Origin of the sequence: Propionibacterium sp. oral taxon 192 str. F0372, assembly GCF_000413315.1 — a bacterium.
Classification (GTDB): domain Bacteria; phylum Actinomycetota; class Actinomycetes; order Propionibacteriales; family Propionibacteriaceae; genus Brooklawnia.
The window spans coordinates 1,907,707-1,965,377 of the sequence record NZ_KE340297.1 but is presented as its reverse complement, the minus strand read 5'-3'; the positions used below and the strand labels follow the sequence as shown (position 1 = coordinate 1,965,377).

Here is a 57,671-nt window from a genome sequence, read left to right as displayed (position 1 = left end):
TCAATGCAGGAGAGCCCTGCGGCCTCGAAACTGGCCAGCCACTGATCATGAGTACAGAACATTGTGTCGGTCGCGGCGCGCAGGTCATAGGCCTCGGACATCATGAAGGCTTGGGTGAGCAGCATCAGAGCTGACTCCTGGAAAGCTTCGGAGAGAATGATCTGCCCGTCCGGGGCCAGTACCCGTCGCATTCTGCTCAGTACCTCGACGACATCGACAACGTTGTTCAGTACCCCGGCTGCCACCACCACATTAAACTGGCTATCCAGCTGAATGAACGCCCTGGGATCTTGGAGATCAAGTACGTGATGGATTATTCTGCCATCTCCTCGGTGACGGGCGCGGGATTCCGCGAAGAAGAAGGAGGAAATGTCTGTGTAGTGATACTCAGCCAAGGAAGCAGGATCAAGGTCATTGACATTGTCCAGAATCACATCGCACGTAGCTCCAGTTCCAGCTCCCACTTCTAGAATCCGCAATCCTTCTCTACATTCAGCGGCCAACTCGGCGACATGAGCCCCAATATACTGATTGAGGCATGCAGCAATCATGGTGTCCCGGTACAAGGCATGCGCCTGCTCGGTAGAACCTTCCACAAAAAGAAGATTCACAGCATTCATTTTTCCGGCCATCAGATCAGCCAAGTTCTCCAAGTGGCTCCGGAAGTAGGAAAGAACCTGCGGAGAACCCAGACGATGATTCCACCCCTGTTTTGCTTCTTCCCACGCGCGGTCAGCAGCCATCCACAAATCGTCGAGGTGGGCACGCAACCGAGGGGTGGCCTGCACCAGGCCATCAACAGTGGTGAGCCATCCAGATTCCTGCAATCTTCGGATCCAACGACGCGGAATGTGAGCCGTGGCAGGACAGACCTCGACGCTGTCCAGCAGATCGGCAAGAAGCATTCCGGTCCTCAACTCTGCATGCATCCCCAGCAGTGCGGCCATCGACAGCTCAGCGGCACGATCGAGTCCAGCAACCGCTGAAGCCACCGATGTAACATTGGACTCAGCGGCGATCTGGGGCCAAGCCATGGAACGCAATCTGGCGATCTCAACGGTTTCCCAGTCGATTCCCATCGCAGCAGCGGCTACAGGACGAGGTGCTCCAACGCGGGAGGTCATCTCATGCCAGAGTTCGGCAGCGGCAAAAGCCCGCTGCAAACCCACAGCACGGCCTGATGCAGTACTTTTGCGCCATGCGTCCATATCCATGCTCAGTGCATCCACCCACTGGCGAGCGAGTGCTTCACGCAACGACAACGGATTGGGCGGGATGAAACAAGTGGTGTCCTGATCAAGCAATGTTGAAGGATGGCAGCCCAAGTCAGCAGGAATAAGGGTGTCGGCGGGAAGCGTCAGAGCCGGGTGCCATTCAATCGGACCGTGTGGGTCACGCAGACTCAACCGTCCTGATCCGAAACCTACGGTGATCCCGAAGAGCAGGGGCATGTCTGCATCAGCCACCTCTGCGCCCACGGTGTTGTGCACTGTGAAACTGACTGGGATACCCGCAATTTTTCCTCCCAGTTGCACGATAGGTGCATCGGGCTCAGCCACGGCCTCGGTGAAAGACCACGGTTTTGCCCCACCAGTCATTTTGACCAGAAGATGGGCTAAAGGAAAGCAAACTTGGTTGGCAAGTTCACAGACCAAGTGGGTAGGCGGGGAGATCGCGGACAAGGTGGCGAACATCTTGACGAACTGCCTGACTGCAGGCAGATTGAGGTACAGATCTCCCACGTGAAAATTACGCTTGGACATGGATGCAGCGCGCGCCAATTGGACCAGATCACGATAATGCACAGGTTGTTCCATCAGCACATCAAGGCCGGTTTGCAGCAAACAAATACCCAACTCAGTGCCCTGACCGCCGAGCGCTTGGGTTCCCACTGCCACACAGACAAATTTGGTCACCTCGGCGACCTGGTCCACATCAGTGAACAGCGGCACCTGGTAACGCTCGGCCACTTCCACCGAGCGTTGCGATCCTCGAGCAAGAATACCCACCAACTCAAAACGAGGATTACGGGCAACCGCCTCGGCATAGAACTGGCCAAAACGCGTTCCGGCCACAACCACGGGAATCGGCATTCCGAATCGCTGGTATGATGTTATCATCAGATTTCCCCGAATTCGAAGTCGTCGACGAATTGGTCGGCGACCTCACCAGGATCATCCAAGCAAGCGGCAAGATCGGCGAGTGTTGGATGGTCAAAGAGAATTTCCAAACTCACCTTGGTGCCGAACTCCGGTTGGAGCCCTGCGACCAGTTGCAGGGCTCGCAAGGAGTCTCCGCCCAAGGAGAAGAAACTGTCATGTACTCCCACTTGGTCCTCGTTCAACCTCAGCACGCGAGCCCAAACCGGAGCGATGGCCTGCTCAGTGACGGTGCGTGGAGCGACGATCTCGCGGCCACCGCCGATGAGATCCGCCCCCATCTGTTCCAGCAGCTTCCGGTCGAGTTTGCCGTTGGGGGTCTGCGGAAACTGGTCGTGGCAGATCACCGCAGAGGGCACCATGTAACTTGGGAGAGTTTTCGCTAATTCGGTTGCAAGTCGGCCGGGGCTGACCCGGGAAGTACCAGTGACCCGGGCACACAAGACAACCATCCCAGCCCCGTCCACGCCACTGGAAGTGATCTGAGTAAACCCTGCAGCGTCCAAGGCATCGATCCATTCCTGCTCGCCAAGAAGCGGAAGATGAGTGGCAGCCCGCTGATCGATCAGATCGCCATAACCTCCAGCGAACAGTGCAGTGGTCAGCAACATGAGGGTGGTGTTCCGGGTCTGTTCCCTCAGCACAAGATGTGCGCCGTCATCCATGACCTCTCTCAAACCCCTCAGCATCACCGACACATCAGAAGCCCTGTGCAAGGCGTTGTCAGCAACAACCAGTTCAACTGGTTCCCAGTCGGCCGGAGCCCGGGTGGTACGCCAATCCCACGCCCGGGTGCTGACTCGAGTACCGAATTGCTCGGTTACGGCCCCGAGCATTGAGGCAGACTCGTCGATGACAATGACCGGCACGCCACCGGGGTTCTCTGTGATCAAGCGGGGTTCCAGTCCCAATCTGCCATTAATCACCATCACATGGTGAGCCTCAGTGCGCAGCGCATCGCATGCCTCAACCAGCACTCCAGTACTTGATGCAAACCGGGCTGCACTGAATTCCCCAAGCTCGGCGGGAGTGAATGCCTGCCCGGGGCTGGACAACACGGTGACCGCATTGAGTTGACCCCTCAGCATCGCCAGACGCGTTGGCCTGTCAGCAACCAGTTTGGCCTCCAGCATCTCAACCATTGGATCGTTGACCGGCTCCCCCCCAGCGACCGGTTCCTCATCCAGGCGCCGCAGTTGATTGCGAGCCAGGTGGATCATCGTGGGATGAATCCCGGCCTCACGCATTGCCCGGTCCACATCATCAACCGGACCTACCATCCGGCCGGTGAGCACCTGCCAGTCCGCAGCCAGTACCCGGCGCGCCATGGCCTCGACTGCAGTGGAGAACCTCTGGTCAGCATCCACCACTTCAGCCTTGCTGATCACCAGCCGTTCCTTCGATGGAATTGCGGACATGCCGTTTTCCAGCACCAAGTGGGCCACCAGCTGACGTGATTCGCGGCCCCCTATCGTGCTGACTACTGCATTCCGCACCCAGTCAAGATCACTCAGGGCAGCCTCAATCTCCCCCAGCTCAATGCGATGCCCGCCAACCTTCACCTGGCTGTCTGCTCGACCGAGGAATTCAACATTGCCATCGCCCATGTACCGGGCCCTATCCCCAGTGCGGTAAAGCCGCTCCCCAGTGCGCGGATCGACGACAAAGGACAGGTCGGTACTGGTTGGGTCGTTGAGGTAGCCATCTGCCAGCCCAGCTCCGGCAATGCACAGATCTCCAGCCACCATGTCAGGGACATCATCACCCACTTCGTCAAGGATGCGGAACATCTGATTAGCCAAGGGCTTTCCATAGGGTATGGACCGCCATCCGGGATCAACTTCCGTCACCGGGAAGCTGTTCGACCAGATCGCTGCTTCGGTCGCTCCGCCCAAGCTAATGAGTTTCGCATTGGGGAAGTATCGTTGGACCGCTGCTGGCAGATCGAGAGGAATCCAATCTCCTGACAACATAACCCGGCGGATACCGGGGAACTCACCGGGGTGGGAGTCGAGATGAAGAGCCATCATCGACATGAACATCGGTACCGAATTCCACACACTCACCCGGTGACGTGCCACCAGATCGATCCAGGCTTCAGGGTTCCGGTGGTCGGCTTCAGTCCCCATCACCACGGCACCGCCTGCGTGGAACATCCCAAAGATGTCATAGACCGACAGATCAAAACTGAGATTGGACAACATGAGTGTCCTATCCTCTGGCCCGATGTCCAACGTCCGGTTCACCGCCTCAATGGTGTTTGCGACAGCATCGTGGGTCATCACCACACCTTTGGGCTCCCCGGTTGATCCGGAAGTGAAAATCACATACGCACGCGTCCTGGGGTCAGGAGCGATGCGCTGCCATCTGCCGGGAGCGTAACCGATCAGATCATCAACGCTGATCGTTGGCAGACGATGAACGTTGATAATCTCCTGAACCTCGTCATCGGTGACCATCGCCACCGCCCGGGAACGATCCAGGATTCTGGCGATTCGATCAGTGGGGCCACGCGGATCCAAGGGCAAGTAAGCAGCCCCGGCCATCATCACACCGCTGACGGCCACCACTTGACGCCAACTCCGAGGCATGGCGACCACGACTATGTCCCCTGCCCTGACCCCGGTGGCCCGCAACCGGGCTGCCAGATCCTGGGCCAATGATTCCGTCTCAGCACGGCTCAAGGTGCGCTCATCACTGATCACCAAAGCCGCATCGGGATCCTCGTCCACCCATTTCCACAACGGGCTGAGCAGGTCAGAAGGCGTCCGCTGGACCCCGGTGTGATTCGCTTCGATCCGCTGCTGCGAGCAGACAAGCGGCACCAAGGTGGTGGCGGAACGGTCAAAAGCATCGTCCTCGTCAGCAAGGTGTTCCAACACTTGGAGCATTGCATCGAACATGGCGTCGGCAATCGCTGGTTCAATGACCTCGTCAGCGATGTCCCAGGACACCAGTAATTCCCCATCCTGTTCGCTGACCTGTTCATCCAGCCATACCTGTGGAGTCTGGGAGTTTCCACGCAGAATGGGGCCGAAGAAAGTCTCATTGCTCGGGCGTGCTCCACTCAAGCCCAGCCCCGAAGTGAACACCACCGGCATGCCGGGTTGATTCCCGAGTTCGGGATGAAGTCTGGTCCACTCACGCAGTACAGTGACCCCACTGACGGTGGGATGAGCCAAGTCCTGCCAGAGTCTGGCCTGAAGGTCCGCGCAACGAGAACCAAAATTCTTCCCGCGCCAGTCGAGGCCGAGCAGAGTCAAAGAGGTGAAATCACCCACAAGGTGTTCCACCTGCGGATGCAGGGGGAGTTTGTTGAACCGGGTGAGGTTGATGGTGAACCGTTTGGATTCGCTCCACCTGCTCAGCACTTCGGCATAGGCTCCCATGAGCACCGCCGATGGCGAAATCTGGTGCTGGGCCGCCAGAGCACGCAGCCGAGCCCAGCGATCAGCTGCGAGACGGGCCTCACGACGACGAAACCGACTGGTGGTCGCTCCCGAGTTGATTGGTAGTGCAGGAGCAGGTGGCAGGCTGACAACTCGCTGCATCCAATAATCGAGGTCAGCCCGATGGACTGATGATCCTTGAATCATCTCCACGGCTTGCACGTAGTCACGGAACGTTATTTCGGCTAGTGGAATTTCGCTGGAAGGATCGTCGTAGAGGTTGCGCCACTGCGCGAAAAGAGTAAAAATACTGAACCCATCAAGAGTTGTGTTGTCGAAACTGAGATGCAGCACCCGGTCGTCGCCAGCCCCGGAGACTCCGATTGCAAACAGCGGCCAGCTGGTCAGATCGACTTGGGCCGCAGAAAGTTCATTTCTCAGGATTTCCCGCGCATCCGGTTCTCCGGTCACGGTACGGAAGCGGTAGTCGGGTACTTGCTCCAAGACACACTGGCTACTGCCATCACTGCTGAGCACGGCCCGCAGCATATCGTGCGTCCGCACCAATTGGTTCCAAGCTCTCTCAGCCCGTTCAATGTCCAAACACGGAGCGGCCATCTCAAAGTAGCAGTGGGTGGATACTCCACCAAAAGCGTACAGCCCGGTGCGGCCCAGCCAATAAGCTTGCTGAATTTCGGTGAGTCCGAAAGGTTCATGGCGTTTGCTGAAGTCGGAGACAGCCTGGGGTAGTTCTCCGAGCCGGTCCACCCCTGCGAGATCGCTGCTCTCGACCACTGCTGACGCCAATTCATGAAGGCATGGGGCGGAAAAGATGGTGTCCAGACCAATGTGGCAACCGAACTCCTTGTTCACCCGTACGGCCATGACGGTGGCGCTCAGCGAGTCGCCTCCCAATTCCAGGAAATTGTCAGTGCGCGAGATCTTGGTCCTCCCCAGCAGTTCAGCCCACAGCGCAGCCAAACGTTTTTCGATGACCCCGTCCGGAGCTTGGGCGCTGGTTTCAGTCCCGATGCTCAGTTGACTCAACAACCCGCGATCAATCTTCCCATTAGCCGTCACCGGCAATTCATCGAGGACAGTCACCAACCTGGGCACCATGTACTCGGGCAGGATTTTGCCCAATTCTTTCTCCCAGACCTCCAGGTCAACGCTCCACATGAGACCGGGGCGTCGTGCCACGAACAGCCCCTGGCCCAGTTGCGCGCCTGGGGCGTTACGCGTGTCCACAAAACCCACCTCGGCCGCCAGCCGGATCCATTCCGTTATGTCCATCAATCTTCCTTTGCCGGCCCGGCAGTCGGTGACTGCATTGGGACCATCAAGCAGATCAATGAGCAGCATCTGGATCGGTAGGTTCACTGTGGTCTCCCCACACACAAGCCACCCACCACCGCGCAACGCCGCGTAGATCTGGGCAAGCGCCGAGACAACATCGGGGCTCCGATGACAAGAATCCACGCATATCACCAAGTCGTAGCCTCCGAGGCGATCGAATCCATGGCGATCCACCCAAGCCCAGCCACGGGTCTGGTATCCGGCCTCGGTCCACTGCTCCAATAGCTCCGGATCCTCGTCGGCGATGATGACCTCGTGCTCAGTTCCTTCGAACATCAGTAGAAGTTTTTCAACCAGATGCGTATCACGAATCCCGCACAGCAGCACCCGTCCTGTCTCGTTCTGTTCTTGCCACTGCGAAACCACCTGGACGATCCACTGGTTGCGTTCGGCAACGAAAGGTTGTGCAGCAGCAAGCAACTCGGGACGAGCCTGTGGATGACGAAGACGGAAATCCAATGCGGTGAGGGTGCCGTCCAGCAGCTCGGATGCCTCGTCAACCCACGGCCGACAGAATTCCTCCAGCTCCATCAGACGCGCCTTATCCGGAACCCCTGGCTCCTGGGGACTGACCAAATGGCTCCGCCAAGCATCCAGGAGCCTTGCCTGCCAACTGCTAGGAACCGGCGATTCGCGCCCTTCAGCTTCCCTGGCAGCCAGGATACTCGACAATCCGGCACGCAGGACATGGTCCTGCGTACACAGTTCGGTCTCCCTGGCCTGTTGATGATTCTCCAGGTCGAGGATCAGACCGGTGAATCCTTCGAGATTTGCCGAGGCGCGAGCCTTGAACAACGGTTCAGGCTTCTTGGATGGAACTACGAAGGCCGACAGCGCAACGACATCCTCAATGCAGGTGGTGACCACCGCGCAGTCGGCGACGTGTTCTAACCCTGCAACTGCAGTCTCGACCTCCTCCAGCTCGATGCGATGGCCACGTACCTTGACCTGCTGATCCCTACGGCCCAAAAACTCCAAGATGCCATCAGGCCAGAATCGTCCGTAGTCACCGGTGCGGTACCAGCGCTGACCAGCATGGGTAACAAAGCATTCAGCATTCTTCCGGGAATCCCCGCAGTAACCACGAGCCACTCCAGCCCCGCCTATCCACAGCTCACCGGTCACTCGGTCGGGGCAGTCACGACCCAGTTCATCGACTACCCGGTAACTCTGGCCGGGCAGCGGCACTCCGTAGGGAATGGAAATCCATGCCTGCGGTACGGGAACCGGAACATCGATTTCGTTGGACCAGATGGCGGCCTCGGTGGCCCCGCCCATGGCGATGATGTGTCCTTGCCGACTTACCTCGTCCAACAACCCGGGAAGGTCCAGCCCAATCCAGTCCCCGGAAAGCAGAACAACTCGCAGGTCATCAATTCTCTGACCCGAAACCTGAGCGTTGATGAGAAGCATCTTGAGCAGAGCAGGCACCGAATTCCACACACTCACCCGGTGAACGACACACATCTTCACCCATACTTCTGCGTCACGCCAGTCGTCGGGGTGCAGGCACACTGCCGAGGCACCGGCCCCAAGCATGCCGAAGATGTCGAACACCGAAAGATCGAAATCGAAGCTGGACACCATGAGAACCCGGTCATCCTCGGTGATCTGGTTGTGACAGACGACAGCCTCCAAGGTGTTGCGACAGGCCCGATGGCTTATCTCCACACCCTTGGGCTCCCCAGTTGATCCAGAGGTGAAGATCACATAGGCCAATTCGTCACCGCTGACCGGGACCGGACTCGTCAGAGGTTCACAGTCCAAAGCGGTGTCCATACGATGAACCATGATTTCCGGACTAACGGTTTCGGGGTCCTGGTCAGTGAGTACGTGAGTGATTCCACCACTCCGGTACATTCGCTGCTTGCGGGCCAGCGGCTGGTCAGTACGAATCGGCACATAAGTGGCCCCAGCCCCCAGTACCCCCAGAGCACCAATCACTTGGGAGACCCCTCGAGAAAGTTCCACCGCCACCAATTGCCCTGGTCCGACCCCGGAAGCATGCAGGTATGCAGCCACACGCAAAGCAGCATCAGCAAGCTCAGCACGAGTGGTCGTCTCACCACTGCGTCCATCGATCAGGGCCGACGCCTCGGGACAGCGCAAGGCTTGCGCGAAGACAGGTTCGTGAATGGTCTCACAGCTCAGCGACATCGGCGGTGAACACAAGGCAGCCCGTACCTGCAGCATCTCATCAATGACGATTTCCAAAGGTTGGGACCAGGAGAAATCTGGGGCGCAGGCAGCGGTGACGGACTCAACGAAGGCGGTGAACATAGCGTCCAGCACTTCGGGGTGGAAGAGTTGCTCGACAGCATCCCAGATGAGCAACAGCTCACCATCCACCGTGAACAACTGAAAATCGAGCCACACCTGTGGTGTCTGGGAAACCATGAACCCCATCTGCCCAAAGGCCTCAGTGAACAGCGGCGAGAACAGTTCCACACCGATATTGCAGGAAAAGACCACTGGCGCCATGGTTCGCTGACCAGGATGTTTACGCAACCAGGAGCGCTGTACGTCCACACCAGAGTAGGCATCATGACTGATCGCTTCGTGCAAAGCGCACTGCACCCTCCGCACCTCCTCTGCGAGCCCGGTGGTGGCGTCTGGGGTAATCTGGACCATCACCAAAGAGGTAAAGTCTGCGACCACATCAGCAAGTGCTGGTCCAACTCCCGCTCTGTTGAACAGAGGAACATTCATGGTGAATCCGCTGCCCGATCCCCAGCGTTCCACGACCTTTCCGTAGAGGGTCAGCAGAGCGGCTGCCGGGGTAAGTCGGGCTGCAGCCGCCCGGTTGACGAATTCATTCCAGATCGGAGCTGGGATACGGTGTTGACGGCGCACGAAACGTGGATCCGTGATGGTTTGCGGATCAACAGCCAGTGGGATGGCAGGTGCCCCGGTGAAGCTGTCCAAGCGTTCGGCCCAGTACTGTTCGCAGGACGAGAACCGCTGCTGGTTCGCCACTCGCAACGATTCTAGGCAAGCCGCCACATTCCAGTCGGACGGGGCTGCCACTTCTCCAACACCGGTATACAGAATAGCAAGATCACGTAGGAGGATCTGGTAACTGGTCACATCGCAGATGAGCAGATCAATGTCGAAATGCAATCGAGTAGCCCCGCCCGGCAGCAGGCTCAGTTGAAGTCCAGCCACCTGGCCAGCAGCCACATCGAGTAGCCGGTGAGAGGTGGCTGAGCGCAATTTACCGAGGTGGGCAGCAACCTGATCAGGGCCTAAGTCACGGAGGTCATGAACAATCAATGGCTCATTGCCCGGTTGCTCAGCAATCTGCTGACGCCCGTCATCAGTGAAGCGAGCCCTCAACATTGGGTGAACCCGCTGGAGCTCAGCCCAAGCCCTGTCCAGTTGCTCCGGATCGACGTTATGACCGTCTACTTCCAAGTAACCGTGACAGCCAACCTGTCCCAAGTACTGCCCCGGTCGCCTGCCCACCCAATAGGCCCGCTGCACCTCGGTGAGATCGAAGGGCAGGTGCGGGTCTACATCGACGCGGCGACGACGACGGATCCTGGTGCGCGGAATCTTTTCGACCACCTGCCGCCAGGATTCCAACGTGGGGTTCGACATGAACTTGGCGAAGCTGGCATCGTAACCGGCACTTCGCAGCATTCCCACCAAGGTCATCACCTGTAGGGAGCTAATGCCCATCTCGACCAGATTGTCCGTTTCCCCGACCGTGGCACCAATCATCCCGGTGACGATGCTTGCCAAGTCGATACCGAGAGCGTGGGGCTCACTCATGATTGTCCTTCTTCTCGATGCCTGTCGATGGACCCGCGGCTTCAGCACCACCGAGTATCTGGCTGCGCAGAATCAATTTGTCGATCTTTCCGATGTTCTTGCGAGGCATGGCCCGTACCACAACCAGGCGATCCGGAACCTTGTACGCTCCTACTCCACTGGCATGCAGGAAAGCGGCCATGGTCGCCCGGGTGGGTTGTTCGCGTCCTGGGAAAACGGTGACCACCGCGCAGGTGGCTTCCCCCATCTCGGAGTCAGGGATTCCGAAAACCGCAACTTCGTTGACATCCGGATGAGCAGCCACCAAGGACTCCACCTCGGATGGGATGACATTCTCCCCCGCTCGGTTAATCTGCTCATGCACCCGCCCAGTAATGACGACCCTCCCATCATGGCGGATCATTGCCTGGTCCCCCGTATGGAAGAAACCCTCGTTGTCGAAGCAAGCGGCGTTGAGTTCGGGAGCTCCCATGTACCCATGGAAGGTGTAGGGCCCTTTCTCCACCAGCTCACCGACCTCCCCGGGCCCCAAGACATTGCCCTGTGGATCAAGGATGCGAACCTCATCCTGATCGGACACCGGGGTGCCTTGGGTATTCCAAGCAATCTCATCAGGATCATCGGGACTGGTGAAGCACGTGATCCCTTCGCCCAGCCCGTAGCCCTGGATAATTCGACAGCCGAAGATCTTCACCAAACGAGACGCCAACTCGGTACCCACCTTGGCGGCCCCAAGCACTAAAGTAGGAATGTGCCACTCAGCACGCAGATCAGCAGGAGCCTGCTCAGCGGCCTGCGCCCACGCAGCGGCGACAGCGGGGACAGCTTGGACTAAAGTGACTTCTTCTGTCTCAAGCCAGTTGGCCACTTCATCAAAGCTTGCAGTGACAGACATGATTACTCTCCCCCCGTTCAGCAATACACCCAGCACGCCGGGAGAACTCAACGGGTAGTCATGGCTGGTGGACAGTACCGCGAGATAGGTATCATCCGGGGTGACTTGACAGCGCCGCGCGCTGGCCAAAGCCACACAGGCATATGCTCCGTGCAATCTGGGTATCACCTTGGGCTTTGAGGTGGTTCCCCCAGACAGCAGGCACAAAGCCGTGTCGCCGACTGTGGGCCCGGCCACGGCGCCCAAGTCCCCCGGTGTGGTGGCATACAGTGCCCGAGCGCCAGCAGGCACACGATCACCAACAACCAGCACCTGGACCGCCAATTCCTCAGCCACCCGGCAAGCCATCGCTGCATGATCGACACCCAAGTGCTCATCAACCGTGATAATCGCAGTGGCCCCGGTGATGCGGGCAACGTGAAGCAACTCCCGATGACGATGCGAGATCAACATGAGGACCGGAACCGCTCCAATCACCATGCAGCCGAAAAGAACCTTGAGGTAGTCAGCACTGTTGGGCATCTGGACCAGTACCAACTGCCCTGACATTATCCCTGCCCCTATGAGGTGAGCAGCAGTGGTGTCGATTTCGCGACGCAGTTCAGCGAAGGTCAACGATTCGCGGGCATCAAGAACCGCCTCGACATTGCCCCGCTCCCGCACTTGGACATCGAGCAGATCGAGCAAAGTGGCATCCAGAAAGATACCGGAAGCAACATGAGCCGAAACCTCAGCAGCGATCCGGGAAATATCGGAACGACCGGTGGTGGCTGGTCGGATGATACTCATGCCAGGTCCTTAACGGTGATGCGGTGACGGACCCCGCAGGTGCTGAGGGCAGCAATAATCTGGGAACTCGGAACGGCTTCGACGACGGTGTCAGCCTGAACTGCGATGGCGGGGTCGCTGAGCAAACAGGCCAGGGCGGCACCAGACACCCACCCCGAGGCCCGGTTCCAATCGGTCGGCAGCAGGATGGCACCATCCACTCTGACCGGGGAACCGGATTTTATGCCATGCGCCGAGGAAAAAACCATGCACCATCCATCGTCAACGGTCGGGGGATCTTCTTCAGACATCTCCCGGGCCAGGACTTCCAGATGCTGGCCATCAGCCACCCGGGAACGCAGGTTCATGAAGCGATGCAGAGCCTCAGCAGTGGCAAACGTATTGTGGTATGCGGCCTCGGTGAGGTCATGCATCCGAGCCAGAACACGTAGTCCTGGATGGACCACCGGCATCGCCTTGCGCATCCCCGCAGGATGCGGCAGATTCACGGTACGCGGTCCAGCCGACACCATTTGATTGCCTGCAAGAGTGGCCATCGCATGGTTCCTCGAATCATCGAGGCTGATGAGCACATCCAAGTTGCCGGTGGCAGTGAACCCAGCATTGCCCGCCAGATGCGTTTCAACGCGCCAGCAGGTGTCCAGATGACTGCGGATCACATGGTCTGCCCATATCTCGGTGAGGCCCGGGTACACCCCGCCCGACCACAAATAGCAGCCGTCCGCTGATGACCCATTGAGTTCTCCGGGTGGACCGGAGACGTCAACAACCACTTGGTGAGTCCTGGCCAGGGACCGTACCCGGTCGGCGATCAGGTGGGCTGGTCCCGCTGCCTGCACCACCCAGCGGTATTCAGCCATGACCTCAGCCAAGTGAGCCGACTGGATGATGTCCACCACAGTGGTCGCGCAACCGTAGGCTTGCTGTAATGCGACGGCTCTCGCAGGGTCACGAGAAGCAGCGACCACTTCTAAGGAGTTGTCACGCGTCAAGAAGTCGACAACACCGCATCCCACCGCTCCGGTGGCCCCCAGAACCAGCACCGCCTGCGACGCGTAGGTCATCGCTGTTCCCCTTCCAATGCCTCGACAAGCAACCGCCCCAGACGTGCGGCACAAACCTTGGCGTTGTCAGCCATCTCGACGCAAGTGATGTGGTTTCCCGGTATCTGCTCAATCTCCATACCCGCGACAAAAACCTGCCTCCAGAAATCAATAATCTCCCCCGGATCGGCGAGCATAAAAGACATTCCTTCACTGGCTTGCAGATACGTCACCTTGCCAAAGTAAGGCTCTGGCGAAATTGCTGAAGCCAAAAAACTGTGTACGTATATCGAGTAGTACCCCGCAAGCATTTCAGCAGGAATTTGTTGGTCGGTGTACGCAGAGATGGCTGCGGTGTAATCGGCGAATCGCTGCTCCACCCCCAGGGCATCAAGCTCTGCCAGCTGACGGGATACCTCGGTGATGGGAGCATCGAGCCGCGCGCGTACATCAGCCGCACTCAGCTGCCCGCCGCACTCGTTGAACCAGTTCATCACCTCATCCATCACCGCTTGCTCATCAATGTGCGGGTATACCTGACCGAGCGTGATGTAAAAATTCGGCAGGAAGATGGCCTCCATGATGATGGAGTCCTCGATGCGATGGGTTAGTGGAGTACTATCAATGAGGGTGAGATCCACCACATCGATCCCCTTCTCCATCAGAGAACGTGCGATCTCCAGTGCGATGAAACCGCCCATGCAGTACCCAATCAACTGGACCTTGGTGTGCCCTGCGTCAATGACACGTTGGGCATACTCCCGTCCCAGCCGGACCACGAGCTCGGCAGGGTCCAAAGCGCAATAGGCTTCCATATCGGAGATGGTGAACACTTTGACCTGCCCCAGGTCTTGGCCGACAAGTTCTGCATTCAGCAACCGAAAAGCATTCATCGTTCCCAGCCCCGCATGCGGCACTAAACGCACCACATCAGATGGGGTGCCCCCGAGCAGACTCATCTTCCCGATACCGCCGTCGTTCTCCGGGGCAACCTCGGCTTCCGTGGTGTGAGCGTTGTCAGCCAAGACACGCACCATCGCAATGGTGGCACTCAGGGTGGGCTCATCAAGCAGACCACGCAGGATAACATCGAAGCTACCTCGATGGCCGGGAGACTCCGCATCAAGCAGATCCCGAAGTCGACCGGCCAGTTGGGCGAGCACCAAGGAATCGGCCCCCAGATCGTAGTAGCTGACTTGCTCACCGATTCCGACCTGCGAAAGGCACTCCGAGACGATCTCCACGACCCGTGTTCCCAATGGGTCATCAACGATGATTGCCTGAACTGATTCCCCGGTCTCATCGGGCACAAACCAGCTGGCAATCAGGTCGCGGTCGACCTTCTGGTTGGCGGTGAGTGGGAGGATCTCAACCACTTGAACCTGACTGGGCACCATATAAGAGGGCAGCAAGCCCGCTAGATGATCGCGAACAGTATCCCCATGCAGCGACTCAACACCAGGAGCGGGGACAACTGCCGCCAGCAGGTGTACTTCCTCGCCATGGCGGCGGATGGCTGCCGCCGCCGAACCAACCTCAACCATGGAGACCATGGCAGTTTCAACCTCAGCCAGTTCAATACGGAAACCATGCACTTTCACTTGGTCATCAAGACGACCGAGGAACTCGATCTCGCCATTGGGTAGATAACGGCCTCGGTCACCGGTCCAATAGCAGCGGACACCGTCATGGGCCGGGAAACGTTCGGCAGTAAGTTCGGGATCTCCCAGCAGACCACAGGCCAAACCGCGCCCAGTGATGATCAGGTCTCCATCCACCCACACCGGTGCGTCATCCCCATCACGGCCAAGCACTGCAAATCCTTGGTTCGACAACGGATATCCGTACGGAATGGAGACCTTTTCTGCATCCTCGGGAAGACATATGTGGTAGTTAGACCAGATAGAGGCCTCGGTCGCCCCGCCCAGCCCAACGACAGTGGCATTCGGGGCATGCGCACCCAAGCGAGACGGTAGGCTCACCGGAATCCAGTCCCCTGACAGCAGCACGATACGTAGCGAATCCAAGCGATTTTTGGGGTGATTCTCCATATGCCTGATCAACAACTCAGCCATCGCGGGTACGGAATTCCACACACTCACCCGATGCGTCCGGATCAATGCGGCCCAATCAGCAGGATCCAGCCAGGCCCCGGGAGTAGGCAACACCAAGGCTCCGCCGCAGGACAGCATGCCAAAAATGTCAAATACCGACAAGTCGAAGCTGAACCGGGACAAAGCCAGAACTCGTGATTCGGCGTTCATGTTCCAGCGATCAACGACATCAGCGATGGTGTTCCACGCGGCATCATGAGTGATCATCACCCCCTTGGGAACGCCGGTGGATCCGGAGGTATGAATCACATAGGCGAGCTGGGTGGGATCGACCTCGGGCAAAGTCCAGTCATCACCGGGATCAACTCCGCTGGCCGGATCGAGAGCCAGCGTCTCACCCTGCCAATCTGTCATCCCTGCCACTGAGTCATCAGCAATCAGGATATGGGCCCCAGAACGTTCCAGTATTCCGCGCAAACGGGTGAGTGGTTGGTCTGGGTCCAAGGGCATGTAGGCCCCACCAGCCAGCAGGATTCCACAGATCGCTGCCACCAGTTCGGGGCTCTTCGACCCACAAACCGCGATGATCTCTCCCGGTTCCAGGCCTCTGGCATTCAGCAGTGCCCCATAGCGCCGGGCCGCACTCATCAGTTCGGCATGCGTCCAGACGGTTTGGTCCACGATCACTGCCGGACATTCGGCGAACAGTGGCAGTTTTTCGCACCAGTCGGCGAGCAAAGTACGAGCCGGAATGTCGGCGCTAGTGTCATTTGCTGCTTCTCGGGCTGCGCGCTGCCAGGCAGGCAGGTCGAGCTTCAACGGATGGTTCCAGTCCGGATCATCGCACAGGGCTTGAACGGTAGCACTCATTGTCGCAAACATGTCGTCAACCAACCGGTCGGGCAATATGCCCAGCCGGTAGTCCCAGTTGATCCGCAGTCCCTGATCCGAATCCATCACTTGGCAGTCGATGAAGACCTGAGGAGTCTCACTGCGTCCGTAGGCGCCGACAGACGTCGACGCTCCGGGCGATACCACCCCAATGGAAGAAGTGAAAACGAAAGGCAACAGGGCATCGACACGACCCCGACGGCGGGCCATCTCTCGGATGACCTCCACCCCTGAGAAGCGACGGTGATCCAGATCCCGCATCATCCGCCGCTGCGTCCTACGTACTTGGTTCACCAAGTTCTCGGTTCCGACGAAATCAAGTTCCAGCAGGGAAACAGAGGTGAAGTCCCCCACCACTCGTTGCACCTCCGGGTGAAGTGGCATTCTGTTGAGCAAAGTAAGGTTAATACAGAAGTGATTTTCTTGGCTCCATTTGGCCAGCACCATTCCGTAGATGGTGGCCAACAATGCGGTCGGAGTTGTTTGTTGCGCGCGGCAGGATTCCTGAAGGCACGCCCAACTGACAGCATCAATCTGACATTCCAAGCGATCGAAGCACCGCTGGTCCTGTTCAATACTCAGCACTGGAAGCTTCGGAGCCCCCGGTAAGGTGTCTAGCCGATCCATCCAAAACCGGCGATCCCGATCATAGTCAGTGCCCTCCTTCATTTTGCTTTCTAATTCGAGGTACTGGGAGAAAGTGAGTTTCACCTCGGGTAGGGCACCCCCATGGATCAGGGTGGAAAATTCCTCGAGCAACAACCAGATACTAGCCCAGTCGGCAATCATGAAATCGAAATCAAGATGCATCACCCACATTTGTGGCGTAGAAGTGAGTTCAACAGTGAAAAAAGGCCAAGAATCCACCGGATACTTATGCCCACGCAGCCTGTCACGGATTTCACGTACCACCTTCCCATGCCGGTCAGTGTCGACGTGTGTCGGCACTCGCACTTGACCAGGCGCCGACGGTAGAATTTCCATCATAGCATCGGAGCGAATTACAGTACGCAACATCTCGTGACGAGCCACCAGTTGATTCCATATCCGGCACACCTTTCTGGAATCCAGTTCAGGGTATTCCAGCTCAAAATAGACATGACAACCGACCGAACCGTAGAGATGAGCCTCGTCTCGTCCTAATAGATAGGCAGATTGGATCTCGGTGAGAGGAAGTATCTGCTGGTCCTCCGGCGCACTGGTGAGCACATCGATGATCTCGTCACGATGAGCAACAAGAAACGCCTTCTGACTTTCGCTCATTGGCTGACCGGAAGCTCGGAAGCGCAACCGACCCTCGTCGACAAAAACATGAATCCCTTGATCCCGGAGGCGGCGCAAAGAATGACGTATATGGTCTGACATCGCTGTTCTCAATTCTGCCGGATAGTTTCTTGAAATTCGCCGGGTGCGATGGTCACCCCACAGGTGACAACTTGGTGATCGAGGCCGATCAAAGAGAAATCAGCTGCAGGTAGAAATCCTGAACGCCTCAGCCGTTCTGGGGCTTCCCCCAGCAAAGCAGTGACCTGCATCCATTCGGTATCGGTGAACTCACGGGCCACCCAATCCACACCACGTGCCCCATTGGGGTGGGCACAGTTGCCTGGATTCTGAGGAATATCGTAGGCTGATGCGACTAGCGGCAGGGCCAGTGGATCGAGGGCCATAAAAGAGAAACGGATCCGGGATCCATCAATTGTGCTGGCGCGCGATGACTGCATCACCCGGGTTCCTCGCACTCCGGGAATGGCCTCCACCACTGCCCGGCACCGACCAAGCTGGTCAGGATGAGCCAGTTTCTCGTCGCGGGGGATTATGACGATGTCACAGAGTCCATCCGGAGCATCTACCCAAGCTGCAAAACGACGTCCCATCGGACGACCGAACAGTAAACCCATCACCGGGGTAATGAAACGCAGCCGGTCCATGGTGGTGAACAGTTCCAGGAAGGGCCCTTCATCAAACCATATGAAAGCATTTGGCGCATCGGTTCTCCAATCTACATCAAAGCCCTCATAGCGAAGATCTTCCACCGCAGTAGCGATATCGCGAACCCGAATCTGCAAATGGCTAATTCGAAAAGCGATGTCATTCATTAATACTCCTTAGTCATGGCAAATAATGGACCTAACACCCGGTGGCCATCAGCTTTTCAATTAATTCAACAGCAGCGTCGAGACCTGGCTCCGCAGCCAGTTTTGCGGCAAGGTCCCGAGCAGCCGGATCATAAGTTCCCCTGAGCAGTTCATCGATACGCTCAGCCAGCACTTCACGGGTCAGTTCTCCTCGTTGAGCATCAATGTAATCTGGACCGGCACCATTTCTATGCACTGCCTGCGCATGGAATTGTTGGTCTCCGCCAAAAGCCACCACTAAGCAAGGGAGTCCGGCACGCAAAGCTGCACCCGTTGTACCCAGCGATCCGTGACACAGCACCGCGCGGCATCTTGGCAGCACTGCTGCAAAAGGAATCCGGCCGACGGTGGGCAACCCATCAACCACCCCTGGACGATGGTCTGGATCGACGATGATCGCCCGCAGGCCTCGATCAACCAGTATTTCCCGGATCCAGGACCAAAGGTTTTTCATACGTTCCGAGGCGACACTTCCGAAACTGACCAATATCGGTGCCTCACCGCACAGCAGGAAATCTTCGATCTTTTCATCAAAAGAATGAGCCACCGGGTTTGGATCAAGCCACTCACCAGTGACATGGATGTGCGGGCCCCAGGCAGGATCCGGCGGGTTAAGAAAGGGACTGAACTGATAAATGGTTTGTGGTGCACCACTATCTGATGCCCCGTATCCCAGTCTGAGGCGATGACGCCAAGACTTCATCACCGGCAGCATCGCCCAATGCATCATGAGGTTGGATAGGTGATGCACGATAACTGCAAGCACAGTGCCATCAAGGCGACGAGGATTCACCAAGCTGTATGAGCGGCATGGTTCAGTCGGATAGACCTGAACACGCACAGTGGGTATAGCCCGCGAGGCACCCAACAAGCGTATGACCTCACCAAACTGATTGTACAAAGCAACATCGACCCCATCCATGGCCGGCTCCAGTGCATCGAAAATGGCCGGGTCGCTGAGCAACTGTCGTATGCCTCGCACAGCATCCAAGGCCCCACCACTGTCCCCCAGCAGGCGGCGCATCATCTCTTGGCAGTCACCGGGAAGGACAACATATCCGATGCCTTGTTCCTGGACTGACCTAGTAAATTCCTCGAAACCGGCAATCACCATCTCATGGCCACGGTCAACAAGTACCTTGCCAAGATGGATAAACGGAAGCAAATCACCATGCGAGCCCATCACAACAGCAAGAATCTTCATGCTCACAAAGAACCTTCACATTCACTGATGTTCATCAGACCACATAGGAGGTTCCGGAATGTACGGTTCATCCAGCAAGCGATCTGCGGGGCCGATTCCACGAACCACCCGACAAGGGTTGCCTGCAGCGAAGACCATTGGAGGAACGTCCTTGGTGACAACGCTGCCGGCCCCAATGACGGCTCCATGCCCGATGGTCACACCGGCGGTGACCACACAATGGCCACCGATCCACACGTCTTGTTCGATGGTGACGGCTCCACCAGTACAGAACATGTTCCTGCGCTCGTCGGGATCCAAGGCATGGTTCCCAGCGAACAAAGAACAGTTCGGTCCGATCATCACATTGTTTCCGATAGTTACCGGAGACATGTCGAGGATGGTGACTGAATGATTGAAAGTCACATCGTCGCCAACAGTGATATTGGTGCCATACTGAACGCGGAAGGGGAGAAAAACCATCATTCGCTCACCCATGGAGCCCAGCAGGTCACGCAGGGCTTCACGTTTCTCGTCGTACTGGGTGGGCCGTAGCTTATTCATTGCATGACACTTCTCTGCAGCCGCCATCATCTCCTCATAGAGCGACAGATCATCAACAACCCGGAAGGGCTGACCAGTACGAATCTTTTCTTCTATCTGTTCACGCGTGTCCATAATTTATCCTTGTCAATCGGGTGGGTCAACCACTGGCATCGGCCGCTGGGTTTCCGGAAGTATGAAGGTCGGCTGTAAGGGGATTAACCAGTTCCCCGAGAGCCCTGATGAAAGTCATCATCTTTGTTGCGGTCTCACTAAGCTCTAACACCGGATCAGATACAGATATAATCCCTGCCCCGGCAAAAACAATTACATGATCTGCACGCAACACACCAGCACGCAAGACCAGCGCCCACTCACAGTCGCCGCTGGAATCCATCCAACCGATCAAACCTGAAAAAAGCCCTCTGTCGAAATTTTCGTGCCGCGTGATAAAATCGCGCGCTGGATCACTGGGCCACCCACACACTGCAGGAGTTGGATGAAGCTCGTAGAGTAACTCCATGGGGGAATATCCTTCGCGCAGCACGCCCTCGATTAGGGTACCCAAGTGCCACACAACAGGAGTAGCAACAAGTTGCGGCTCTGATGGAAATTGAACTTCATCCGTATGCCGACGAAATACTTCTATCACAGTTCGGGAAACATGTGCGTGCTCAATCAGATCCTTATATGAAAGAAGCAGGGCCCGAGCAGCTTCAGCATCACGCACCGGATCGCTGCTTCTCGGAGTCGTTCCGGCGAGCGGAAAGGTGCACACACGAAAATCGCTGCACGAAAGCACGAGTTCAGGACTGGCTCCAAGAAGGACACCAGGTTCCTCAAAAAAACCGCCCATTTTTCCGTCAAAATCAAGGCGAAAGACATAGGCGTCAGGATTTTCTTTCCTCAGATGCGCGAAAAGTTTCCCAGGACTTGGCGCCGGAGAAACTTCCACATTCAAGCATCGCCCAAGGACCACCTTTTCCATAGTGCCAGAAATGATTTCTTGAATGGCCTGATTTACCATTTCGCAATAATTATCAGGATTTGGCCACTGCTCTGAGATATCCAGCTGGTTAGTCGAAAAATCAACGAGATTCTGAGGCGACACTTGCTCCACGACGACATGTGCTGGACGATACAAGAGCCCTGGGCGACGGACATCGAAGGGAATCGCTCCAACAATTATTTCCGGGGCTTCTTCTGCCCCTTTAATGGACGCATTCATCACCTCCTCAATACTTTTGGCCACTTCCTTGCCTGTCCAAGCACGCGGGATGACTGTGGCTGCCACTCCAGTTGCGATCATGCTTCGTCGTTTGGACACGAATTCGAAATGCGACATTAGCAATCCCGTACAGTTGCGAGGACGACTACTTGGACACCTTAAGTGCTTTGCGACCTAAAACCATCAGACTGAGCAAAATCAATCCTCCGAACCACACCACGAACAAGACGATGTCAGAAGTACTCAACCGGCTGTTGATCAGCGCATCGGTCAGGGAGGTCACCGACGTTAGTGGAGACAAGTCGACAACAGGCCGCAGTATTTCTGCATACATGTCACGCGGCATCATTGCTGTATTGAAGAACATGGCCGCCATAACCAGAGGCGCAAAACTCATCGCGCCCTGAGGAGTGTCAACCACGAACCCAAGCATGACGCCAACAGCTCCGGCGGCCACAGACACCACGGCAAGGACTACGAGAGTACCGATCAGGCCGGTGAACGTACGGAAATCCGCGCCATAAACTAGCCCGGTGACTACTGCGACGGCCATCGAAACAAATGACGTCAAGGACTCCGCAAGAATTCTTCCCACCATGCTGGTGGATTGGTTTCCCGGTAACGTTGTCAGCCTGTCAGGGAGTCCTTCATGGCGTTCCTGGACGATATTTCCTGCCCCCATGAGCCCTGCCGTGAAGGCCTGAGAAACCGCGATCATCACGCACACCGCAGTCATGTCCATTGAAACGCCGCTGAACTGCTCTACCATGCCTGAGAACATCACCTTGATGATGACCATCATCAAAATCGGCATCGCCAAAGTGGACATGACCTCTGCCGGCGAACGACTCCATCGCTTCAACAGACGCCCGGCATGTACCCCAACGGCACTTAGCCAACCAATGCGCAGGTCTTCCCGATTTCTCATGCCTGCCTCCTGAAGGTTCTCGATACCCACCAGCTCCCGGCCACCAACCCGAACACCAGCCAACCCAATGCCTCCCAGCCCTCATTACCCGGGGTGAGACCGTTGAGGAAAGCACGGTTCGTATCGATCATCACTGAGAACGGCATGTGCTTGATGAATGGCTCCAACCAATCAGGCAGAGCCGCCAAGGGGATGAATGCGGTGGACATCATCAACAGCGGCAATTCGATCCCTTGGATGAGGCTGGCCACTTGGACGGGATGAGCCGATCTCAACGAGAGCCCACAGAAGACGAGTACCAAGACCTCTCCCATCAGCAATGCCACCAGGCATGCCATCAATAACCCACCGATACTGTCCGGCTTCGCCCCGCAACCCAGGCCTATGGCAACGATTGCTGTCAGCGACAACAAGGATCGCAGCAGATCGGTGATCATTCGCCCGCCCACCGCCACCAGAGCCCGGATGGGCATGGCTCGCATGCGGGCAATCAGCCCGTTCTCAACATCCACGGCCAGCGCCATCGCCGAGCCACCCGCAGCGAACATGACACCTTGGAACATCGCGGCTGCCATCAGGAACAAGGCATAATCGAACCCAGCCGAACTCGCCGCGTGTCCGAACACAACCCAGAAGGAGAGCATCGACATCCCAGGGATTACCAAAGCTGACACCAAAGATGCGCTGTTGCGCCGCAGGCGCAGATTGTTGCGCCACACAGCGCCTACGAGGGCCCGCACATTTGATGGTCTCCGGCCGCTCACCGGGTCGGTGATCACGGTAACCACCGTCACACCCCCTCGACCGGTTCGGTACCGGACACGAAAGCCGTTCCCAAGAACACATCGTCCAACGAGGGCGGGGTAAGCGAGGTAGATGTGATCTCAATGCCCGAAGCGATGATCGCACGGTTAGCCGCAATGAGGTCTTCAGCACCGTTTAGCGCGGTAAAAGTAACTTCTAGAGCATCAACAGTGAAGTCATCTTGTGCTCGCCCAAGCACACCGGGAAGCACACTGGTGGCGACCTTCTGGGCAAGCGTCGCCTCGTCAAGACCGATTTTGCAGATAGACGCCCCGAAGCGTTGCCGCAACTGTGCCGGTGATCCTTGAGAGACCTTTCGTCCCTCACGCAACAAGACGATGTCGTCAGACAACCGCTCTGCTTCGTCCAAGTACTGGGTCGTGAGCAAGATCGCAACGCCTTGGCCCCGCAGTTCGTCGACCATCTCCCACAGTTCCCGGCGCGACAATGGGTCGAGACCCGTGGTGGGTTCATCGAGAAACAACAACTGCGGTTCCACGATCAGCGAAGCCGCTATGTCCAACCGCCGCCTCATACCACCGGAGTACTTGGCTGCGCGCTGTCCCGCGGCATCGGCAAGTCGGAACCTCTCCAACAGTTCATCGGCGCGTTTGGCAGCAGCGGCCCGGCTGAGCCCGTTGAGCCGTGCAAAGAAGATCAAGTTCTCTTTACCGGTCAGTTCTCCATCAACAGCAGCAAACTGACCGGTGAGGGATATGCACTGACGTACTTGACGCGGTCGGGTCACGACGTCCGCCCCACAGACGGTAACCGTCCCTGCGGTAGGCAGCATCAGCGTGGAGGCGATATTCACTAAGGTGGTCTTGCCCGCACCATTGGCCCCCAGCAGTGAAACAACTTGCGCAGGGTGAACATCGAAGCTCAGACCCATCAGCACTTGTTTAGCCTTTGTTCCTCTGCCGAAAGTTTTGCAGAGATCGCGCACGCTCAGCGCCACCTCACCCGCTGGGACGATCATGCCGGGGTCAGGCATGTGCTCTCCTTCCATGATTCGTAGACCGACGAGGTGCAGCGACTACTTCGTCATCACGCCTACGCCACGAGCATCACACACTTTAGCTTAGCCTTACCTAACATGTCTAAGTGTTTGCGTTGATACCCACTGCGATAGCTCGGCAGCACCACGGCTCTGGTACCCACCTAACTCACGCGGTATCCACGCGCACTAGGGAGCGATCGCTTATGAAACCATGCGTGACTGGATCTACGGGCGGTACCCACGCGCACTAGGGAGCGATGGCAACTCGGCCGCACTGACCTCCGGCTTCCTATCCCGGCCCGAGCACACGTAGTTTTGTCAGATGACGAGACCGTGGGCTGGCAAGCCGCAGTTCCTCCATGGCCCTTTTGCGTCCGTCGGCGAGCGTGCGAATCAGCTCTGCTGGGTGCGTTGGTTGCCGCGGCTCACCCGCCGCTTGCCGGTTCCGACGGAACTCGCATGAGCCGCATGTGCCCACGAACTCCAGAGAAGAGCATCCGATGAGAGCGAGGAATCCATGACCAAGACAACCTTCGAACCGATCACCCTGCGCGGAATAACCGTGCGCAACCGCATCTGGGTTCCCCCGATGTGTCAGTACTCCGCCACCGGGCGTGACGGAAAAGTCACTGACTGGCACATCGAGCACTATGGTGCATTGGCCCGAGGTGGCTTCGGCGCCCTCATCGTAGAGGCCACCGCAGTGGTCCCCGAGGGACGGATTTCACCCTGCTGCCTGGGGTTATGGAGCGATGAGCAGGTGGCCGGGCTGACAAAGGTGGTGGATCGAATCCATGCCCACAAAGCTACGGCTGGTATCCAGTTGGCCCACGCCGGGCGCAAGGGTTCTGTCGCCCCCGAGTGGGGTTTCGGCACTCCCGGAACCTCCCTGGACGAGGAAAATGGCGGGTGGGCGACCGTTGCCCCGTCATCAATCGCCGCAGCGGGTTTGAAAGCCCCAACCGAGATTGACGGGGCAGGTATCGATGCCGTTGTGGCGGCCTTCGCCGCCGCCGCAGTTCGCGCGGTAGAGGCCGGTTTCGATTTCGTCGAGATTCACTCGGCCCACGGCTATCTGCTGCACGAGTTCTGCTCCCCGCTATCGAACCAACGCACCGATTCCTACGGCGGATCCCTGGGAAATCGGGCACGGCTACTGCTGCGGGTGGTGGATGCGGTCCGCAAAGTGGTACCGGAGCAGATGCCGGTGCTCGTTCGCTTGTCTGGAACCGAATGGGTGGATGGCGGTTTCGATATCGACGAAGCCACCACCGTGACGGGCTGGTGCGCCGAGCGTGGTGTTGACTTGGCGGATATCTCCTCGGCAGGCAATGTTCCCGCCGAGATCCCGATCGGTCCCGGTTACCAGGTTCGGTTGGCCTCGACTGTGCGAGAACGAACTGGCGTTCCGGTGGCCGCGGTCGGCATGATCGTCAATGCCTTCCAGACAGAGCAGATCATCGCCAGCGGCGCAGCCGATGTCGTCTTGGTCGGTCGTCAGGCGTTGCGTGATCCGGCTTTTGCGCTGCATGCTGCCGTCGAACTCCGGGTCGGCATCGACTACGTTCCGGCTCCCTACCGCCGGGCCTTCCGACAGCTTCCCGGTGCCTAACCGGCCCAGTACTGCCGGTCAGCCGAGCACTTCTCGGTAGAGTTCCAGAGTCTGCGCGCAGGCCCGTTGCCAGGAGAACTGTTCGCGCGCCCAGTCACGCCCGGCTTCTCCGACACGACGAGTCCCTTCGGCGTCCTGAAGCCAAGCGATCAGGGTATCCCCGAAGCTCTCCGGATTGCTCTCGTCAACCCGGATCGCTGTCGGGGTACCCTGCTCGGGGGTACGGAAGAAGACTTCGGAGAACCCGCTGCCCAACACGCAGGGACGAGCCAAAGCCATCGCCTCCACCGCCACCAACCCGAAGGGCTCGTAGAGAGAAGGAAAGACGCATAGATCGGCCATGGCGTAGTGATCGGCTAACCGTTCCTGGTCGACGAAGCCGGTGAGAATCACATGGTCTCCCAGCCCCAAGTCGCTGACGAGTCCCCGGACCGCATCCTGGTTGCCCTCCCCCACCACGACCAACCGGACATCCGGAACCCGATCGGCCACCACACGCAACGCCCGGATCAACGGAAGGATTCCCTTCTGCTTGTGGAGTCGCCCGACGAAGACGAGCAGTGGCGCGCCGGGGTCGATCCCAAGTTTGGTACGCAGCCTATGGCAACGCTGCACATCGACTTGGCGCTCCTGGCCCACGTAGCCGCTGCCGTGCACCACGTGACGCACATGATCTGTATCCCCCCAACCATTGTCACGCAGCACCTGAGCGGTCTCCGGGGTGGGGGCCACGACCAGCCGGGAGCGCCGGGCCAAGTGTTTTTCTATCCTGGGGAACAGGCTCAGGGGATCGCTGATGGAACGAACCGGGGCCAGCCCGAACTCGGTGGTGTGGACGTGAAAGACCAACGGAATCCGCAGCACGTGCTCGACGAAAGCCATCGCGATGAAATTTGTCGAGTCATGGGCACACACCAAGTCGATTTGCCCTCGGCGTTTGGCAACCCACAACGCGGGCAGATGCCGCAGGTTGGTCTCAATCACCCCCAGAGCGAAGGCGAAGAAACCCGACCGTGTCTCCCGGTTGATCGAGTGCTTGCGAGTAGCCAGCCGCAGCACCCAAGAAATGGGGCGATGTACCTCCAGCCCGTCGCGGCGTTCCCATATCTGCAATCGTCCCGTGTTCAACGTGTGAACGCTCATTTCCTCAGTACGAGCGAGCAGTGGGAACAACACCTGAGCGTATCTACCCAAGCCCGCCGTCACATTCGGTGGGTACTGGGTGATGAGTACTGCGATTCTCATCTCCGGGCTCCTTTCGTGACCCCTCCACGATCTTGGTTCCATCCCGCGATGAGAGCGATCGCAGAACTGATCACCGCGCTTGCGGCCGCGAACGCCCACAGCCCGGCCATCGGTGTGGCAGATCGAATGATCACCCACAGGCACACGATCCCCACTGGGAAGCCGAGTGACACCGCTGCGAGATGGCTTCTTGATCCATGGCTTCCGTCCATGGTGAGCACGAACCCCAGCAGGATCATCAGACAATGCATCGCAATTCCGGCACCACTGACCACCATGGCCACGACCGAGAACCCGTATTGATCACCAACCAGCAGACACAAAGGCGCGCATACCACAGCGAACCCCAGGGTTCCTGCCCCCAGCAGCAACGGGGTGTAATCACGCACCCATTGCAGGGCCGTGCGGGTATCGGTAACCGCCAACCGCGGCAATAATGCTAGCCCCACACCATCGTTCATGAGAATCCCGGCCAGCCTCCTGGGCATCCCGTTGTAGACCGAGTACACCCCCACCGCCGCGGGGCCCGCATAGTGCATGAGCATCATCGAATCGACGGTGAACAGGACGCTGAGCAGCAGTGATGTCAAGGTCACCGGCATGCCGTGGCCATACAGTTCATGAACCGATGACCTGACCCAGCCATGGGGCCGGGCACCGGCAATCAGACATGCCGTCGCCCCGGCAACGACGGTCACGACGGCGAAGGCATCGACGAATGGTAGGCAGTGCCGCACTCCACGTAGCAGCATGACCATGGCAATCAGCGCATATCCGATCGCGGCTGCCAGGCGCACCGCCGCCGAGGTGGCGAACCGGCGTCTTCCCCTCAGCGAACAGTCCCCTAGGGCATTGATGCTCTGGGCGACGGCGAGGGCGAAGGCATGCCAAGTGATCTCTGTAGGAATTCCCCAAGCCACGTACAGGAGTTTGCCGATTCCAATCATGGCGATACTCACGACCCCGATCGTGGTGAGCACGACGGATAGTGCGGTCCCCATGAGCCGGGTGGCCTGCACCGGATCGGCGGTGGGCAATCGGTGCATCACAGCCATGCCTACATTCCAGGTGAGCAATCCGCTGCCCGCAACGGCCACCGTCGACACAACGGTATAGGTGCCGAACTCCGCCGGGCCCAGCCAGCGGGCTAGTCCGAGGGCCACCACTGCGACGAGCCCGGCGGAGACCGCACTGGTCACACTCGATGCCAGGACACGTCTCGACGGAGGACCCGTCGTGCTCATCCGATTACCGATTCGTAGAGACCCAAGGTCTGTGCTGCGGTGCGGGCCCATTTGAATCCCGCAGCATGATGCTGCCCGGCGCACCGCAGCCTGGTACGCAGTCCGGGATCGGTGAACACCGCATCAATGGCTTCCACGATCTCTGCTGCGTCGACTCGCTCAAGTTGGATGCATGCTCCGGCTTCCGCACCGGAGACCTCCGGTGAGTAGCCGGGCCCCAGGATCGTCGGGGTGCCCAAAGCCATGGCCTCGATTCCCACGAGTCCGAACGGCTCGTAACGCGACGGCAGAACGCATACGTCGGCAGCCTGCATCCATTCATAAACCTGACGCGCGGGCAGGAAACCAGGAGATTGCCAGACTATCTTGTCCAAGCCGAGATCCGTGATGACCTCATTGAGCGGTTTCTCATCGGCGCGCGGATGATCGGCTCCGAGGAGCACCACCCGGAGCTCCGAGTAGCGTGTCGCCAATACGGAAACGGCCTCCAAGAAGTCATGGATCCCCTTGTGGGGGCGGAATCTTCCGACGAACAGAAGCGTCTTCTCCGCTGTGGTGGCATTCTGTTCGCGCGTGCCGCAGGGAAGGGAGCTCCGGACGGAGGCCAACTGCGGGTCATCAGCCCCATGGTGAATAACGACCATCTTGTGGGCGGGGAATCCACGAGCCACTAAGTAGTCACCCAGCATCCGGCTTGGAACGATGACCTTGCGGGCAAATTTGGCCATCGTGTTCTCCAGGAACCTGGTCAGGTACCCCAGCCAGGACGGGTACAGGTCCATCTCGGTGGAGTGGACGTGGAAGACTACGGGCAACCGACTGAGGACCGCAACTAGGATTCCTGCCGGGCAAGCCAGCCAGTCGTGGACCGCGATGACCGCTCGGCTACCGGATTGCCTGGTCTCGCCCAGCACAGCGAGCGCGCAGCGCAAGTTATAGCCAAGCAGATACCAGGCCCATCTCCACCGATGGTCCTGAGGCGGGGAGCTCGGCGCGCCAGAGGTTCTCACAACTCGCCAACCATGGAATCTGCGCACCTCGATCGACAGCGCCTCCCGGCCAGCGCCGATTGTCTTGCCCATGCTGTAGCACACGGGGATTGGTTCCAGAAGATCGAAATCACGCGTGACCCGTTGCAGATAACTGCTGAGCCCTCCTTCCACGGGGGGTGGGGCCTGGGTGCACAGGATGTGCAGTCCGGCGTGCAACCCGGACAATCGTCGCCGGGCGAAGGTCAGATCCTCCGGGGTATTGAGGCCGCGGGTCTCCACCGGGTCGCCGACCTCCAGATGGTGCATGTTCCATCCCTCCTCCTGCGCAAGATGAGCCAGGAAGGGCAGGAAATTGATCTCACCTGTCCCCTGACCTGGTGGGAAGGAAACGACGTGGCGCTGCCAAGCTGCTTCGAGGTCCTGGGTGCGCAGCGCAAACAGTCCCACATCACTCCACCCCACCGCGCGAACCGCATCGCCTTCCCGGCTCTGGGCGATGTGGTGTAGCCGACCATCAACGAACACATAGTCGACGTAGGGGTGCCTCTGTTTCACCAAAGGCAGCACGCCAGTATGAGGACCTGCCGCGCCGATCGCATCGACGCAAGCGCGCACTGTGGCAGCCGACAGGTTCACTTGGTCACCCCAGACGATCAGCAGGACATCATGATTCCGCCATACCCCGGCGCAACCGAAGATCGCATCACCCATTCCGGTGGGATGCTGCTGGATGCTCATCGAACAGTTCTCGTGTTGCCCGTCGGCCAGATGATCGGTCATGGTTTCCCTCGCCCCGGGAGCAACGACGATATGGACATCGTCGGCGGATCCCTCCAATCGGTCGAGCAGGATGTCCAGGACGGTGATCCCCGGCGAGATGGGGAGCAGCACCTTGGGGGTGGCGGTACCCATACGCGTTCCCCGTCCGGCGGCGGGAATGACGGCACAGACCTTCATCTGCTCGTCCCCAAACCGGCCAACTCCGCCAGCGTATCGAGGTCGGGCACCCAGCAGGTCCCTTCGATGCCCAGCGGTTCCCCAACCTGGATAGTGTCCAGACCAGCGGCTAGAGCAGCGCTCACCCCGGCACGGGAATCCTCAACGGCAACCGGCCGCAGCTCGGGTGCCGCCAGGTCGAGTGCTCGGAGGTAGACATCGGGCGCAGGTTTACTGCGAGGTACCAAATCACCCGGAACGACGTGATCGACCAGATCTAGCAAGCCGGTTGCCCGCAGGGAGGCCATCGTGGACGCGGCGCTGCCTCCGGAGACCACCATCACTTGGTGACCGGCAGCGTTGAGCTGGGTCAACAGTTCCCTGGCCCCGGGCAAGGTATGAACCATGCCTTCACCCGCCATGCGACGGTAGGCGGCTCGTTTGATATCGGTGAACTCGGTCACCTTGGCGTCGGGGACTCCGAGGAAGAATGCGATGGCTCCGGTGGACTGCCCCAACACGTCAGCGTAGTGGAAGTCTGCTGGGTCCAGATCCGGACAGCAGGTCGAGATTGCCTCCTGGAATGCAGCCTCGTGTGCCGGAGAGGAGTCAACCAAAGTACCGTCGAGGTCGAACATCCAACAGACGGGATCCGACGGAGACGGGATCATCTCGCGCGGTTCAGTTCCGTTGGCATCGACGAGGTCCAAAAGAGCACGCAGGGTATTCGCTCCGTGGTGTTGCGCAGGATGGTCAGGATCGGTCAGATCGGCCTCAACAACCAGTGCCCCACGGTGCTGGCCCCATTCCCGGTGCGCGGGTCGAACTTTCCCGTCGCCGCTAAGCAGCACATGGGTAAGCGCCCTGCGACGGTTGTGGGCATCGCCCAGCCCAGTCAGCGCATTGTCCACGACGTGTTCCGCATCTAAGCCCTGAATATCCTTGTCATGGCGAATGTTGACGAGCAGGCACCTGACTCGTGACCGGCCTTCGACCATGGCTTCTGTCACCCCGGGAGTACGGTAGCTCGGAATGAGCGAGGAGAACTGGGTGCCTGCGGCGAGCACCACCACATCGGCCCGGCGCAAGGCCACATCGGCACGTTTATCAAGGGTGACCACTGCGGCATGGGACGCAAACCATCGCTGCTGGCTGGCCCGGGAGGAACGAGCAAACCGTTCCCGCAATGCGACCGGGATCTGCTCGGTGACCAGGTGAATCCCAGTGATCGGCGAAGCCGACTGCTCGGCAACGATGTCCGCCTCGTCGAAGAGAATCTGACCGTCGGCCTTGCGAGCCATCAGGTAAGCGTTTTCCCCAGAGGTGATGTCGAGCACCTCGATGGGCGAACCGACGGCCTCACCCAGCACCGCGATGGCCTCGTTGAATCCACCGAGACGCAGGTATAACCCTGCGATCACCAGATTCGGCAAGGCACAATCACCGAGGTCAGCATCCGGGGCCACGGTGGTGAGATGGTCAGCGACCGCCGTCAGCCCATCGACACATACCCGGTTTACTTGCACAGGAAGCAGGTCCCAGCCGATCGCTTCCCGCACCCCGCCCGATGCGGCCCGGATGTGGGCCGTCAGATCCTCCAAGGTACTGCCCATAGGCATCCGGAACTCCATCAGCCCCAGTAATGCAGCATCACGGGGATCTGCAGAATCCAGGTGATGGGTGAGGTTCTTGCGGAAATCTGAAGGACCCAGCATTCCGGGAACCAGCCCGCGCAATAGCCCGGTCGACAGCCCATTGTCATAGCCATTGACCAGCAGGGTCGTGTGGATGTCGGGCCGCTTAGCAAGTTCCCGGACCAGCGATGTGCCGCCATGACCGCCGCAGAAGACACAGACCCTGATCATGCCATCACCTCCACTGGAAGACGAAGAAGACCCAAGTGGATGAGCCTCACCCTGGTTGCCAGGTAACGAACAAACAAGTACCTGTCACGGGCTCCCTTCCAGAGTCCCCACGAAGAACGTCCCGAGGCACGCGGTCGGTGCTCAATCTCCACCTCGGTCCAGGACACTCCTCGCAAGATCAGGTTGGACATGATCTCCGTGGAGCAGCTCAACCCGCAAGATTCCAGAGTCATCGACCTGGCCATCTCTCCCGGCATCATCTTAAAAATCGAATTGAAGTCCCGGTAGCTGGTCGAGTGAGTCATGTTGCACACCGCTCCGCTCATCCTTGATCCGAGTCTGCGGACGAAACTGTCGCGTTTGTTGACTCGGCACCCCGAAACTGCGTGGGCACCGGCGACCACTGCCGGGCGGAACCGTTCCAGATTACTCAGCGGGAACTGGCCATCTGAGTCGGTCAGCACCACCCAATCCTTGGTGCTCGCCGCAATAGCGGTCGCGATAGCTGCTCCGGCCCCAAGGTTCTGCGCGTGCTCGACAACGTGCAATTGAGGGATCGTCCGTGCCTTCTCGGCGAGAATACGGTGGGTGTCGTCGGAACTGCCGTCGTTGCATACGACAATCTCCCAGTCACGCACCCAGTTGCTGGTATCCAGGTATCCAACCCACTCATCCACAACCTGCCCGATTCCTGCCTCCTCGTTGTAGGCGGGAGCAACCACCGACAGGTTGACTCCCCCATCAGCAGCTGTACCCGGTTCATGCTGGTTCTCCGCCAGCGGACACCCGCCAGGCTGTACCGCAGGAGGCTGGGTGCCCCCAGCACCGGGTGGGGCTTCATCGGGTTGATCATCGAAGATCTGCATCCAACGTTGCAGGGGCAAACAAGCGAGCAGCACAGCCAGCGGTACATGAGCCACCGTGAACCAGATGGCTTCGGTGAAGCTCACCGGTCGCCCGACGATGACGACAATGTGGGGAGCGTCCAAGGTCTCGGCAATATGGTCAAGGGGATTGACCAGTTGCCACATGACGTCGAGGAAGCCAGAAAAGACTATAAGCACCCCCATGACCGCTACCTTGACAACTCTGCCGGCCGCAGCCCCCCCAACTCGTAGAGCCAGGGCAGTGGTGAGCACAATGCCCGGATAAAGCAACAGGTACAAGTGCGTGTAAAACTCCCCGGCGTGCAGTTGCTCCCGGTCAAAGTAATAGTAGTAGGAGATTCGCGGGATGACATAGCCGGTGAATGCCACGAAAGGCATCACCGACAACCACGTCCATCGCCCACCGCATCGTGGGAAGGTCGCGATGGTAGCGATGAGCAGGAGATAGACCACGATCTTGATGATGAATTCTAACGGCCCGGATACCTCCCTCTCCCGGGGCAACAGCAACCACGTAGCAGCCGTCCCACCGAGTCCGATGAGCCCGCAGGCCAACCAGAACCAGTTCCGCAGCATTGTGCCTACGGTACCGAGGGATTGTTGTTCTCTTGTTTTGTTCACTGGACCGCCTCGTCATTGTGGGGTAACAACGACAGCCAACCCGTCAGAGGGGTGGTTCCGCCGGGAATACCGACGCACACCTGGAAACCGTTGTCCTAAGGCTCACCATCGAGCCCTGCCCCAAGGTCCCGCAAGTCTGTCGTCAAGGTTAGTTTAACCTAAATCAGTTCAAAGTTGGCAAGTGACCTGTTCTGTCCGCGAGCGATCGGAACCGCTTCTGCTCGGCTCCGGCATCGAACCTGGTCCCAAGAATCGGATTGTGGAACCGGTCCGAGGGCTTGTCAATCAGCTGCTCCACGCAGTTCACCCAGTCATCGACACCGTGACCGATGTCCAGCCAGTACACCTGTCCACCAACCCCCAGCCCCCTGCCGACTCGATTAGACACGAGCAGGGGAAGCCCACTGCACTGGGCCTCAAGGCCCACATAGGGCAGGCCCTCGAACCAGGATGGCAACACTGCCACGTCCGCTGCCTGGAACAAGTCGGGGATGTCGTCACGGGTTCCCAGCATCAGAGCGTTGTTCTGGAGCCCCCGGTTGACGATCTCCTTGTGGAGCCGAATAGCATCGGTCCCATCACCGCACATGAGGAGCAAAACCTCATGTCCTCGCCCCCGTAACTCGGCGAGCAGTTCGAGCGAGAAACGCTGGTTCTTCTCTGGAGCGAGCCGTCCTACGTGGATCATCACCGTCGTGTCATCCGCGATTCCCAGTTCCTCTCGTTTCACCCGACGCCGCCGGGGATCGAAGGCGAATATTTCGGGATCAATCATATTGGGAACGAAGGTCCATGTGGTGTGCGGGAAGAACCACCGTGCAGCTTCTTCATCGCATGCAAAGCATCCATCGGCGAACAGCGGGATGAAACGTCGCTGGAGTCGATGCACTATCCCGTGCCCGACCCCGAACATATTTGCCGACTGATGGGCGTGAAAGATCCTTCGCGGTACCCCCATCGCCCGGGCCAGCGCCAACTCATGAAGGTGAGCAATGCAGTGGTTCATCCAGACGACTTGGAAGTCCCCTCTGTGAAGCAGTAGCAGCAAGCTCTCCAGGTAACGTACAGGATGCCTCGTGGGCGACGGAAGCCGGACCACTCGTGCCCCCAATTGCTCGAGCTCGCCGCGCCTTGCCGGAGCGGGACTCGTGGTGAGCACGGTGATGTCATAGTCCTCACGAAGCGCCCGTACCGCGGTCACGATGAAGGTCTCGATTCCACCAGTGTTTCCGGTCAACCACCCCAATAAGATCCGGGGCCGGACAGCACACGACGAACCGCCAGGGAATGTCGTTCCCGAGGATGCGCGACGTCTTCGCCTTCGTTTCAACGTTTCTCCCTGCTTCGGGGGCATCCGGGTGTAATGCAGGCAAGTCTAGGTCGCGACGGGGTCACCCGAGACGGAGCCTTCTCACGCCTCGTAGCCTCGTTGAAGTACAGATGCAACACTGACTCCTCACGGATCAGTAGGGTTGTCCACGTCGAATGAATCGATCGATACCTGCCGTTGACGAAGCAGAGGAGTACAGATGTTCAAAGGCGCCGATGACCTACTGGCGTTCGTAAGGGAGGAGGGCATCGAGAACATCGACGTCCGCTTCTGCGACCTGCCCGGTGTCATGCAGCACTTCACCGTCCCAGCCCACGAATTCGGCCCGGCGGTCTTTGAGGAGGGGCTGGCCTTCGATGGCTCCTCGGTCGTTGGTTTCACCACCATCGACCAGTCCGACATGGCGCTGATGCCCGACCCAGCTTCCGCCTTCGTTGACCCCTTCCGAGAGGCAAGGACCTTGGTGGTGAACTTTTTCGTCCACGATCCGCTGACCAAGGAGCCGTTCTCCCGCGATCCGCGCAACGTTGCACGCAAGGCCGAAGCCTACTTGGACACCACCGGCATCGGCGACACTGCATTCTTCGCCCCGGAGGCCGAATTCTACGTCTTCGACGACGTGCGCTACGAGACCAATGAGCGCACCTCCTTCTACTCCATCGACGCCGAATCAGCCGGGTGGAACTCCGCCCGCGCCGAGGACCGCGGAAACCTAGGTTACAAGGTGAAACTGAAGGGCGGCTATTTCCCCGTTGCCCCGGCAGACCACTATGGTGATCTGCGCGACGAGATGGTTCGGTTGTCCACCGAGGCAGGTCTGATCATTGAACGGGCTCACCACGAGGTGGGCGCTGCCGGACAGGCCGAGATCAACTGGCGTTTCGACGAGTTGGTCGCATCGGCAGACAACATGATGAAATTCAAGTATTTGGCGAAAAATGCCGGCTATCGCAACGGCAAGTCGGTCACCTTCATGCCCAAACCGGTCTTCGGTGACAACGGCTCGGGCATGCACATCCACCAATCCATCTGGAACAAAGGCAAGCCGCTGTTCTACGACGAGAACGGTTACGGCCAACTCTCCGACATCGCCCGCTGGTACATCGGGGGTCTGCTGGCCCACGCCCCGGCCCTGCTGGCATTCACCAATCCAACGGCGAACTCCTTCCACCGTCTGGTGCCGGGTTTCGAGGCGCCAGTGAACCTGGTCTACTCGGCCCGCAACCGCTCGGCTTGTATCCGCATTCCGATCACCGGCTCAAATCCGAAGGCCAAGCGCATCGAATTCCGCTGCCCAGACCCATCCTCGAACCCATACCTGGCCTTCTCAGCTTGCCTAATGGCCGGCATCGACGGCATCCAGAACAGGATCGAGCCGCCGGCCCCCGTCGACAAAGACCTCTATGAGCTTCCCCCCGAAGAACATGCCGAGATCACCCAAGTCCCGGGGTCGCTGTCCGAGGTGCTCGACGCCCTTGAGACCGACCACGACTTCCTGCTGGTCGGCGATGTGTTCACCCAAGACCTCATCGACATCTGGATCGGGTTGAAGCGTGAGGAGATCGCGGCCCTGCAACAGCGACCGCACCCCTACGAATTCGATCTCTACTACCAGATCTGACGCCTGCCATCGAAGGGGCCGAAGCGACGAGCATCAGGATCGGCCCCTTCATCGCGTCTCACCGGTGCCCGTAACCGATCACCTCTCATCCTTGAGCGAGAGTCAGGTGTTGCCGCACCAGTTTTGATATTATTATCGATACTGATATCAATATGTGTCATGGTGAACTCCTCAACTCTGCTCCATCCGGTACGCCAACGCATAGCCCAAACCCTGCTCAGACAAGGACAAGCGACGACACACCAACTCCACGAGCACTTGCCCGACATTCCTATCGCGACGCTGTACCGTCACGTCAATCACCTGGTCTCCCACGGTCTCATCGAAGTCGCTGCCCAACACCAAGTGCGCGGCACCAGCGAGAGTACCTATCGGCTCGCCCCGGGCCTGTCCAATCCCTCGGCCGAAGACCTGAAAGCATTGAGCAATGAGCAATTGCTTACCGCCTTCACGGTGTTCACTTCGGGTCTGATCAACGATTTCGGCAGATATCTGGGTGACGAACCTCGAGATCTGCGGGCCGATCGGGTGAGCTTCGCCCAAGCGTCGTTCTGGGCCAGTGACGAGGAAATGGACGAACTAGGAGAGGTCTTGATGACAGCCATCCAGCGATTACTGAACAACGAAACCTCTCCGACACGTCGACGTCGTACCCTCAGCACAGTACTGATGCCGACTGCTTTCTCACAAGATAATCCAACCGATGGAAGCTCCACAAAGGTGCAGGCATGAACGACGCCTTATTACCGGTAGCCATCATGTGTGCCCTACTCATCATCTGGTGCCTGATCGGTATCATCCGCCACCCGGTGCGGCATCTGCCCAAATGGGCCTGGATTTTGATCGTGTTTTGCTTCATCCCGCTGGGACCAATTCTGTATCTTGTCGTGGGCCAGGCCCGGCGTGATGACCTCACCGATGAGGATCTGCGATGACAACCGCGCTCACGGCCACCGGACTAACCCAGCTTTATCCCGGCGGCGGAGGAATCCGCGACGTCAATCTCACCGTAGCAGACCAATCAGTGACGGCAGTCATCGGCCCTAATGGCGCGGGAAAAACAGTGCTATTCAGCATCCTTGTCGGCTTGGTCACGCCCCAAAGCGGAACCGTCAATTTCGCTTCTTCGAATCCCCGGGTTGCCTACTGTCCCGATGTCCCCCAGTTCGAGCCCTGGCTCACTGCTTTTGAGGTAGTGCAGACATCCATGGCTGTCGCCCAGCGAAATGCCATGCGCTGCAGTTTACCAAACACCAGTGACCCTGTGGGCTGCGCTCTGCAGACCTGTGGCCTGGACCGGGTAATGCACCGCAGAATCGCTGGCTTTTCCCGCGGCATGCTACAGCGCCTCGGAATTGCGGCCGGGCTAGTGACCGATCCGGATGTGCTGGTGCTTGATGAACCAAACAGTGCCCTAGATCCCATCGGCCGCGCCGATGTACGCGAAGTAATCATGGAGCAGAAACGGCACCGCTGCATCCTGTTGTCCAGCCACCTGCTGAGCGAGGTCGAAAAACTGGCCGACCACATCATCGTGATCAACCATGGACGGATGGTCGCATCAGGGACCACCCCATCGATTCTCGCCAAGGGAATGAAACCGGTGTGGACATTGCGCCTAGCATCACCCACCGCCATCGATGCCAGGCGATTTGCCGCAACGCTTCCCGACGTGAGTCTCAGATGTACCTCAGACACCATGTGCACCCTCGGCTTCTCCAGCTTCGAGGCTGCCCACACCCAATTGGTTCCAGCCCTAGCCGAACTTCACGCACCGATACTGGAGGTCAGCCTGCGTGACCAAGATCTCGACGTCTCCTTCGCCCGCATCCTCGGTGAGGAGGAACGATGAACTTCATCCTGAACTCGTTACAGGTGGAGATCCGACGGCTGACACGTTCTGGTCTGTTGGCCGGGCTGCTGATAACGTTCGCTTTCTTCGGGCTGTCGGGCCCAGCACTTGCCCTGTACATGCCTAAAATCCTGGCTACCTCGACAAAAACCGATCAGGTCACGATGACGGCAGCAGATCCTACCCCGGTCGATGGAATTGCCCTATTCAACCAGAGTGCGATGCAGTTGGGATTGATCCTGGCAGTTACTGTTGCGATTACCTCCCTGGGATGGGATACCCGACCTGGCTCATCGAGCTTCTATCGAACCCGCACATCGCACCTGATCGGGATCACTCTCCCGCGTCTGGGTGTCGACTGGGTCATCGTGGCGGCCAGCCACGCATTCGCACTTGGGCTTGCCGCTTGGCAGACCCAAGCATTCATTGGCCCGCTTTCGGTAACCTACCTGTTCAGGACGGGAATAGCGTCGATCACATATATGGTGATGGCGATGAATGTCGGGTATCTAATCATGGCAATCACCCGTCGCACCGCGACAGCAATCGCGGTGTCCACAATCCTCATGCTGGTGTTACCCCTGGCCAACAACTCCCCAGCGACCGCACGGTGGTCCCCCACCGCCTTGCTCGGTGCTGCAGCCGGGACAACCGATCTGATCGGCCCGTATCTGTCGGCAGGGATGGTGTTCATCGCCTGTTTGGCTCTTGCCTCCTGGGTGACCGCACGGCACGGTCTGCGCCGAGAGGCCTGAGGGCATGTGCTGTGACTGTTCATTGCCTGCAGATGGGCACTGAACAGTCACAGCAGCCTGCGCCAGGAATACCTCCCAAAGTCATTGGGCTGTCGTCTCACACCATTGGGATGTTGTTTCACACCTGGTCCACAGCTTCACCAAGGGTTCACCCCAGCTTCATCAGGCGGGATTGGTTCGTCACCTGATCCAACCGGAAGGCCTGAGATGAACCTGCTGCTGATGGGCGCCGATCTGATCGCCATCACCGTACTCATGACCACTCTTTACCTGCCCCGTCAGGGGCGACGGGAGTTAGTCTCCAGCTTCTTGGTGACCAACGTTGGCGTACTGGCCGTCGCCGCCGCAATGTCCACAGGAACGGTCAGTGCAGGCCTGGGCCTGGGTCTATTCGGTGTGCTGTCGATCATCCGCCTGCGCTCCGAAGAACTATCCCACCGCGAAATCGCCTACTATTTCGCTTCCCTGTCACTTGGGTTGCTCGGCGGGCTCGGAACGATTGCAGTGCAATGGGGAGCCGGGTTGATGGCATTGATCCTGCTCGCGATCGCCATCGGCGACGCCTCCCGGTTGACCAAGCGCACGGCCTCCAGCGAATTGCTGATCGACCAAGCGATATCTGATCCAGTGGCACTCACCGAACGAGTCACGCACCTCGTCAACGGTGAAATCCTGGAGATCAACCCACAACGCATTGATCTGGTCGACGACTCAACCTTGGTTTTCGTCCGCTACATACCCACGCAGCGCGTTGTTCCCCGGATCCCGGAGGAATCTGCTGTCATGTGTCGTCGCGCAGCGCAACCGGAGATTGCCCGACGATGACCACGACCATCAGTTTGGCCGAGCTCAATGCCACATCGTCCCTGCTGCAGCGGGTTGATCGGAAATACCTGTTAGATCTCACCGATGCGGAGGGCTTCATTGAGGAGATCTCCGCGACCAGTAGGGTTCTGGAGATCAATGGGTCGACCTGGTTCGACTACCGATCCTGCTATTTCGATACCCCGGATCTGTTCTGTTACCGCCAAGCAGGACACAAACGCCGTCGCCGTTTCAAGGTACGCACCCGCGAATATCTGTCGAGCGGGTCGAACTGGCTTGAGGTTAAGACCCGCGGGGTACGGGGCACGACAATCAAGGACCGCATCCCGCATCCAGCCAGGACATTGATGCCGTCGGACCAAGTATGGATCGCCGCAACCCTCGCCCACCGAGGAGTCGACACCGCTCCGATTCCCCTGCTCCAGCCCACGCTGGTCACCAGCTACATGCGACGCACCTTGCAGACCTTACCGGCCCAGAATCACGGGCCCACGCGGGTAACCATCGACCGTCGTTTGGCGGTCGAACTCACCAACAACGCACCCACAGGTGCGCTATTCGCCGATCTGAGCCACAAGGTCATCGTGGAGACGAAAGGATTCCCGCGTCCTTCTGGGATCGATCATCTGCTGTACCGAATGGGGTATCGCCCCCGATCGATTTCTAAATACGGAATCGGCACCGCGCTGCTGCGCATCGATCAACCAGCATTCAGGTGGACCCGCCTGATGAACACCGATTTTGCCGCCTGACAATCAAGAAAGAGCACAATGAATTCACGATTCAAAACCTCTATCATCGCAGCCCTCGCGCTGACCACCTTCTCCCTGGCCGGATGCTCGGTGGCCTCCTCGCAGGACACCAGCTCCCAGACCTCGACAGTCTCCTCGTCCACAGGCTCCGGGGAGCAGACCAATACCGCCAATGCCTCCTCGGACCTGGGAAGTGGGCTAACCGCTTTCCTGGCGGACAACACGACCTCCCATGCCGAGGCCGGTGATGCCGACTACGACGCCACGAGCGCCACAAAGATCACCTTGTCGAATGAGGATGTGACGATCACTGAACCAGGCACCTATGTCCTTTCTGGCACCCTCACCGATCACTCGGTCCGGGTGGCATCCGAAGCGGAGGGCAAAGTCCGGTTGGTCTTCGACGGGGTGACCATATCCTCATCCACAGATTCCCCGGTGGTGGTGACGGCCGCCGACGAGGTGGTGATCGTCCTCGCTGACGGTTCGACGAACAAGATCACAGACAACGCCGATCACTCACAGGCCAAAACGAATTCCGATGCCCCGGATGCTGCGATCTTCTCCATGGCCGATCTCACCATCACCGGCACCGGTTCCTTGCAGGTGACCTCGACCACCGGTGACGGCATAGGGACCAAGGACGGCTTAGTGGTCCAGTCCGGCACTCTCGCCGTCAAGGCCGCTGACGATGCCGTGCGTGGCAAGGACTATGTCGTCATCGACGGCGGTGTTCTTGAGCTGACCGCCGCGCAGGATGGGATCAAATCAACCAATGAAGACGACGACACCGTCGGCTACGTGTACCTCAACGGTGGGCAGATATCCATCAGTGCTGGCGACGACGGTATTCATGCCGAGGGCGACTTGGTGATCGCCGGAGGCACCACCAAAATCACCACATCTGTCGAAGCGATTGAGGGCGCAAACGTCGTCATCGCCGGGGGCATGACAACCGCGACCTCCTCCGATGACGGGCTCAACGCCACATCGGGCAACACAACAAGCGGGAACGGCATGGGAGAAAACGATGGCTCCCAGATGATCCTGATGGGCGGTGAGATCACGGTGAATGCCTCCGGAGACGGCCTCGATTCGAACGGAACCATCACGATGACCGGTGGCGTCGTCACCGTCAACGGCCCCACAGCTGGCGCGAATGGTTCCATCGATGCCTCGTCGATGGATATCTCGGGTGGCACTCTGGCCGTTGGCGGGACCTCGCAGATGGCCATGACACCAAGCACCAACTCCGAGCAAGGATGGGTGAGTATGTCCGGCAGTTTCTCCGCAGGCGATACCATCACGGTCTCTGACGGGTCGACGACGCTAATGACCTATACCTTGGGCGTCGCCTCGCAGGTAGTGGTGTTGTCCACCGAATCCATGACTCCCGGTACCGAGTACACGGTCACGGTCAACGGTTCCGATTCCACACGGGTTGTCGCCAACTCCGGCGAATTGAGCAGCATGGGTAGTGGTGGCATGCCTCCCGGTGGCGGTGGAGGTGGTATGCCTCCCGGTGGCAGCGGCGGCGGCATGGCCCCCGGAGCTGGGAAGGGGCGCCCAGCATGAGCAAGCTCACCCGCAGAACAGCGCTCATCGGCGGGGTCGGTGCCGCAGCTGCGCTGACCGGGGCCACCGCCTGGGGGCTCGACCGATTCCTCATCGAACACGCCGAGGTCACCAACGTCTCCGAGCTGGAAGCCCAGGCGTCCAGCTCAGCCTCAGTATCGCCGGGAACCAGCGCTGCCACCGAGATCGACATCAACACCTGGACTTCTGGTTCCGGATCGAGCTTGGTGACCGGCTACGTCGCCGACATCAAGGTGCCCTCGGCAACCTCGGTGCGTTCGGCCTTCGCCGAAGACACCTTTGGAACGAACATCATCGAATACCCCACGGCGATCGCCTCCCGGGTAGGTGCCACCTTGGCCATTAACGGTGACTATTACGGATTCCGTGACACCGGCATCGTGGTCCGCAATGGCGTCGCCTACCGGGACGAACCGACGCGCACCGCCCTGGTGCTGTATGTAGGCGGGGAGATGCGGCTGGTCGACGAGACGACCACCTCCGCAGACCAGCTCATCGCCAACGGAGCCTGGCAGGTGTGGTCCTTCGGGCCCGGCCTAGTCGATGGCGGCAAGGTGATGAATGGGATCGAGGACATGGAGGTGGATACCAACATCGGCAATCATTCGATCCAAGGGGTGCAGCCGCGCACCGGAATCGGGATGATTGAGCCGAACCACTTCCTATTCATCGTCGTGGACGGTCGCTCGACGGGGTACTCCGCGGGTATCAACATGACCGATTTTGCCCAGCTGTTCGCCGACCAAGGAGCATCTGTCGCATACAACCTTGATGGCGGCGGTTCATCGGCGATGGTGTACCAGAAATCACTGGTCAACAAACCGTTGGGCAGGAACAAGGAACGCGGCACCTCCGACATCATCTGGGTGGGCTGAACCATGATCATCCTTATTCCTGGGTACCAACCGGATCACCGCCTCACCGATCTGCTCGCCACTCTCCCCCGCTCACAGAAGGTCGTGGTGGTCGACGACGGGTCCGGACCGCAATATGCCCTGTGGTTTGCCAAAGCTGCCCGGATGGGCGCGACAGTGCTCACCCACGAACAGAACCGAGGCAAGGGGCAGGCCCTGCGCACCGGATTCACCTGGATCGCCGAGCACCATCCCGGCGCCGATGTCGTGTGCGCGGATTCCGACGGGCAGCACACCAACAGCGACATCAACCTCGTTGCGCAAGCGCTTTCCAATTCGGATGCTGAAATGGTGTTGGGCGTACGCTCTTTCACCGGAAAGGTGCCGTTGCGCTCCCGCTTCGGCAATGTAGTCACCCGCAGCATCTTCCACATGGCGACCGGCCGGTCACTCGCCGACACCCAGACCGGATTGCGCGCCTATCCGGCGCGTATGCTCAATTGGTTGTGCACCATCGATGGCGACCGCTTCGACTACGAACTGAAGGTTCTATTGGAGGCTATCAGGGAGCAAATGACCATCGAGCAGGTCGGCATCGAGACGATCTATCTCGATGAGAACGCATCCTCCCATTTCCGCCCAATCGCCGATTCCTGGTTGATCTACCGGCCGTTACTCGGGTTCTGCGCATCTTCGCTGCTGGCCTTCACCGTGGACTTCGTGCTATTGACAGTGTTCTTGGCATTGGGGATGGGACTGATCGGTTCGATCGTCACTGCTAGGGTGCTGTCGGCAGCGATGAACTACATCATCAATCGCACGGTCGTCTTCGAGCATGGCAATCCAGCCCCGGTACGGGAAACACTCCCCAGATATGCGGGGCTTGCCGCGGTGTTACTGCTGGGCAATATAGCTGTGATGTGGGTGCTCACCCCGGTGCTCGGCAGCTTCTGGGCGAAACTACTCACCGAGATAACCCTGCTGGTCATCTCATACACGGTGCAGCGGTTGGTGGTCTTCGTCCACGGGCATCACCGGGATCCTGCTGCGCCGACCACCCGCGACCTCCTACAGCGGGTCGCCTGATCCCATCCACCATCGAAGCCCTCCACCGGTGCCACGACGTGGAGGGCTTCGATGAGCCCGGAATATGCATGACCGGTGGCTGGTCCACACCGGCACACGACCGTGGACGAGAGCACCACGCATCAGGACAGTTCACGCACCTCACCATTGGCCATGACAAAATCCCAGTCGATCTCCCGGTGGCCGCGCCCCGCACGCACGGCTACGAGCACCCGAAGTGCCTCGCCATGACCCACCAGAACCACTGCGCCCCCCGTCGGCGTCGTAGCCTCCAGCCAGTTCAGCAGCCGACTCATACGGGCATGTAGCTGTTGGACGGTTTCCCCACCGCTCCACGACACCTCGGTGATGTCCTTGCCCTCGGGTACCGGCATGGACCGCAGTTCGCTGCTGGCCATCCCTTCCATCTCCCCGAGATACTGCTCCCTGGCGAGGTCTGTTTCCTCGGCCTCGACGCCGAGTGCCGCAGCAATCGGACAGGCAGTCTGCACCGCACGCAACGCATCAGAACAGACCACACGCACCGCCTTGGTACCAATGAGGTCCGCTACCTTCCGGGCAGCCTCCCCGGCTTGTTCAAGCCCCAACTCGGTCAACGGAGTGTCCAAGGACCACCCGGTCACCCGGTGTTCCCGGTTCAGGGTGCACTGCCCGTGGCGGACAAGGACAAGATGCAGCATGAAGACAACAATATTGGCGGGGCACCCCGGCGATGACGCACCCTGTGCCAGGGCTCTTCACGGGTTGTGGTGTGGGAGGATCAGGCAATGAACACACGCATCCTGGTCCTGGGCGGAGCACGATCTGGGAAATCCTCCCATGCCGAAGCCATCGCCGCGACCGCCGGGGAGGTCGATTACCTCGCCACCTCCGAGAATCGTCCCGATGATCCCGAGTGGCAGGCCAGGATCGCCCTGCACCGGGCCCGCCGTCCCAGAGGATGGGCGACCATCGAAACCATCAACGTGGCCGCGGAGTTGGTGCGCGACACCGACCGGATGCTGCTGGTGGACTGTCTCACCGTGTGGCTGACCCGGCAAATGGATGCCGCCGGTGTGTGGACCGCCGAACCTGATTGTGATGAGATTCTCCGCACCGCCGTCGACGGCCTAGTCAAGGCGATCGGAGCTTGTCGTCGCCCAGTGATCATGGTGAGTAACGAAGTGGGTCAGGGAATCGTCCCCCTCGACGCAGGCACCCGCAGGTTCCGCGACGAGATGGGCATTCTTAACGCCAAGGTGGCTGCCGCGGTCAATCGGGTCGATTTCTGTATCGCCGGGATTCCCCAGAGGTTGAAGTGACCGATCACGAGCTTCCCCCGCAAGACAAGAAGATCCCGGGTCTAGTACTCAGCGCGGGTTTTTTTACCCATGTGCCGATGCCACCGCTCACCCGGGTAGACAAGGATGCTGCCAGGCGGGCATTGTGCTGGATGCCAGTGCTGGGGTTGCTGATCGGTATAGCCGGCGGCTTGGCGGGTGCTGTAATCGGTTGGCTGTCTGGCACCGCTTTACTAGGTGCGGTGGTGAGCATCGTGGTGTTGCAGCTGCTACTGGGTGGTATGCATCTCGACGGGTTAGCCGATACCTTCGACGGCCTGGCGGCTCTCGGCTCCCGCAAAAAGGGTCGCGATGCTACCCGTGCATTGGAGATCATGAAGGCCCCCGACATCGGCGCCATGGGCGTGATGGCCCTGGTCATGGTGATCATCTGCCAGGTGGTGGCCCTGGGGGCCACGTCGGTGTCTTCACCGTGGTTCCTGCCCGTCATGACAGGCCTGGGAACAGCCACCGGGCGGAGCGTGATACTGCTGGCCAGCCGTGTGGGAATTCCCCCAGCTCGCCCCGGAGGTTTTGGTGCACTGTTCGCCGATATCACTCCCCCGGCCCATGCCGTGGCCGCGAACCTCGCTGTGATGGTGCTGGCGGGTGGCGTCGGCTGGTGGTTGCTGGGACCGATCGCTGCGGCAGGCATGACCATATCGGTGCTAGCGGCTGTCGTACTCGGCTGGTTGTGGTGTGGACGTATCGTGGACCAGGTTGGCGGAACCACCGGGGACGTCTTCGGTGCGTTGGCGGAGGTCTGCTGCGCCCTGACCTGGGTCGGGTTCGCCATCACCATCGCGTTGGCCGCACGATAGATGTCCATGGGCTGATGCGGAAGAGCAACTGCTCAGAAGGGCAGGCGTGCCGCCCAGGATGCGGGCAGGTTCCGGTTGATTGCTTGGATGAGAGTGAAGATGCCCGGCACCCGCACCATCCGGTCCCCACGTTCCAGGGCCCTGGCCACCGCCTTGGCGACAGCATCAGGGGTGACCGACAACGGCACGTCTCGCCCCGCGGTCATCCGTCCGCGCACCGCTCCCGGCCGGACCACGAGCACCTCGACGCCACTGCCCTCCAGTTCCACCCCCATCTGAGTGTAGAAACCATCCATCCCGGCCTTGGTGGCCCCGTACAGCAGATTGGTGCGGCGCACCCGCTCTCCCGCAGCCGACGACAAAGCGATGATTTTCCCACCGCCGCTCTGCTGCATGTGGGTGGCAAGCAGCGAGCCTACGCTGACCGCTCCAACGAAATTGGTGTTGGCGATCGCCATCGCTGTCTCATGATCACGCCATGAATTCCGGTCGCCGAGTATCCCGAAAGCCACGACGGCGATGTCGACCGGGTCACGGAACAAGCAGTTCACCAAATCTGGATGCGAAGAGGTGTCAGTCGCATCGAAGTCGACCCATTCAACGCATCGGCACCTGGCCAGGGCCATCTGAGCCTCGGCACGATGCGGTGAGTCGCTGCGCCCGAGTAGCACGACGTGGGCATCGTCATCGGCCAATCTCGCGACGATGGCTGTGGCCAACTCGGAGGCTCCACCAAAAGCCAGGATTCTCACCCCTGCGCTCCCCAGAACAGTCGGTCAACAACTTGATTAGCATACCGGGCCTGTTTTGCCCAGTCCTGGAGCAATTCCGAGGCGTGTCCTGGCTCATAGCCGAGCAGCAGAGAAACCGAGGCGATTTCCCTAGGATCCACCGGAAGCTGGTCACTGGACCGTCCCCGCACCAGCATCGTCTTGTTACGCAGCTTCGAGGCCGTCGTCCAAGCCTCAATCAGGGCGTCAGCATCCGAGGCATTTATGAGCCCGAGGTCCCTTGCCGTGATGAGTACCGGGACGGTCCGTGTGGTACGCAGCCCGGGATGGGCACCGGCATGACGCAACTGAATGAGTTGAGCAGTCCATTCCACATCGCTGAGTCCTCCCAGGCCCAATTTCAGGTTTCCGGCGGCCTTGCCCTTAGTGCGTTCGGTCTCCATCCGGGCCTTGAGCCGCCGGATCTCGGCAACTTGCTTGTCGTCGATGCCTTCAGGGGGATAGCGCACGGCCTCAATGGCCTCCAGTAGCGCCTCGGTGAGATCTCTGTCTCCCGCCCCATGCCCAGCTCGCAGCAGCGCCTGGAACTCCCAAGTGTCGGCCCATTTCTCGTAATAGGAGCAGAAGGAGCCGAGGCTCCTCACCAGCGGGCCACTCTTTCCATCTGGACGCAAACCCGCGTCCATGACCAACCTGGCTACTCCCGGGGTCCCCAACCAGCTCTTGGCCCGGGTAATTACCTGGGTTGCCCAGGCGATCTGTCCGGGACCCGCCTGGTCGTCGACGACATACATGACATCGGCATCTGACGCATAACCGAGTTCATTGCCGCCCCACCGCCCCATGGCCACCACTCCGATCCTGGTGCGGGGCCCTTCCACTGCCCGGGCAGCCACCTCAAGAATCGCATCCACGCTTGCCGAGGCTAGATCACTCAGCCCCTGACCCAGCGTGGCAAGATCGGTCACTTCAAGAATGTCCCCGGCAGCCAAGCGAAACAGTTCCCGGGTTCGCAGCGAACGGATCGCATGCACCGCAGCTTCGTGATCCGACCCGTGCCGGTCGATGACCTTGGCCATGGATTCAGCCAATTCCTGTCTGCCACGAGGAGTCGTACTCTCTTCCGAAGCGAGCAACTGCACCACCGACGGATCCTTGCGCAGGATCTCGGAGACATAGCGTGAGGAAGAAGCAATCTTTGCGAGGCGTTCGGCCATCCAGTCCTCGTCGCGCAGCGCCCTCATATACCAAGAGGTAGCACCCATGGCCTCCGACAAGCGACGGAAGGTGAGTAGCCCGAGATCAGGGTTGGGTCCCTCGGAGAACCAGCGCAACATGGCGGGCATCAACTGGCGTTGTATCTGAGCTGTTCGCGACAATCCAGTGGTCAATGCCTCCATGTGACGCAGAGCCGCAGCCGGATCGGCGAAGCCCATCGCGTGCAGTCTGTCGGTGGCGGCCTGGGGACTCATCCGCAGTTCCTCACCGGACAGGCGGGAAACGGCTTCCAACAGGGGTGAATAGAAGATCCGCTGTTGGAGGGCGAGCACCTCACGGGTGGTGGAATGCCAAGCGGTCATTAGTTCCTCGGCATCGGCACAACCAATCTGACGGGCCAGGCGCCGTTGGTCGACGTCGTTGTCGGGCATCAAATGGGTGCGCCGTAACCGGGCGAGCTGTTCCCGGTGCTCGAGTACTCGCAGGAAACGATATGCCTCGTCGAGTCGTTTTCCATCGGCCCTGCCGATGTAGCCGCCGGCCATCAGGGCATGCAGCGATTCGAGTGTTCCGCGGGTACGCACAGAAGCATCCACCCGTCCGTGCACCAATTGGAGCATCTGGACGGAGAACTCCACGTCGCGCAGTCCTCCAGCGCCGAGTTTGATCTCTCGCTTCTTCTCCGTAGCCGGGATCAAAGAGACCACCCGCTTGCGCATAGCCTGGGTGTCCGCCATGAAATTGGGAGCCCCACCCACTTGCCACACCATCGGGTCGATCATCTCGCAGAACTGCTGGCCAAGTTCTAAATCACCGGCTGCCGGGCGGGTCTTGAGCATGGCTTGGAACTCCCAGTTCTTGGCAAATTTCTCGTAATAGACGCGGTGGGATTCCAAGGTGCGCACCAAAGGACCGGCCTTACCCTCCGGTCGCAGGGCGGCGTCCACCTGCCAGATCGTTCCGGCTGCGGAGTGTGCCGAGCAGATGCGAGCCAAGGCGCCGGCTAGGCGAGCACCTATTTGCATTGCCTCCTCGACACCGACCCCTTCGACGGGCTCCGCCACGTGAACGACATCCACATCAGACAGGTAGTTGATCTCTTGGGCCCCACACTTGCCCATCGCCAAGATCCCAAGTCGCACCTTGTCGTGACCCGGAGTCTGGGCGCGAGCGATAGCCAAAGCAAATTGCAAAACAGCATCGGCCAGGTCCGACAGTTCAGCACAGATCTCGTCAAGAATCTTGATCGGCTCGGGATGAGTGAGGTCACGGGCTGCTATCCGCAGTAATTCTCGCCGGTTGGCAAGTCGTAATAAGTCGGCCGCGGCAGGATCTTTGATGATCCCCATCGGGGAATCTTGCTCCAGATCGGCACCGATACACTCCGCCATTCGCGCCCAGATTCCTGCCCGGTCGAAGGCATTCAGATCACCGCGGATCACCTCGGCGTCGCCAGGGTGGGCCCTCAGGTGCAGACCAAGACCTTGCGATGCACCGAGTACGCTGACCAAGCGGTGGGCCCAGATCTCGTCGGCAAAGATCGCCTGGACCATGCCGGGATCGTCGTAATTGATAGCCGAGAGCTGCTGTAATGCCAGATCGGGGCCCGGCACCGATGCGACGACTTCCAGCCAGCCGGGTGCCTCGGAGGCCAAGGTGCTCTCCAGTTCGGCGACCCGAGTGGCCGAGCGAGTAACGTCAGAGAAGCCGAGCCTTGCAAGTTCACCGACCATCGAATTCGTGCGCCCGCCCATCGGCACCTCCCTGTCATCGTACCCATCCCAATGGTCTCCCCACCATCGCAGGCCGTCAATGCGAGCCGACACGTATCCGGCATGACCGAGCTCGCTTCCCACCACTGGGTAAGAGTCCCGCAGCGCATCAAGGCACCGGCGCGATGACCCACCCAGTCAGATTGGCCGAGCAGACTGGCAACCTCGAACAGGTACCTGTTGATTTTTCAGAAGGTACCTTCTACTATTTCTAACAGGCACCTGCTGAACAGCAAGCGCCGCGAAACAACCTAAGGAGATAACCATGCACAACAACAGCAGCCACGAGATCAGGGCTCGCATCCATCAGCTAGAACACCTCATGCACCGCCATCATCCGGGACCGGGGCCGCGACGGTTCACCGACATCTCTCATGGTCAGGGGCGCGTACTCGCTGCATTGAAGATGCAGTCCGGTATCTCGACCAAGGACTTGGCATATGTGCTGGGAGTGCGCACCCCGTCGTTGAACGAGGTGCTCGGTCGCTTGGAAGCCAAGGGCTTCATTACCCGCACTCCATCACCCGCCGACGGCCGGGTCACACTCATCGGTTTGACCGATGCCGGACGCGATGCCACCAACGTCGATCCCTGCCCGGACGATGTTCTCGACGTGCTAAGCACCGAGGAGAAGGGAACCTTCATCGAGATCTGCGACAAGCTGATCGAGGCTTTGTCCGATCAGTTGGACAATGACGAGGAGTTCACACAGTGGGCACGCGATGCCCGTGCTCGGTGGGGCGATGAACGTTTCGAGATGTTCATGGCCGTCGGGCGTGGCCGTCATGGGGGACACGGATTCGGCGGACCTCACGGGCGCGGACGACGTAACCAACGGCGTGGCGAGTCCTTCGACGAGCAGGCACCTGAGTTCTGGGATGCGCCGCGGATGGGCCGCCCGCACAAATGGTGACCCGATGTTCCCCATCACCAGCAGAAACGATCGCGGGTCCTGCTCATCGATAAAGATGCACTCCCTCGCCCAGCGCAGCGAACCCGGCTCGCTTGCCCGGATCGATTCCCCAGGCCATGGTTGTTCTATGACCAGCAACAGGGGAATCGACAAGGCGCGGGCCGGGCTCGCTGCGCTGGGCGACCGCGACCTGCCCATCGACCCAACTTGGCAGCCGCGAGTTGACCGGCTGTGGGAGATATGCACTGATGCCCTGGTCAGCCCCAGCGGGACCAGGCCGATTACCAGCGCAGCTCTTGCCGAGGCTTTGGCCCGAGGGCTTCCCGGTCTATCTCACAATCCGTTGAACAGCGTCACCCCCGCCCTCGGCATTGCCCGACTGTTGGACTCAGCCGCCGAGACCTTGACCAGCGAGTTCGGGTCAGTAAGGCTCATAGACCTGTGCCGCCTGGGTTGTGCGGTGCTCTGCGCAGCCACCCTCGCAAGCGGCGATACCCCACCCGAGCACAGCCTCCACGAAGGAGTTCGCGGTTTGGCTGACGCCCTGGTTCATGCACACGGTGGGCGTTCGATCGAGGTACGCACGCCGCCCGTCGTCGCAGTCCAAGTGGCATCCCAGACGGCTGGCCCAACGCATCGCAGAGGCACTCCCCCAAACGTCGTGGAGATGCCCCCGCGTTCCTTCATCCTCCTGACGACGGGCCTGCTCAGCTGGGACGATGCGATCGGCACCCACGGGCTCACCCATTCCGGGGCACACGCCCACGAGGTAGCGGCACATCTGCCAGTGTTGGATTTGCGGTGAATCACAACCGAGGCAGCAAGGTGTTCAATTCATAGGGCGTAACTTGACAGCGATAGGCGTCAAATTCCTCACGTTTATTGCGCAGGAAATAATCGAAAACGTTCTCCCCCAGGGTCTCTGCGACAAGTTCGGAGTTCTGCATGACCTCAATCGCGCTTCCCAAATTCTTGGGCAGCGAGTCGATGCCCATAGCCACCCGTTCGCGGTGGGACAGCGACCAGGCATCGTCCTCGGCCTCAACGGGCAACGGCAACTCACGAGCAATTCCGTCAAGACCGGCATTGAGCAACAGCGCGTAGGCCAGGTAGGGGTTACAAGCCGAATCAAGGGCCCGGTACTCAACCCTCGCCGAGGAGGACTTCTCCGGCTTGAACAATGGCACCCGCACCAGGGCAGAACGGTTGTTGCGCCCCCAGCACACGTAGCTGGGAGCTTCCCCTCCCCAGGCCAGCCGCTTGTAGGAATTGACCCACTGGTTGGTGACCGCAGTGATTTCCGCCGCGTGGGCGAGCAGCCCGGCAATGAAATGCTTGCCGATCCGTGACATCCGGTATTCGTCGGCGGCGTCGTGGAAGGCGTTCTGGCCTCCCTCGAACAGCGACAGGTGGGTATGCATACCCGAGCCGGGTTGATCATTGAACGGTTTGGGCATGAAGGTAGCCCGGATGCCGTGGGAAACGGCGATCTCTTTGATCACCATCCGGAAGGTCATGATGTTGTCGGCCATCAGCAGGGCGTCGGAGTAGCGCAGATCTATCTCGTGCTGGCCAGGGGCGCCCTCGTGGTGGGAAAACTCGACCGGGATACCCATCTGTTCAAGGGTGGCGATCGCATCGCTGCGGAAATCGGTTCCCGCATCCATCGTCGTGTGGTCGAAGTATCCGCCGTTGTCCAGGGGCTGGGCACTGAGCGGGTCATCGAAGGCTTCAAGCAGGAAGAACTCGATCTCGGGATGGATGTAGTAAGTGAACCCCATATCGGCGGCCTTCTTCATGGCGCGCTTCAACACGTGCCGGGGGTCGGCCATAGCCGGAGAGCCGTCTGGCATCGAGATGTCGCAGAACATGCGGGCGGTGCCTGCCCGGGTACGCCAGGGTAGCAGTTGGAAAGTGCCCGGGTCAGGGTGAGCGATCATATCGGCCTCGAAAACCCGGGCATACCCCTCGATTGATGACCCGTCGAAGCCGATGCCCTCCCCGAAGGCCCCTTCCAGTTCAGCCGGGGAGATGGCGACGGATTTGAGGCTTCCCAGTACATCGGTGAACCACAGCCGCACGAATTTCACGTTGCGGTCTTCGACGGTACGGAGCACGAACTCGGTCTGGCGATCCATGCCCACAGTCTGCCAGTGATGCCCCGACGTCACAGTTCACCGCCCACCACACATCCGGATGATCACTGATCAGCCAACTCGTCATTGCCGAATACACTGTTGTGCGTGTCAACATCCGGCTGGTATCCAGACCCCACAGGGGCACCGGGGCGGTTCCGTTACTGGGACGGGAGCTCCTGGGGTTCCTCGACGTCCTCCACCCCGGCTGGGGAACCGGGGCAGACGGGAGACAGAACGCAACGCGACAGGATCTTGTCGGCCCCTGTCGTCCTGGCCGCGGTGTTGCTGGTCGTGGTCGCGATCTTCCTGTGGATGCTGCTCGGGGACCGGGTCTCCGGGGGCTTTACTCCGGCAGCGCCCGATACGAACTCCGCCGCGCCGACGATCAGCGGCTGGGACGAGACCTCGAAGCCAACTCCCCCGCCAGTGGAACAAGGCGATCTCGCGGCCTGCCCGAACACGAACAACACAGATAAGACCAAGCAGAAAAATGACGGCCGACTGCATGGCGGCGGCATCTCCGCACCGAAGATCAGCGGGTGGACCGACTCCTACATGTACCTCGACTGGATTTCCGACTACCATGTGCAACTCGACAATGTCCGTCCAGGCTGGGTCTCAAATATCGGAGTGGGACAGGTCAACGCCGAGGACGGTTTCACAGATGCACAGACCACCGCGCGACAGACGATTGAGTGTTTCTCGACGACCCACTACTACGAGAAATTCACCCACCGGGTTGACCTGATCAACGAGCAGACCACCGTCAGCGGAAAATTTGCCTGGCACGCCCGTGCCGAGGTGCACGTCAACAACCCGAGTATGCCCGAGATCGACGGGGACGTGGTCGATGTCCTGATCATTGATGTCGGTGACCCGAAGCGGATGGGCATCTTCGTCTCCTCGGTGACGATCGGCGACACAGCTCGTCAGAGAAAAGTCGATGCCGTCATTGCAGACCTGCGGGTGGAGACCTGAGAGCGCTGATCCGCCCATCGCCCACGACTCCTCGGTGACGGCCGTTTACGTACCAGCCGTCACCGAGGCGATCGGTGCGTTCAGGCAGTCTCGGCATCGGCGAGGTCGTTGAGTTCGAATGATCCCTTGCCGTCCAGGGTCTCACGGATGATGTCCGCATGACCTGCGTGCCGGGCAATCTCCGTGCACAAATGCATCAGGCACCACCTAGCCTCCCAGTGCGTGATCTCCTTGGGAATCCACGGTGCAGGCGGCACCGGCACCGCAGCTGACAGGTCGCTCACCGCATCCAGATTGGCCTCGGTGACCTGCACACACCGGTCGAAAAAGACCAATGTGTCGGAAAGGCTGCGGGAATCCTTAAGCAGTCGCTCCAACAAATACTCTACTTTCTGCAGGTCCTCAGGCAGGTCTTCAGGCACCTTGAGTGGGTGCGGGGCAGATGCTGCCCGGGCCGACCAATGGACACCCACCTCGCCCGCGTGCAAAAGCAAGCCGGTCAGATTCAGGGCGGATGCAGTGGGAGTGGCGTGCGCTTGCTCATCATTCAGGCCAACCACGGTCGTGCGTATTTGCGCCAACTGTTGCAGCGCGAATGTCTTGATGACTTCGAGTTCGCCTGAGGCATTTGGGGTGAGAAAACCCATGATCTCTCCTTCCAGCGCACCGGTAGTTCCGGCGCTGCCCCAAGCTTTGCATTCGATGCGGACAGATTCTGTCCGCAGAACTGGGATGATCGTTCCATGACCGATCCAACGTCCCGCGCGCTGTCCCTGCTGGGGCTTCTCGAGAGCCGAGCCACATGGACCGGATCCGAGCTTGCCCAGCATCTGGGAGTGACCACCAGGACCCTGCGACGCGACATCGAACGGCTGCGCGCTCTGGGCTATGTCGTCGAGGCCGATCCGGGCCCGGGAGGTGGGTACGTTCTGGGTCGCAGCCAGGTCGTGCCGCCGCTGTTGTTCGATGAGGAACAGGCGACGGCCACCACCCTTGCCCTGGCGAGGTCGGCACTCACTTCATCAGGTGTCCATGCCGAGGCTGCTCTGCGGGCTCTCGCAACGATCGAATCCCTCATGCCCTCGGGGCTCCGGCATCGGCTTGGCGCTCTACGCGACAGCACCACGGTGACGATCTCCCAAGAACCGGTTGACGCAGAATTGCTCCTGCGATGCGCCGAGGCTATCCGTCGCCGGGTTCGACTATCCTTCGACTACGTGGATCGACACGGAAAGGAGTCCTCGCGGACGGTGGAACCCCATCGCCTGATCGCCCGGGATCGGCGTTGGATACTGGTCGCCTTCGATCCAGGCCCAGATGACTGGCGCAGCTTCCGGATCGACCGGATGGTGCGATGCACGGTGGGAACGTGGAGGTTCACTCCGCGTGAGGATCTGCCGCAGATTTTGGAGCGCATCGATTCGCCAACCCCACTCGAGGCCTGGCGTCACCGGATGGTCGTGCACATCCTCGCTCCCTACGAGGTGGTTCGTCAGGAACTTCCGGGAGCTGCCTATCTGAGTGCTCACGACGAGACGACCACCGAGCTGATTGCCGGCGTCGAGGACCCTCTTGAAGGTATCCGATGGCTCACCCAGCTCAGCCATGATTTCATCGTCTTGGGCGACGAGACTGTGCGAGCAGCGGTATCCAGCCTGGCTACGCGGCTCGACAGGGCATCCCAGCAATATTGAATGCATCGCGATTAACTCCACGACACGAAGTGTTTCGACCGCACCATCTAACGAGACCCTCGTAGCTCCATACCGGCATGTATCAGGAACAGCAACCGGATTCCTCGGCGCAATGGGCATGGCCAACGAACAGTCAGCCCAGGTTCGGCCTCGTTGTTTCCCGGCCTAGACTGACTCGGGTGAGCACTCCTGTGAAGCCCTTCCCTGTTTCCCCCATGCGCCGCGTCCCGGACTCGGTCGTGCGCCCCGCCTATGCTGGGGTGCCGGGCCCCGAGTTGTACGACGGTTCGGATGTAATGGATGCCGAGACAGTCGAAAAGATGCGCATCGCAGGTGAGGTGGCCGCCGATTCGATCCTGATCGCAGCCGCGGAAATCCGCCCGGGGATCACCACCGATCACTTGGATAAGGTGGCTCACGAATTCCTCTGCGATCACGGCGCCTACCCGGCAGCTCTCGACTACCGAGGTTTCCCGAAGTCCATCTGTACCTCGGTGAACGAGGTGATCTGCCATGGCATCCCCGACACGCGCCCGCTGGAGGAGGGCGACCTCATCAAGATCGACTCAACAGCCTTCCTCAACGGGGTGCACGGTGATAACTGCGCCACCTTCTACGTCGGCGAGGTTTCCGAGGAGGCTAAACTCCTGTCTGAGCGAACCCGCGAGGCTATGTACCGCGGTATCAAGGCGGTAAAGCCCGGGCGGCAGCTGTCGGTGATCGGCCGGGTGATCGAATCCTACGCGAAACGATTCGGTTACGACACCGTGCGCGAGTACACCGGTCACGGCTGTCACGTTGCCTTCCACTCCGGGATGATCGTGCTGCACTACGACGAACCGATGCTCGACACGATCATTGAGCCGGGGATGTGCTTCACCATTGAGCCGATGCTGACCATGGGTTCGGCCCGTAACAAGCAGTGGAACGATGGCTGGACCGTGGTGACCCGGGACGGTTCCTGGTGCGCCCAGTTCGAGCAGACCCTCGTCGTCACCGAGACTGGCACCGAGATCCTCACCGTCCCATCGAGCGGTGAACTGATCCTCGGTGGAGACCCGACGACGATCGATACCTCGAAGATCGCCTGACCCAGTCGGCCCCGGCCGGTCTCAGTCCTGGCTCATCGCGACTCGGCGACGCAGCCGGAGTCCGACGACGATGCACGCCATCGCGCCAATCACCATGAGGACCAGGATCGCAAATGCATTGGCCATGAACAGGGATTCTGGCAAATAGTTGATGATCGGGTCGGTCCGCGGGTCAAAGATCCACAGCTCATTGTTAAAGGCGATCTGATGGAAGATGACGAAGGCCCGGTTGAAGTCGGTGATGAAGATCACCCCGAGCATCACAATGGTGGCCAACACGCCAGTTCCCCCGGCGACCAGCCCTCCCCAGGCACGGTTGCGTTGCCAATTGACCAGCAGAGCGATCCACGCAACGACCGCACCGATCACCCCACTCCAGATGAACCCCTGGAAGATCGCCTTGGCCTCGGCAAAGTGCTGGGCACCAGCCTCGGAGAATCTCAAGTGGGGAATGGTGAAATCCCCGCTCCATGGCAGCAGACAGTAACGAATGACCGCACGGTAGTTTTCGGAGATCTGCTCGGGACTCAAATTTGCAGAGTTGACCACATCGCCGGAGAACCACGGATAGGTGAAGCTCGACGCCAGCACCAGCAGCACCGACAGGCCCACGATGCCCATTCCCAGCGCGAGAGCACCCACCACGTTGAGAACCTGCTTCATCCTCATCCTCTCGTCGATCAGTCAACCCTATCCGGACTTCAACGAGGCAACCGCCCTACCCCAGTACGAGACTGAGCAGCTCTCCC

42 protein-coding genes (1 of these 42 running past the window's edge) are annotated in these 57,671 nt (G+C 59.5%); 18 read left to right on the top strand and 24 right to left on the bottom strand.

Annotated elements, in window-relative coordinates:
* The 12 genes in view from HMPREF1531_RS09135 to HMPREF1531_RS09080 are tightly spaced (at most 31 nt apart) and all read right to left on the bottom strand, a layout consistent with a single transcriptional unit that may run on beyond the window.
* Nucleotides 1-2,093, bottom strand: partial view of a bifunctional Gfo/Idh/MocA family oxidoreductase/class I SAM-dependent methyltransferase gene (locus tag HMPREF1531_RS09135; RefSeq protein WP_036897645.1) — the 5' portion only. Its footprint begins 94 nt before the window's first position; only the first 2,093 of its 2,187 coding nucleotides appear in the window; the start codon lies at nt 2,091-2,093; the stop codon falls past the left edge of the window.
* 26 nt (nt 2,094-2,119) lie between these two features.
* The gene (locus HMPREF1531_RS09130; RefSeq protein WP_016669661.1) at nt 2,120-10,678 is read right to left on the bottom strand and encodes a non-ribosomal peptide synthetase; all 8,559 of its coding nucleotides are present in this window, start codon (nt 10,676-10,678) and stop codon (nt 2,120-2,122) included.
* Entirely contained in the window at nt 10,671-12,362 is a 1,692-nt protein-coding gene (locus HMPREF1531_RS09125; protein ID WP_016669660.1) for an AMP-binding protein, read from the bottom strand. The genes HMPREF1531_RS09130 and HMPREF1531_RS09125 overlap by 8 nt, the downstream gene beginning before the upstream one ends.
* Complete coding sequence (locus HMPREF1531_RS09120) at nt 12,359-13,426, bottom strand: NAD(P)H-binding protein (protein WP_016669659.1); 1,068 nt, start codon at nt 13,424-13,426, stop codon at nt 12,359-12,361. Before HMPREF1531_RS09120 ends, HMPREF1531_RS09125 begins: the two co-directional genes overlap by 4 nt.
* Nucleotides 13,423-17,715, bottom strand: coding sequence for a non-ribosomal peptide synthetase (locus tag HMPREF1531_RS13020; protein ID WP_016669658.1), 4,293 nt, complete (start codon nt 17,713-17,715; stop codon nt 13,423-13,425). The genes HMPREF1531_RS09120 and HMPREF1531_RS13020 overlap by 4 nt, the downstream gene beginning before the upstream one ends.
* 8 nt (nt 17,716-17,723) lie before the next feature.
* On the bottom strand, nt 17,724-18,449 hold the full coding sequence (locus HMPREF1531_RS09110) for a VOC family protein (protein ID WP_016669657.1): 726 nt from the start codon (nt 18,447-18,449) through the stop codon (nt 17,724-17,726).
* 31 nt (nt 18,450-18,480) lie between these two features.
* On the bottom strand, nt 18,481-19,692 hold the full coding sequence (locus tag HMPREF1531_RS09105) for a glycosyltransferase (RefSeq protein ID WP_016669656.1): 1,212 nt from the start codon (nt 19,690-19,692) through the stop codon (nt 18,481-18,483).
* Nucleotides 19,693-19,713: 21 nt separating this feature from the next.
* A complete protein-coding gene (locus tag HMPREF1531_RS09100; protein WP_016669655.1) occupies nt 19,714-20,349 on the bottom strand; it encodes a sugar O-acetyltransferase in 636 nt (211 codons plus the stop codon).
* A 25-nt stretch (nt 20,350-20,374) separates the two neighbouring features.
* On the bottom strand, nt 20,375-21,559 hold the full coding sequence (locus HMPREF1531_RS09095; RefSeq protein ID WP_016669654.1) for an isochorismate synthase: 1,185 nt from the start codon (nt 21,557-21,559) through the stop codon (nt 20,375-20,377).
* Between the two features lie 28 nt (nt 21,560-21,587).
* Nucleotides 21,588-22,370 (bottom strand): ABC transporter permease, encoded by a 783-nt coding sequence (locus HMPREF1531_RS09090; RefSeq protein ID WP_016669653.1) that lies wholly within the window; start codon nt 22,368-22,370, stop codon nt 21,588-21,590.
* Entirely contained in the window at nt 22,367-23,158 is a 792-nt protein-coding gene (locus HMPREF1531_RS09085) for an ABC transporter permease (protein WP_016669652.1), read from the bottom strand. Before HMPREF1531_RS09085 ends, HMPREF1531_RS09090 begins: the two co-directional genes overlap by 4 nt.
* Before the next feature lie 2 nt (nt 23,159-23,160).
* Entirely contained in the window at nt 23,161-24,168 is a 1,008-nt protein-coding gene (locus tag HMPREF1531_RS09080; RefSeq protein ID WP_016669651.1) for an ABC transporter ATP-binding protein, read from the bottom strand.
* A 523-nt stretch (nt 24,169-24,691) separates the two neighbouring features.
* Between HMPREF1531_RS09080 and HMPREF1531_RS09075 the strand changes: the two genes are divergently transcribed.
* Nucleotides 24,692-25,786, top strand: a complete 1,095-nt coding sequence (locus HMPREF1531_RS09075; protein ID WP_016669650.1) for an NADH:flavin oxidoreductase/NADH oxidase — start codon at nt 24,692-24,694, stop codon at nt 25,784-25,786.
* An 18-nt stretch (nt 25,787-25,804) separates the two neighbouring features.
* On the opposite strand, the gene HMPREF1531_RS09070 is transcribed toward HMPREF1531_RS09075, so the two are convergent.
* From HMPREF1531_RS09070 to HMPREF1531_RS09040, 6 genes are all read right to left on the bottom strand, one after another.
* Nucleotides 25,805-27,031 carry a glycosyltransferase family 4 protein gene (locus tag HMPREF1531_RS09070; protein WP_016669649.1) on the bottom strand — a complete coding sequence of 409 codons (1,227 nt, stop codon included), beginning with the start codon at nt 27,029-27,031 and terminating at the stop codon, nt 25,805-25,807.
* Complete coding sequence (locus tag HMPREF1531_RS13015; protein WP_051123365.1) at nt 27,028-28,230, bottom strand: lipopolysaccharide biosynthesis protein; 1,203 nt, start codon at nt 28,228-28,230, stop codon at nt 27,028-27,030. Before HMPREF1531_RS13015 ends, HMPREF1531_RS09070 begins: the two co-directional genes overlap by 4 nt.
* A gap of 41 nt (nt 28,231-28,271) precedes the next feature.
* A complete protein-coding gene (locus HMPREF1531_RS09055) occupies nt 28,272-30,224 on the bottom strand; it encodes a glycosyltransferase (RefSeq protein WP_016669647.1) in 1,953 nt (650 codons plus the stop codon).
* The gene (locus tag HMPREF1531_RS13010; protein ID WP_016669646.1) at nt 30,221-32,068 is read right to left on the bottom strand and encodes an HAD-IA family hydrolase; all 1,848 of its coding nucleotides are present in this window, start codon (nt 32,066-32,068) and stop codon (nt 30,221-30,223) included. The genes HMPREF1531_RS09055 and HMPREF1531_RS13010 overlap by 4 nt, the downstream gene beginning before the upstream one ends.
* Nucleotides 32,065-33,531 carry a glycosyltransferase family 2 protein gene (locus HMPREF1531_RS13950; protein WP_036897634.1) on the bottom strand — a complete coding sequence of 489 codons (1,467 nt, stop codon included), beginning with the start codon at nt 33,529-33,531 and terminating at the stop codon, nt 32,065-32,067. Before HMPREF1531_RS13950 ends, HMPREF1531_RS13010 begins: the two co-directional genes overlap by 4 nt.
* Before the next feature lie 208 nt (nt 33,532-33,739).
* On the bottom strand, nt 33,740-34,813 hold the full coding sequence (locus tag HMPREF1531_RS09040; RefSeq protein ID WP_198011030.1) for a glycosyltransferase: 1,074 nt from the start codon (nt 34,811-34,813) through the stop codon (nt 33,740-33,742).
* Nucleotides 34,814-35,105: 292 nt separating this feature from the next.
* On the opposite strand from HMPREF1531_RS09040, the gene glnA (HMPREF1531_RS09035) reads away from it, so the two are divergent.
* From glnA (HMPREF1531_RS09035) to HMPREF1531_RS08990, 10 genes are all read left to right on the top strand, one after another.
* Nucleotides 35,106-36,527: a type I glutamate--ammonia ligase gene (gene glnA, locus HMPREF1531_RS09035; protein WP_016669643.1), complete on the top strand. Its 1,422-nt coding sequence runs from the start codon at nt 35,106-35,108 to the stop codon at nt 36,525-36,527.
* A gap of 159 nt (nt 36,528-36,686) precedes the next feature.
* Nucleotides 36,687-37,259 (top strand): helix-turn-helix domain-containing protein, encoded by a 573-nt coding sequence (locus HMPREF1531_RS09030; RefSeq protein ID WP_016669642.1) that lies wholly within the window; start codon nt 36,687-36,689, stop codon nt 37,257-37,259.
* Nucleotides 37,256-37,462 (top strand): PLD nuclease N-terminal domain-containing protein, encoded by a 207-nt coding sequence (locus HMPREF1531_RS09025; RefSeq protein ID WP_016669641.1) that lies wholly within the window; start codon nt 37,256-37,258, stop codon nt 37,460-37,462. Before HMPREF1531_RS09030 ends, HMPREF1531_RS09025 begins: the two co-directional genes overlap by 4 nt.
* Nucleotides 37,459-38,379: an ABC transporter ATP-binding protein gene (locus HMPREF1531_RS09020; RefSeq protein WP_016669640.1), complete on the top strand. Its 921-nt coding sequence runs from the start codon at nt 37,459-37,461 to the stop codon at nt 38,377-38,379. Before HMPREF1531_RS09025 ends, HMPREF1531_RS09020 begins: the two co-directional genes overlap by 4 nt.
* Nucleotides 38,376-39,134, top strand: coding sequence for a hypothetical protein (locus HMPREF1531_RS09015; protein ID WP_016669639.1), 759 nt, complete (start codon nt 38,376-38,378; stop codon nt 39,132-39,134). Before HMPREF1531_RS09020 ends, HMPREF1531_RS09015 begins: the two co-directional genes overlap by 4 nt.
* Before the next feature lie 207 nt (nt 39,135-39,341).
* Nucleotides 39,342-39,959: a DUF4956 domain-containing protein gene (locus HMPREF1531_RS09010; protein ID WP_016669638.1), complete on the top strand. Its 618-nt coding sequence runs from the start codon at nt 39,342-39,344 to the stop codon at nt 39,957-39,959.
* Entirely contained in the window at nt 39,956-40,711 is a 756-nt protein-coding gene (locus HMPREF1531_RS09005) for a VTC domain-containing protein (protein ID WP_016669637.1), read from the top strand. Before HMPREF1531_RS09010 ends, HMPREF1531_RS09005 begins: the two co-directional genes overlap by 4 nt.
* Nucleotides 40,712-40,729: 18 nt before the next feature.
* On the top strand, nt 40,730-42,286 hold the full coding sequence (locus HMPREF1531_RS09000) for a carbohydrate-binding domain-containing protein (RefSeq protein WP_016669636.1): 1,557 nt from the start codon (nt 40,730-40,732) through the stop codon (nt 42,284-42,286).
* On the top strand, nt 42,283-43,182 hold the full coding sequence (locus tag HMPREF1531_RS08995; RefSeq protein ID WP_016669635.1) for a phosphodiester glycosidase family protein: 900 nt from the start codon (nt 42,283-42,285) through the stop codon (nt 43,180-43,182). The genes HMPREF1531_RS09000 and HMPREF1531_RS08995 overlap by 4 nt, the downstream gene beginning before the upstream one ends.
* Before the next feature lie 3 nt (nt 43,183-43,185).
* Nucleotides 43,186-44,247: a bifunctional glycosyltransferase family 2/GtrA family protein gene (locus HMPREF1531_RS08990; RefSeq protein WP_016669634.1), complete on the top strand. Its 1,062-nt coding sequence runs from the start codon at nt 43,186-43,188 to the stop codon at nt 44,245-44,247.
* A gap of 122 nt (nt 44,248-44,369) precedes the next feature.
* On the opposite strand, the gene HMPREF1531_RS08985 is transcribed toward HMPREF1531_RS08990, so the two are convergent.
* Nucleotides 44,370-44,927 carry a histidine phosphatase family protein gene (locus HMPREF1531_RS08985; RefSeq protein WP_016669633.1) on the bottom strand — a complete coding sequence of 186 codons (558 nt, stop codon included), beginning with the start codon at nt 44,925-44,927 and terminating at the stop codon, nt 44,370-44,372.
* A gap of 87 nt (nt 44,928-45,014) precedes the next feature.
* Between HMPREF1531_RS08985 and cobU the strand changes: the two genes are divergently transcribed.
* Nucleotides 45,015-45,548, top strand: coding sequence for a bifunctional adenosylcobinamide kinase/adenosylcobinamide-phosphate guanylyltransferase (gene cobU, locus HMPREF1531_RS08980; RefSeq protein ID WP_016669632.1), 534 nt, complete (start codon nt 45,015-45,017; stop codon nt 45,546-45,548).
* On the top strand, nt 45,545-46,387 hold the full coding sequence (locus HMPREF1531_RS08975) for an adenosylcobinamide-GDP ribazoletransferase (RefSeq protein ID WP_016669631.1): 843 nt from the start codon (nt 45,545-45,547) through the stop codon (nt 46,385-46,387). The genes cobU and HMPREF1531_RS08975 overlap by 4 nt, the downstream gene beginning before the upstream one ends.
* Nucleotides 46,388-46,419: 32 nt before the next feature.
* Here HMPREF1531_RS08975 and HMPREF1531_RS08970 read toward each other — a convergent pair whose 3' ends face one another.
* Together HMPREF1531_RS08970 and HMPREF1531_RS08965 are read right to left on the bottom strand one after the other, a co-directional pair.
* Nucleotides 46,420-47,139 carry an SDR family NAD(P)-dependent oxidoreductase gene (locus HMPREF1531_RS08970; protein ID WP_016669630.1) on the bottom strand — a complete coding sequence of 240 codons (720 nt, stop codon included), beginning with the start codon at nt 47,137-47,139 and terminating at the stop codon, nt 46,420-46,422.
* The gene (locus tag HMPREF1531_RS08965; RefSeq protein WP_016669629.1) at nt 47,136-50,090 is read right to left on the bottom strand and encodes a bifunctional [glutamine synthetase] adenylyltransferase/[glutamine synthetase]-adenylyl-L-tyrosine phosphorylase; all 2,955 of its coding nucleotides are present in this window, start codon (nt 50,088-50,090) and stop codon (nt 47,136-47,138) included. Before HMPREF1531_RS08965 ends, HMPREF1531_RS08970 begins: the two co-directional genes overlap by 4 nt.
* A gap of 283 nt (nt 50,091-50,373) precedes the next feature.
* Between HMPREF1531_RS08965 and HMPREF1531_RS08960 the strand changes: the two genes are divergently transcribed.
* Nucleotides 50,374-51,021 carry a MarR family winged helix-turn-helix transcriptional regulator gene (locus tag HMPREF1531_RS08960; protein WP_016669628.1) on the top strand — a complete coding sequence of 216 codons (648 nt, stop codon included), beginning with the start codon at nt 50,374-50,376 and terminating at the stop codon, nt 51,019-51,021.
* 127 nt (nt 51,022-51,148) lie between these two features.
* Entirely contained in the window at nt 51,149-51,826 is a 678-nt protein-coding gene (locus tag HMPREF1531_RS13005; protein ID WP_156860231.1) for a sterol carrier family protein, read from the top strand.
* A 1-nt stretch (nt 51,827) separates the two neighbouring features.
* On the opposite strand, the gene glnA (HMPREF1531_RS08950) is transcribed toward HMPREF1531_RS13005, so the two are convergent.
* On the bottom strand, nt 51,828-53,159 hold the full coding sequence (glnA, locus tag HMPREF1531_RS08950) for a type I glutamate--ammonia ligase (RefSeq protein WP_016669626.1): 1,332 nt from the start codon (nt 53,157-53,159) through the stop codon (nt 51,828-51,830).
* Nucleotides 53,160-53,264: 105 nt separating this feature from the next.
* On the opposite strand from glnA (HMPREF1531_RS08950), the gene HMPREF1531_RS08945 reads away from it, so the two are divergent.
* Complete coding sequence (locus tag HMPREF1531_RS08945; protein ID WP_016669625.1) at nt 53,265-54,137, top strand: DUF2510 domain-containing protein; 873 nt, start codon at nt 53,265-53,267, stop codon at nt 54,135-54,137.
* 80 nt (nt 54,138-54,217) lie between these two features.
* Here HMPREF1531_RS08945 and HMPREF1531_RS08940 read toward each other — a convergent pair whose 3' ends face one another.
* Complete coding sequence (locus HMPREF1531_RS08940) at nt 54,218-54,784, bottom strand: mycothiol transferase (RefSeq protein WP_016669624.1); 567 nt, start codon at nt 54,782-54,784, stop codon at nt 54,218-54,220.
* A gap of 96 nt (nt 54,785-54,880) precedes the next feature.
* Here HMPREF1531_RS08940 and HMPREF1531_RS08935 point away from each other — a divergent pair, with 96 nt between their 5' ends.
* On the top strand, nt 54,881-55,831 hold the full coding sequence (locus tag HMPREF1531_RS08935) for a helix-turn-helix transcriptional regulator (RefSeq protein ID WP_016669623.1): 951 nt from the start codon (nt 54,881-54,883) through the stop codon (nt 55,829-55,831).
* A gap of 215 nt (nt 55,832-56,046) precedes the next feature.
* The gene (gene map, locus HMPREF1531_RS08930; protein ID WP_036897621.1) at nt 56,047-56,922 is read left to right on the top strand and encodes a type I methionyl aminopeptidase; all 876 of its coding nucleotides are present in this window, start codon (nt 56,047-56,049) and stop codon (nt 56,920-56,922) included.
* Nucleotides 56,923-56,943: 21 nt separating this feature from the next.
* Here map and HMPREF1531_RS08925 read toward each other — a convergent pair whose 3' ends face one another.
* Entirely contained in the window at nt 56,944-57,585 is a 642-nt protein-coding gene (locus HMPREF1531_RS08925) for a TIGR01906 family membrane protein (RefSeq protein ID WP_016669621.1), read from the bottom strand.
* Between the last annotated feature and the right edge of the window lie 86 nt (nt 57,586-57,671).

Bases quoted from the DNA above. Each gene is read 5' to 3' on its own strand.
- HMPREF1531_RS13005 (WP_156860231.1), top strand. From the start codon at position 51,149: ATGACCAGCAACAGGGGAATCGACAAGGCGCGGGCCGGGCTCGCTGCG.
- HMPREF1531_RS13020 (WP_016669658.1), bottom strand. From the start codon at position 17,715: ATGTCAGACCATATACGTCATTCTTTGCGCCGCCTCCGGGATCAAGGG.
- HMPREF1531_RS09025 (WP_016669641.1), top strand. From the start codon at position 37,256: ATGAACGACGCCTTATTACCGGTAGCCATCATGTGTGCCCTACTCATC.
- HMPREF1531_RS09095 (WP_016669654.1), bottom strand. From the start codon at position 21,559: ATGTCGCATTTCGAATTCGTGTCCAAACGACGAAGCATGATCGCAACT.
- HMPREF1531_RS09070 (WP_016669649.1), bottom strand. From the start codon at position 27,031: ATGAGAATCGCAGTACTCATCACCCAGTACCCACCGAATGTGACGGCG.
- cobU (WP_016669632.1), top strand. From the start codon at position 45,015: ATGAACACACGCATCCTGGTCCTGGGCGGAGCACGATCTGGGAAATCC.
- HMPREF1531_RS09020 (WP_016669640.1), top strand. From the start codon at position 37,459: ATGACAACCGCGCTCACGGCCACCGGACTAACCCAGCTTTATCCCGGC.
- HMPREF1531_RS08925 (WP_016669621.1), bottom strand. From the start codon at position 57,585: ATGAAGCAGGTTCTCAACGTGGTGGGTGCTCTCGCGCTGGGAATGGGC.
- HMPREF1531_RS09120 (WP_016669659.1), bottom strand. From the start codon at position 13,426: ATGACCTACGCGTCGCAGGCGGTGCTGGTTCTGGGGGCCACCGGAGCG.
- map (WP_036897621.1), top strand. From the start codon at position 56,047: ATGCGCCGCGTCCCGGACTCGGTCGTGCGCCCCGCCTATGCTGGGGTG.
- HMPREF1531_RS09005 (WP_016669637.1), top strand. From the start codon at position 39,956: ATGACCACGACCATCAGTTTGGCCGAGCTCAATGCCACATCGTCCCTG.
- HMPREF1531_RS09000 (WP_016669636.1), top strand. From the start codon at position 40,730: ATGAATTCACGATTCAAAACCTCTATCATCGCAGCCCTCGCGCTGACC.
- glnA (WP_016669626.1), bottom strand. From the start codon at position 53,159: ATGGATCGCCAGACCGAGTTCGTGCTCCGTACCGTCGAAGACCGCAAC.
- HMPREF1531_RS08940 (WP_016669624.1), bottom strand. From the start codon at position 54,784: ATGGGTTTTCTCACCCCAAATGCCTCAGGCGAACTCGAAGTCATCAAG.
- HMPREF1531_RS09030 (WP_016669642.1), top strand. From the start codon at position 36,687: ATGGTGAACTCCTCAACTCTGCTCCATCCGGTACGCCAACGCATAGCC.
- HMPREF1531_RS09090 (WP_016669653.1), bottom strand. From the start codon at position 22,370: ATGAGAAATCGGGAAGACCTGCGCATTGGTTGGCTAAGTGCCGTTGGG.
- HMPREF1531_RS09055 (WP_016669647.1), bottom strand. From the start codon at position 30,224: ATGAAGGTCTGTGCCGTCATTCCCGCCGCCGGACGGGGAACGCGTATG.
- HMPREF1531_RS08965 (WP_016669629.1), bottom strand. From the start codon at position 50,090: ATGGGCGGGCGCACGAATTCGATGGTCGGTGAACTTGCAAGGCTCGGC.
- HMPREF1531_RS08985 (WP_016669633.1), bottom strand. From the start codon at position 44,927: ATGCTGCATCTTGTCCTTGTCCGCCACGGGCAGTGCACCCTGAACCGG.
- HMPREF1531_RS09125 (WP_016669660.1), bottom strand. From the start codon at position 12,362: ATGAGTATCATCCGACCAGCCACCACCGGTCGTTCCGATATTTCCCGG.
- HMPREF1531_RS08935 (WP_016669623.1), top strand. From the start codon at position 54,881: ATGACCGATCCAACGTCCCGCGCGCTGTCCCTGCTGGGGCTTCTCGAG.
- glnA (WP_016669643.1), top strand. From the start codon at position 35,106: ATGTTCAAAGGCGCCGATGACCTACTGGCGTTCGTAAGGGAGGAGGGC.
- HMPREF1531_RS09105 (WP_016669656.1), bottom strand. From the start codon at position 19,692: ATGAAGATTCTTGCTGTTGTGATGGGCTCGCATGGTGATTTGCTTCCG.
- HMPREF1531_RS09080 (WP_016669651.1), bottom strand. From the start codon at position 24,168: ATGCCTGACCCCGGCATGATCGTCCCAGCGGGTGAGGTGGCGCTGAGC.
- HMPREF1531_RS13950 (WP_036897634.1), bottom strand. From the start codon at position 33,531: ATGCTGCGGAACTGGTTCTGGTTGGCCTGCGGGCTCATCGGACTCGGT.
- HMPREF1531_RS13010 (WP_016669646.1), bottom strand. From the start codon at position 32,068: ATGATCAGGGTCTGTGTCTTCTGCGGCGGTCATGGCGGCACATCGCTG.
- HMPREF1531_RS09010 (WP_016669638.1), top strand. From the start codon at position 39,342: ATGAACCTGCTGCTGATGGGCGCCGATCTGATCGCCATCACCGTACTC.
- HMPREF1531_RS08960 (WP_016669628.1), top strand. From the start codon at position 50,374: ATGCACAACAACAGCAGCCACGAGATCAGGGCTCGCATCCATCAGCTA.
- HMPREF1531_RS09110 (WP_016669657.1), bottom strand. From the start codon at position 18,449: ATGAATGACATCGCTTTTCGAATTAGCCATTTGCAGATTCGGGTTCGC.
- HMPREF1531_RS09100 (WP_016669655.1), bottom strand. From the start codon at position 20,349: ATGGACACGCGTGAACAGATAGAAGAAAAGATTCGTACTGGTCAGCCC.
- HMPREF1531_RS08995 (WP_016669635.1), top strand. From the start codon at position 42,283: ATGAGCAAGCTCACCCGCAGAACAGCGCTCATCGGCGGGGTCGGTGCC.
- HMPREF1531_RS09015 (WP_016669639.1), top strand. From the start codon at position 38,376: ATGAACTTCATCCTGAACTCGTTACAGGTGGAGATCCGACGGCTGACA.
- HMPREF1531_RS08990 (WP_016669634.1), top strand. From the start codon at position 43,186: ATGATCATCCTTATTCCTGGGTACCAACCGGATCACCGCCTCACCGAT.
- HMPREF1531_RS09075 (WP_016669650.1), top strand. From the start codon at position 24,692: ATGACCAAGACAACCTTCGAACCGATCACCCTGCGCGGAATAACCGTG.
- HMPREF1531_RS09130 (WP_016669661.1), bottom strand. From the start codon at position 10,678: ATGAGTGAGCCCCACGCTCTCGGTATCGACTTGGCAAGCATCGTCACC.